The sequence below is a fragment of the Amycolatopsis sp. NPDC041971 genome, assembly GCF_055588925.1.
The window spans coordinates 615,234-672,325 of record NZ_JBVJCE010000002.1 but is presented as its reverse complement, the minus strand read 5'-3'; the positions used below and the strand labels follow the sequence as shown (position 1 = coordinate 672,325).

Annotated in this window: 54 protein-coding genes and 2 pseudogenes; 27 read left to right on the top strand and 29 right to left on the bottom strand. The window is 67.6% G+C overall.

Translation table 11 applies throughout. The features are described 5' to 3' along the window. Positions 1–776: 776 nt before the first annotated feature. Positions 777–1,169: a hypothetical protein gene (locus ACZ6DT_RS08250; protein WP_465590486.1), complete on the top strand. Its 393-nt coding sequence runs from the start codon at positions 777–779 to the stop codon at positions 1,167–1,169. A gap of 213 nt (positions 1,170–1,382) precedes the next feature. Here the strand turns inward: ACZ6DT_RS08250 and ACZ6DT_RS08245 are convergent, their stop codons facing one another. Genes ACZ6DT_RS08245 through ACZ6DT_RS08210 form a run of 8 tightly spaced genes read right to left on the bottom strand, consistent with a single transcriptional unit; the run spans position 1,383 to position 9,269 of the window. Continuing rightward, a complete protein-coding gene (locus tag ACZ6DT_RS08245; protein ID WP_465590484.1) occupies positions 1,383–2,105 on the bottom strand; it encodes a class II aldolase/adducin family protein in 723 nt (240 codons plus the stop codon). A 13-nt stretch (positions 2,106–2,118) separates the two neighbouring features. Beyond that, positions 2,119–2,772, bottom strand: a complete 654-nt coding sequence (locus ACZ6DT_RS08240; RefSeq protein WP_465590481.1) for an MBL fold metallo-hydrolase — start codon at positions 2,770–2,772, stop codon at positions 2,119–2,121. A gap of 31 nt (positions 2,773–2,803) precedes the next feature. After that, a complete protein-coding gene (locus ACZ6DT_RS08235) occupies positions 2,804–3,904 on the bottom strand; it encodes a zinc-dependent alcohol dehydrogenase (RefSeq protein WP_465590478.1) in 1,101 nt (366 codons plus the stop codon). Next, entirely contained in the window at positions 3,901–4,887 is a 987-nt protein-coding gene (locus ACZ6DT_RS08230) for a hypothetical protein (RefSeq protein WP_465590475.1), read from the bottom strand. The genes ACZ6DT_RS08235 and ACZ6DT_RS08230 overlap by 4 nt, the downstream gene beginning before the upstream one ends. Before the next feature lie 30 nt (positions 4,888–4,917). Beyond that, positions 4,918–5,880: a TAXI family TRAP transporter solute-binding subunit gene (locus ACZ6DT_RS08225; RefSeq protein WP_465590473.1), complete on the bottom strand. Its 963-nt coding sequence runs from the start codon at positions 5,878–5,880 to the stop codon at positions 4,918–4,920. Further along, positions 5,877–6,725 (bottom strand): fumarylacetoacetate hydrolase family protein, encoded by an 849-nt coding sequence (locus tag ACZ6DT_RS08220; RefSeq protein ID WP_465590470.1) that lies wholly within the window; start codon positions 6,723–6,725, stop codon positions 5,877–5,879. The genes ACZ6DT_RS08225 and ACZ6DT_RS08220 overlap by 4 nt, the downstream gene beginning before the upstream one ends. A 2-nt stretch (positions 6,726–6,727) precedes the next feature. Continuing rightward, a complete protein-coding gene (locus ACZ6DT_RS08215; protein WP_465590467.1) occupies positions 6,728–7,657 on the bottom strand; it encodes a VOC family protein in 930 nt (309 codons plus the stop codon). Then, positions 7,650–9,269 carry a bifunctional 3-(3-hydroxy-phenyl)propionate/3-hydroxycinnamic acid hydroxylase gene (locus tag ACZ6DT_RS08210; RefSeq protein ID WP_465590464.1) on the bottom strand — a complete coding sequence of 540 codons (1,620 nt, stop codon included), beginning with the start codon at positions 9,267–9,269 and terminating at the stop codon, positions 7,650–7,652. Before ACZ6DT_RS08210 ends, ACZ6DT_RS08215 begins: the two co-directional genes overlap by 8 nt. A 108-nt stretch (positions 9,270–9,377) precedes the next feature. Here ACZ6DT_RS08210 and ACZ6DT_RS08205 point away from each other — a divergent pair, with 108 nt between their 5' ends. The 12 genes and pseudogenes from ACZ6DT_RS08205 to ACZ6DT_RS08150 all read left to right on the top strand — a co-directional run. Continuing rightward, the gene (locus ACZ6DT_RS08205; protein WP_465590461.1) at positions 9,378–10,175 is read left to right on the top strand and encodes an IclR family transcriptional regulator; all 798 of its coding nucleotides are present in this window, start codon (positions 9,378–9,380) and stop codon (positions 10,173–10,175) included. Positions 10,176–10,316: 141 nt separating this feature from the next. Further along, positions 10,317–11,198, top strand: a complete 882-nt coding sequence (locus tag ACZ6DT_RS08200; protein ID WP_465590459.1) for a fumarylacetoacetate hydrolase family protein — start codon at positions 10,317–10,319, stop codon at positions 11,196–11,198. 8 nt (positions 11,199–11,206) lie between these two features. Beyond that, positions 11,207–12,133, top strand: coding sequence for a VOC family protein (locus ACZ6DT_RS08195; protein WP_465590456.1), 927 nt, complete (start codon positions 11,207–11,209; stop codon positions 12,131–12,133). A 76-nt stretch (positions 12,134–12,209) separates the two neighbouring features. Further along, complete coding sequence (locus ACZ6DT_RS08190; RefSeq protein WP_465590453.1) at positions 12,210–13,736, top strand: FAD-dependent monooxygenase; 1,527 nt, start codon at positions 12,210–12,212, stop codon at positions 13,734–13,736. 44 nt (positions 13,737–13,780) lie between these two features. Next, positions 13,781–15,052: an MFS transporter gene (locus ACZ6DT_RS08185; RefSeq protein ID WP_465590450.1), complete on the top strand. Its 1,272-nt coding sequence runs from the start codon at positions 13,781–13,783 to the stop codon at positions 15,050–15,052. A 61-nt stretch (positions 15,053–15,113) separates the two neighbouring features. Further along, complete coding sequence (locus ACZ6DT_RS08180) at positions 15,114–15,872, top strand: ATP-binding protein (RefSeq protein ID WP_465590449.1); 759 nt, start codon at positions 15,114–15,116, stop codon at positions 15,870–15,872. Next, entirely contained in the window at positions 15,860–16,417 is a 558-nt protein-coding gene (locus ACZ6DT_RS08175; RefSeq protein ID WP_465590598.1) for an ATP-binding protein, read from the top strand. Before ACZ6DT_RS08180 ends, ACZ6DT_RS08175 begins: the two co-directional genes overlap by 13 nt. Positions 16,418–16,429: 12 nt before the next feature. Beyond that, positions 16,430–16,912, top strand: coding sequence for a hypothetical protein (locus ACZ6DT_RS08170; RefSeq protein WP_465590446.1), 483 nt, complete (start codon positions 16,430–16,432; stop codon positions 16,910–16,912). 91 nt (positions 16,913–17,003) lie between these two features. Further along, positions 17,004–17,654, top strand: a complete 651-nt coding sequence (locus tag ACZ6DT_RS08165; RefSeq protein ID WP_465590443.1) for a hypothetical protein — start codon at positions 17,004–17,006, stop codon at positions 17,652–17,654. Beyond that, positions 17,564–18,427: a hypothetical protein gene (locus ACZ6DT_RS08160; protein WP_465590441.1), complete on the top strand. Its 864-nt coding sequence runs from the start codon at positions 17,564–17,566 to the stop codon at positions 18,425–18,427. Before ACZ6DT_RS08165 ends, ACZ6DT_RS08160 begins: the two co-directional genes overlap by 91 nt. Before the next feature lie 66 nt (positions 18,428–18,493). Further along, positions 18,494–19,240 (top strand): annotated as a pseudogene (locus ACZ6DT_RS08155) (IS701 family transposase); the annotation flags it as partial. A gap of 57 nt (positions 19,241–19,297) precedes the next feature. Continuing rightward, positions 19,298–19,838 (top strand): annotated as a pseudogene (locus ACZ6DT_RS08150) (transposase); the annotation flags it as partial. A gap of 184 nt (positions 19,839–20,022) precedes the next feature. Here the strand turns inward: ACZ6DT_RS08150 and ACZ6DT_RS08145 are convergent. From ACZ6DT_RS08145 to ACZ6DT_RS08095, 11 genes are all read right to left on the bottom strand, one after another. Then, positions 20,023–20,847, bottom strand: coding sequence for a TIGR03084 family metal-binding protein (locus ACZ6DT_RS08145; RefSeq protein WP_465590595.1), 825 nt, complete (start codon positions 20,845–20,847; stop codon positions 20,023–20,025). Positions 20,848–20,914: 67 nt separating this feature from the next. After that, positions 20,915–22,018: a carboxymuconolactone decarboxylase family protein gene (locus ACZ6DT_RS08140; RefSeq protein ID WP_465590438.1), complete on the bottom strand. Its 1,104-nt coding sequence runs from the start codon at positions 22,016–22,018 to the stop codon at positions 20,915–20,917. After that, positions 22,015–23,643, bottom strand: a complete 1,629-nt coding sequence (locus ACZ6DT_RS08135) for an FAD-dependent oxidoreductase (RefSeq protein ID WP_465590435.1) — start codon at positions 23,641–23,643, stop codon at positions 22,015–22,017. The genes ACZ6DT_RS08140 and ACZ6DT_RS08135 overlap by 4 nt, the downstream gene beginning before the upstream one ends. Beyond that, positions 23,640–24,200, bottom strand: a complete 561-nt coding sequence (locus ACZ6DT_RS08130; RefSeq protein WP_465590432.1) for a DUF5987 family protein — start codon at positions 24,198–24,200, stop codon at positions 23,640–23,642. Before ACZ6DT_RS08130 ends, ACZ6DT_RS08135 begins: the two co-directional genes overlap by 4 nt. 253 nt (positions 24,201–24,453) lie before the next feature. After that, positions 24,454–25,131 carry a DUF899 family protein gene (locus tag ACZ6DT_RS08125; RefSeq protein WP_465590429.1) on the bottom strand — a complete coding sequence of 226 codons (678 nt, stop codon included), beginning with the start codon at positions 25,129–25,131 and terminating at the stop codon, positions 24,454–24,456. A 13-nt stretch (positions 25,132–25,144) separates the two neighbouring features. Continuing rightward, on the bottom strand, positions 25,145–27,400 hold the full coding sequence (locus ACZ6DT_RS08120) for an ATP-binding cassette domain-containing protein (RefSeq protein WP_465590592.1): 2,256 nt from the start codon (positions 27,398–27,400) through the stop codon (positions 25,145–25,147). 86 nt (positions 27,401–27,486) lie between these two features. Beyond that, a complete protein-coding gene (locus ACZ6DT_RS08115; RefSeq protein ID WP_465590426.1) occupies positions 27,487–27,930 on the bottom strand; it encodes an enediyne antibiotic chromoprotein in 444 nt (147 codons plus the stop codon). 79 nt (positions 27,931–28,009) lie between these two features. Beyond that, positions 28,010–28,306: a DUF6235 family protein gene (locus ACZ6DT_RS08110; RefSeq protein ID WP_465590424.1), complete on the bottom strand. Its 297-nt coding sequence runs from the start codon at positions 28,304–28,306 to the stop codon at positions 28,010–28,012. 7 nt (positions 28,307–28,313) lie between these two features. Beyond that, positions 28,314–28,682, bottom strand: coding sequence for a VOC family protein (locus ACZ6DT_RS08105; RefSeq protein ID WP_465590421.1), 369 nt, complete (start codon positions 28,680–28,682; stop codon positions 28,314–28,316). 34 nt (positions 28,683–28,716) lie between these two features. Then, the gene (locus tag ACZ6DT_RS08100) at positions 28,717–30,231 is read right to left on the bottom strand and encodes a DHA2 family efflux MFS transporter permease subunit (protein WP_465590419.1); all 1,515 of its coding nucleotides are present in this window, start codon (positions 30,229–30,231) and stop codon (positions 28,717–28,719) included. A 15-nt stretch (positions 30,232–30,246) separates the two neighbouring features. Next, the gene (locus tag ACZ6DT_RS08095; RefSeq protein ID WP_465590416.1) at positions 30,247–30,789 is read right to left on the bottom strand and encodes a dihydrofolate reductase family protein; all 543 of its coding nucleotides are present in this window, start codon (positions 30,787–30,789) and stop codon (positions 30,247–30,249) included. A 181-nt stretch (positions 30,790–30,970) separates the two neighbouring features. Between ACZ6DT_RS08095 and ACZ6DT_RS08090 the strand changes: the two genes are divergently transcribed. The 6 genes from ACZ6DT_RS08090 to ACZ6DT_RS08065 all read left to right on the top strand — a co-directional run bounded on the left by ACZ6DT_RS08090 (position 30,971) and on the right by ACZ6DT_RS08065 (position 36,503). Next, positions 30,971–31,342, top strand: coding sequence for a YciI family protein (locus ACZ6DT_RS08090; RefSeq protein WP_465590413.1), 372 nt, complete (start codon positions 30,971–30,973; stop codon positions 31,340–31,342). A 14-nt stretch (positions 31,343–31,356) separates the two neighbouring features. Further along, complete coding sequence (locus tag ACZ6DT_RS08085) at positions 31,357–32,568, top strand: RNA polymerase sigma factor (RefSeq protein WP_465590589.1); 1,212 nt, start codon at positions 31,357–31,359, stop codon at positions 32,566–32,568. A 191-nt stretch (positions 32,569–32,759) separates the two neighbouring features. Next, positions 32,760–33,527: an AfsR/SARP family transcriptional regulator gene (locus ACZ6DT_RS08080; RefSeq protein ID WP_465590410.1), complete on the top strand. Its 768-nt coding sequence runs from the start codon at positions 32,760–32,762 to the stop codon at positions 33,525–33,527. 51 nt (positions 33,528–33,578) lie between these two features. Continuing rightward, positions 33,579–34,751: an epoxide hydrolase family protein gene (locus ACZ6DT_RS08075; RefSeq protein ID WP_465590407.1), complete on the top strand. Its 1,173-nt coding sequence runs from the start codon at positions 33,579–33,581 to the stop codon at positions 34,749–34,751. Continuing rightward, on the top strand, positions 34,748–35,665 hold the full coding sequence (locus ACZ6DT_RS08070; protein WP_465590404.1) for a cyclase family protein: 918 nt from the start codon (positions 34,748–34,750) through the stop codon (positions 35,663–35,665). The genes ACZ6DT_RS08075 and ACZ6DT_RS08070 overlap by 4 nt, the downstream gene beginning before the upstream one ends. A 13-nt stretch (positions 35,666–35,678) precedes the next feature. Then, positions 35,679–36,503, top strand: coding sequence for an alpha/beta fold hydrolase (locus tag ACZ6DT_RS08065; protein WP_465590401.1), 825 nt, complete (start codon positions 35,679–35,681; stop codon positions 36,501–36,503). 255 nt (positions 36,504–36,758) lie between these two features. On the opposite strand, the gene ACZ6DT_RS08060 is transcribed toward ACZ6DT_RS08065, so the two are convergent. From ACZ6DT_RS08060 to ACZ6DT_RS08040, 5 genes are all read right to left on the bottom strand, one after another. Next, entirely contained in the window at positions 36,759–37,754 is a 996-nt protein-coding gene (locus tag ACZ6DT_RS08060) for a hypothetical protein (protein WP_465590399.1), read from the bottom strand. After that, entirely contained in the window at positions 37,735–39,495 is a 1,761-nt protein-coding gene (locus tag ACZ6DT_RS08055) for a carbamoyltransferase family protein (protein ID WP_465590396.1), read from the bottom strand. Before ACZ6DT_RS08055 ends, ACZ6DT_RS08060 begins: the two co-directional genes overlap by 20 nt. Positions 39,496–39,692: 197 nt before the next feature. Continuing rightward, positions 39,693–41,012 (bottom strand): FAD-dependent oxidoreductase, encoded by a 1,320-nt coding sequence (locus ACZ6DT_RS08050; RefSeq protein WP_465590393.1) that lies wholly within the window; start codon positions 41,010–41,012, stop codon positions 39,693–39,695. 20 nt (positions 41,013–41,032) lie between these two features. Then, positions 41,033–42,373: an FAD-dependent oxidoreductase gene (locus tag ACZ6DT_RS08045; protein ID WP_465590587.1), complete on the bottom strand. Its 1,341-nt coding sequence runs from the start codon at positions 42,371–42,373 to the stop codon at positions 41,033–41,035. 33 nt (positions 42,374–42,406) lie between these two features. After that, positions 42,407–44,437 (bottom strand): (2,3-dihydroxybenzoyl)adenylate synthase, encoded by a 2,031-nt coding sequence (locus ACZ6DT_RS08040; RefSeq protein ID WP_465590390.1) that lies wholly within the window; start codon positions 44,435–44,437, stop codon positions 42,407–42,409. 237 nt (positions 44,438–44,674) lie between these two features. Between ACZ6DT_RS08040 and ACZ6DT_RS08035 the strand changes: the two genes are divergently transcribed. Continuing rightward, positions 44,675–45,844, top strand: coding sequence for an epoxide hydrolase family protein (locus tag ACZ6DT_RS08035; RefSeq protein ID WP_465590388.1), 1,170 nt, complete (start codon positions 44,675–44,677; stop codon positions 45,842–45,844). Between the two features lie 78 nt (positions 45,845–45,922). Here ACZ6DT_RS08035 and ACZ6DT_RS08030 read toward each other — a convergent pair whose 3' ends face one another. The 5 genes from ACZ6DT_RS08030 to ACZ6DT_RS08010 are packed head-to-tail and all read right to left on the bottom strand — an operon-like array spanning position 45,923 to position 50,204. Further along, positions 45,923–46,609 carry an O-methyltransferase gene (locus ACZ6DT_RS08030; RefSeq protein ID WP_465590386.1) on the bottom strand — a complete coding sequence of 229 codons (687 nt, stop codon included), beginning with the start codon at positions 46,607–46,609 and terminating at the stop codon, positions 45,923–45,925. Between the two features lie 26 nt (positions 46,610–46,635). After that, complete coding sequence (locus ACZ6DT_RS08025; protein WP_465590383.1) at positions 46,636–47,436, bottom strand: SDR family NAD(P)-dependent oxidoreductase; 801 nt, start codon at positions 47,434–47,436, stop codon at positions 46,636–46,638. Between the two features lie 26 nt (positions 47,437–47,462). After that, on the bottom strand, positions 47,463–48,587 hold the full coding sequence (locus ACZ6DT_RS08020; RefSeq protein ID WP_465590380.1) for an acyl-CoA dehydrogenase family protein: 1,125 nt from the start codon (positions 48,585–48,587) through the stop codon (positions 47,463–47,465). Positions 48,588–48,616: 29 nt separating this feature from the next. Then, positions 48,617–49,033 (bottom strand): SgcJ/EcaC family oxidoreductase, encoded by a 417-nt coding sequence (locus ACZ6DT_RS08015; RefSeq protein ID WP_465590377.1) that lies wholly within the window; start codon positions 49,031–49,033, stop codon positions 48,617–48,619. A gap of 10 nt (positions 49,034–49,043) precedes the next feature. After that, entirely contained in the window at positions 49,044–50,204 is a 1,161-nt protein-coding gene (locus tag ACZ6DT_RS08010) for an acyl-CoA dehydrogenase family protein (RefSeq protein WP_465590374.1), read from the bottom strand. A 574-nt stretch (positions 50,205–50,778) separates the two neighbouring features. Between ACZ6DT_RS08010 and ACZ6DT_RS08005 the strand changes: the two genes are divergently transcribed. The 7 genes from ACZ6DT_RS08005 to ACZ6DT_RS07975 all read left to right on the top strand — a co-directional run bounded on the left by ACZ6DT_RS08005 (position 50,779) and on the right by ACZ6DT_RS07975 (position 56,983). After that, positions 50,779–51,660, top strand: a complete 882-nt coding sequence (locus ACZ6DT_RS08005) for a helix-turn-helix transcriptional regulator (RefSeq protein ID WP_465590371.1) — start codon at positions 50,779–50,781, stop codon at positions 51,658–51,660. Further along, on the top strand, positions 51,657–51,953 hold the full coding sequence (locus tag ACZ6DT_RS08000; protein WP_465590368.1) for a hypothetical protein: 297 nt from the start codon (positions 51,657–51,659) through the stop codon (positions 51,951–51,953). The genes ACZ6DT_RS08005 and ACZ6DT_RS08000 overlap by 4 nt, the downstream gene beginning before the upstream one ends. A gap of 171 nt (positions 51,954–52,124) precedes the next feature. Then, positions 52,125–53,393 (top strand): beta-ketoacyl-[acyl-carrier-protein] synthase family protein, encoded by a 1,269-nt coding sequence (locus tag ACZ6DT_RS07995; RefSeq protein WP_465590365.1) that lies wholly within the window; start codon positions 52,125–52,127, stop codon positions 53,391–53,393. Continuing rightward, the gene (locus tag ACZ6DT_RS07990; RefSeq protein ID WP_465590363.1) at positions 53,390–54,676 is read left to right on the top strand and encodes a ketosynthase chain-length factor; all 1,287 of its coding nucleotides are present in this window, start codon (positions 53,390–53,392) and stop codon (positions 54,674–54,676) included. The genes ACZ6DT_RS07995 and ACZ6DT_RS07990 overlap by 4 nt, the downstream gene beginning before the upstream one ends. A gap of 1 nt (position 54,677) precedes the next feature. Further along, entirely contained in the window at positions 54,678–54,932 is a 255-nt protein-coding gene (locus tag ACZ6DT_RS07985) for an acyl carrier protein (RefSeq protein ID WP_465590360.1), read from the top strand. A 192-nt stretch (positions 54,933–55,124) separates the two neighbouring features. Further along, the gene (locus tag ACZ6DT_RS07980; protein WP_465590357.1) at positions 55,125–56,072 is read left to right on the top strand and encodes an aromatase/cyclase; all 948 of its coding nucleotides are present in this window, start codon (positions 55,125–55,127) and stop codon (positions 56,070–56,072) included. Continuing rightward, positions 56,069–56,983 carry an MBL fold metallo-hydrolase gene (locus tag ACZ6DT_RS07975; RefSeq protein ID WP_465590355.1) on the top strand — a complete coding sequence of 305 codons (915 nt, stop codon included), beginning with the start codon at positions 56,069–56,071 and terminating at the stop codon, positions 56,981–56,983. The genes ACZ6DT_RS07980 and ACZ6DT_RS07975 overlap by 4 nt, the downstream gene beginning before the upstream one ends. The last annotated feature ends 109 nt before the right edge of the window (positions 56,984–57,092 follow it).

Here is a 57,092-nt window from a genome sequence, read left to right as displayed (position 1 = left end):
TGACTTCAGGAGTGTTCGCGAAGCTTGAACCCGGCGGCACGTAGGTCACGTAGCAGTTCACCGGGTCCCCAGCGCAGCCGCTCCCGGTTAGCATCAACTGATCAGGCCAATTGGCATCAGTGATTTCGCCGTGGAATCCTCCCGGTATCGGTATTACGCCACAACTTGACGTGGCGGCCCTGCGTCTGAATTTCTTGCACGAGGGTATAACCCACGGCTGATGTTGCCTGCGCCCCTGGAGCGAACCAGATCGACACGAATGTCATGATTCCGGACATCACACTGACGATGATCCGTTGCTTCGGTGATAAAAGTCGCATGAATCCGCCCTTCGTTGAAGGCGTCTCGGGTCACCGCCCTGACCCCCGATCGAACGATTGCGTTTGAAAAACGAAAACTCCATTATTGCCGGTTAGCCGACGGCAACGCCACTCAATCAATCATGCAAAGAACGCTCGATTCAATAACTTGCTGTTTATCGCGCCGAGCCGCAGTCGAAACACTCGAGCAATTTCGTCCCGCCCAGGGGGCAGATGAACTATGCGTACCCGCAGAAGCGCACCGGACCTCGCCATCACGTCCGGCGAGACCGAGCGAACCAGTCCGCGCTTCCCGCCCGGCAGGATCGCGATAGACGACTCCGCAGCACGTTCTCGACGGCTGAACCATAACAAACTAGGATGCCAACCTTCCAGCGAGCGACCTCTTCTAGAAAAATCTTCGTTTAGTAATCGGATTGGTGCAACCGATCCAGCCGCTGCTACGTCGTCACTTACATGCGAAATCAGCGTCTCAACCTCAACCTGCTGAAACTAGTCACTTTCGGCTTGACAGTCCTGCTGTTGAACGCGTCGTGCGGCCCGCCGAAGCTCGGCGACCGGATTGCCCTTGGTGTCGGATCCTGGACCCTGATCCAAGACGACGACCTCTACCTTGGATATTCAGCCTTGAAGCACGACAGTCGATGCCCGCCTGGCGCTGCCTGCGCTCACGCCGGAAATGCAATCGTGTCGATGTCCTACGCGAAACCAGCGACCGGACCGAGGTCGATGTTCGAGATAGACATCGTCACACCCAGTCCCAAGCCGTTCGGCGACTATCTGATCAAGGACGCCTACCTCTCGTCCAGCGGCCGGACCCTGTACCTTCGCGTCATTCGAAGAAGTTGAGATGCAGGTCGTAACCGGTCCGGTAAGCGGCGTTCGCGCAACGACGGCGTCACAGTTGTCGCGAGACGTGCGGAGTAGGTTCGCGTGTTCACGAGCGTTAATCGACGCGTTGCCAATGAGTCACGATCGAGCTTCTATTCGGCAATCCGAATCGAGTACCTCGCCGCATTGAACCGACCACCCGGTCTAACCCGGTCGGGACGTGGCGCCGGATCAGAACACCGTGTCGTCGGCAAGAGCGCGCGGCAGACGGTTTTTCGCTTGTCGTAGCAGGTAGTTCCAGCCGGCTTCGATTTGGGCGGGTGGCCAGACTTGTTCGCGTTTGTGACGGGTTTCGGTCTCGTCGGACCAGGTGGCGGGGCCGCCTGCGGCGGCAGCGAGCAGTTGGGTGCGGCAGGCTCGTTCGAGCAGGACGGCGTACATCACCGCGGTTTGGGGATCGGGCCCGACGGTGACCGCGCCGTGGTGCGGGATGAGGATCGCGGTGGCGTCGCCGAGCCGGTGGGCGAGGGCCTGGCCGAGGCTGCCGGTGTCGATGAGCGCGCCGGTGTCGGTGAACCGCGGCAGTTGCGGGTGGCAGAACGGGACTGCGTCATGGGAAATCGGCCGCAACGGTGTGTTCAGCGAGGCGAAGGCGGCCAGAGCGGGGGCGTGGGTATGTACGACGCAGGTCACGTCCGGCCGTGCGGCCATGATCTCGGTGTGAATGGGGAATTCCAGGTGCCGCCGTCCGGCGCCGGCCAGCACAGAGCCGGCCCGGTCCACCAGGACGACCTTGAGGGGGTCGATCTCGTCGAATCCCCACCCGGACGCCTTCATCCAGACACCGTCGCCGTCGGGGTCGCGCACGGAGGCGTGTCCCCAGACCATGTCCGTCAATCCCGCGGCGGCCAGGGCGTGGCCGGCGGCGGCGACGGTGTGCCGCACATCGGTCATGGCTGACCTCCGCTCATCGAAGGGTACGGGGGGTGGCGTGGTCGAGGAGCACGACGTCGGTGCCCGGTGGGGCGAGCTTGGTAAGCAGCTGATGGTGCATCTGCTGGTGGGCGAGAGCGAGTCCGGCCTGGTGGATGGGAACGGCCACGGCCGGGCGGGTCGCCCGCACGTAGTCGACCGCCTCCGACAGCCTCATCCACGGTCCGCCTGCCGGGATCAGCACAGTGCCGGCGTTCCCGGGCGGCCTATCGAACGAGTCACCCGGGTGGAACAAGGCGTCGTCGAGCAAGTAGCCGAGGTTGTCGCTGCCGGGCAGGTCCGGGTGGATCGGGGCGTGTGCGCCACCGGTTACCGTGACGGTGACTCCCTCGGCGTCCAGCGTGTCGCCTGGGGCGACCCGCCGGCGTGGGCAAGCCAGGTCCGGAAACCGGTCGGCGGCGTCGGCGCCGTGCACGAGCCGTGCCTGCGGGTTGTGTGCCGCGAGGGCGGAGACGCGGCTGTCGTCGCAGTGATCAGGGTGGGTGTGGGTGAGCAGGATCAGATCGAGGTCACGAAGGTCGTCGAAACCGTGAGAGTAGGTGCCGGGGTCGAACAGGATCCGGACCGGCCGGTCGCGGCCGGTGAATTCGGCGAGCACGCAGGCGTGTCCATAGTGCGTGAGGTCCACTGGGATGTCTCCTTCAGGATCATCGGCGAGGTCAGGGATTGACCACGGTCATCCACATCGGTTCGCCGCGGTTCTGCATCGCCTGCACGGCGGCGTCCGCTTCGCTCAGGACGAATCGCTGGGTGATCAGTTCGTCCGCGACCAACGCGCCGGTCGTGAGTAGGCGGAGGATTTGCCGTGTGTCGTTGCGAGTGCACGAGCGGGTCCCGGTGAACCGCCAGCAGTTGACCATGAGAGCCGCCGGGGGGAACGGCAGTGGGGTCCGGTTGGCTCCCATGTGCACGAGAGTGCCGCCGTGGCGCAGCGCGGCCATGGCCTGGCCGGTGGCGGGGCCATCGGGCACGTAGTCGATCACCGCATCCGCGCCACCCGGGATCTCGGCGCGGAGGCGCTGGGTGAGCTCCCCGGTGGTCGTCCAGTCCGGCGCGAGCTCTTCGAGCGCGACCGCCGTGGTGGGGACGGTCCCGGCGAGCTCGCCGACGGCGGCCAGCCGGGCGGCACTGCGGCCGACGAGGACGAGCCTGGACACTCCGTGGTGCACGGCGAGCTTCACCGTCGCGGTGCCCATCGCCCCGGTGGCCGCGGTGACCACGACGGTGGCGCCGGGTACGAGATCCGCGCAGTTGAGGGCACGCAGGGCATTGGCCAGGTCGTGTACTTTGGCGCCGACGTCGAACCCGACCCGATCGGGCAGCGGGTCGAGCAGCCAGTGCGGCACCCGGACGTATTCGGCCAGCGCTCCGTCGTGGTACTCCTCGTACAGCGGCAACGGCGCGTCGCTGAACGCGGCGTGGCCGATCATCGCCTGCTGCGCGCACATCATGTCGCGGTCGCTGCGGCAGTAGTCACAGTCGCGGCAGTTGAGGTTGGCGTGGACCCGGACCCGGTCCCCCACCGCGAAGCCGGGTACCTCGGCGCCGATCGCCGCGACAGTGCCGGCCGCCTCGTGCCCGAGCGTGGTCGGCAAATGCTTGAACGCGCCGCCACGCAGCAGCCGCATCATCCCGGGCGCGAGACCGGCGGAGCGAACGGCGACCAGCACGTCGCGAGGCCCCGTTTCCGGCACGGGAATCCGTTCCAGCACTATGTCGGAGCGGTCGCGGTGGGCGCGCGCGGCGAGCATGGTGCTCATCGGCCGCCTCCGACGATCTCGGCCAGCAGCCGCGGCGAATACGGCTCCGCGGTGCGCGCGGTATCGGCGACTTGGGGCAGCTCGCGGTGCGACAGCAGGCGGATGAACATGCCGTCCTGTTCACCGTGATCGGCGTGGGCGACCCCGAGAGGGATCCGCACGGCGTCACCGGGCCCCAGTTCCACGATCCCGCGCTGGGTCAGCAGCACCCGTCGTCCGCTGATCTGATACTGGATTTCGTCGGCGTCGAGCATGCGACGGTAGCGGCGCGGCTGATGTGCCGCCAGGTGCTCGGTGCCGAGCCGGAACTTCTCGGTGGCGTAGAGCCACGCGTGACCCGAATCGGGCCCGCACAGGACGGGGATCCGATCGGTTTCCTCGTGTACGCGGTCCAGCAGTTCCCGCTCGTCGACGGGGAAGACGGCGATGTCGTGGCCGTGCGCGCCCATGCACTGAGTGACCGCTTCGTTGATCGGGGCCGCCGCCCAGCCGGGGAACGGCGGCGTGACGGCACGCGACTCGCCCGTGTGGCCGCCGAGTTCCTCGGCCGGGGCGGGCAGATAGAACAGCAGGTGACTTTCGCCGCGCCCATAGTTGTCGTGGGCGACGCCGCGCGGGATACGGGAGAACTCACCCGGCCGATGCTCGATCACGCCGAGCTCGGTCATCAGGGTGCGTTCACCGGCGATCTGGTAGGAGATCTCGTCCACATCACAGTTGCGGTGATAGAACGGCTGCCGGTTGTTCATCGTCTGCCATTCGACCCGCGCCTGATCGTTCTCGTAGAGCCCGCGCGGCGGGGCGAAGGGCTGATCCCGGTACTCCTGCGGGAAGTGCACCACGGCCAGCGGTGGTCGCGGCCGCGGTGGCTTCATCGGCAGCGTGGGTGGATGCGGCGGGGCGAGCAGCAGGTGCTCGTCCCGCCCGACGCTGCGCAGCGGCCGGTCGGAATCCATGACCATGACGTCTTCGACGACGCGCACGGGAACCTCTTTCTCCTGCGGCTGCCGGGATCAGGTGGCCGGCAGTGCTTCGTAGTACCGGGCGGCGCCGGGATGCAGGGGTATCGGTGCCCGGCCCATCGCGACCGGGTCCAGCGGATAGGTGATCGGGCTTCGTTCGGGCGGCAGGTGGCGATACTGCCGTTCGATGACCTGCCTGGTCTCCCCGAGGATCCACGCCACCGCGTAGGCCACGTCCTCGGGGAGCTCGGTGGTGGCCAGCACCAGGAAATCAGAGAAGTCGAGGGTGCGCAGAGCCGGGCAACCGGGGAAGTACCCGGCTTCCACGGTCGCGGCGGGCCACCCGAAATCGTCCTCCAGCGACCGCAGCACAGCGGGCTCGATCTCCAGGAAACGGTATCCGCGCGCCAGCTCCTGCCAATCGGGCAACATCACCGCCTCCTGCACGATCATGTCGGCACGTCCGGCCAGCGCGTGCCCCAGGGATTCGAACGGGCGCTCATCCTCGAGGAAGTACCCACCCCAGCCGAGGACGTCGACTCCGGAGCGTTCCAGGACGGCACGCGCGGAAAGGCCGACGTGGTGGACACCGTCGTGAACCGAGGTGGCCACCCGCAGCCGCGGGGCCCGCTCGCGCAGGTGCGCGAAGCTACTCACGCCCAGCCGCTGGTCCACCGCGACGACCAGCCGATCACGCTGCGGGACGACACCGATCGCGCGCAAGTGCGGGAAGGAGTCGCCCTGGTAGATGCCACGCCCGTCGAGAGCGGTCGTGGCGAACGCCGCCGGGGTGGTCAGGGCGAGGTCCACCGCCCCGGTGCCGACCGCGCGTATCGCGTCGGCGAAACCGCGGCTGTTCCAGATCGCGATCCGGGTGCCCGCACCGGCGCGGTCGGTCAGTTCCTGGCAGATCCAGCCGCAGACGCGGTGCAGGTTCGCCGCGCCCCAGTCACCGCGCAGGTGCAGGGTCAGTGCCCGATCGAGGTGCGGTTCGAGCGGCCGCGCCGCGCTCACCGGTGGCCCCCGTCCGCGCCGTCGGTCTCGGCGCGGACGTGGTTGCGGATCGTGCCCAGTCCGTCGATCTCGACGCTGACCAGGTCACCGTCATTGAGGAACAGTTGCGGTTCACGCCGGTAGCCGACGCCTCCCGGGGTGCCGGTCAGGATCAGGTCACCGGGTGCGAGGGCGGTGAAGGTGGAGATGACCGAGATCAGCCGGGGCACGTCGAAGATCAGCATCGACAGGTCCGATTCCTGGACTGTCCGTCCGTTCAGGACGGTGCGGATACCCGCCCCGGACAGGTCCAGCCCGTCCGGGGCGACCAGGAAAGGACCGACCGGGGTACTGGCGTCCCAGGCCTTGCCCTGCATCCACTGGTGGGTCTTGTACTGGAAGTCCCGCATGGTGACGTCGTTGGCCACGGTGTAGCCGAGCACGTGCGACAGCGAGTCGGCCTCGGCGATGCGGCGGCCCGGGCGGCCGATCACCACGACCAGTTCGCCCTCGTAGTCGACCTGCCGCGCCTCGGGAGGAAGCAGGATGTCGTCGTACCCGCCCAGCAGGCTGTCGGCGAACTTGGGGAACAACACCGGATACGAGGGCAGCTCCCGCTGCGTCTCGGTGACGTGCGCCCGGTAGTTGAGTCCTACGCAGATCACCTTGGCCGGGCGGGGCACCACCGGCAGCAACCGGACGCTGTCCACCTCGACCGCCGCGCCGTGATCGCGCTCGGCGTCCCGCAGGACCTCGGGACTGGTTCGCGTACCGATCTCGGTCAGTCCGCGCAGCGGCACCAGTGTGTGCTCGCGGACCTCACCCACCCGGCGGGTGCCGCGGTCGTCGTAACTCGCGTAACGCATGGTCAGTTCCCTTCGCTGGTGTGCCGCCACGACGCCAGCTGCCCGCCCCAAAGATTGACCGTACGGGGCGTCGGCTTCCACCGGCGGGGCGTATAGGCGACCCGGTCGTCGTGGAACTTCTCCATCTCGGCCGACAGTTCGATGTGGTTGCCCGCCGGGTCGTCGAAGAACACGAACAGGTTGTTGCCGGGGCCGTGGCGTCCGGGTCCCCAGGTGACGTCGACCGCTTCGTCGGTCAGGCGGTCGCACCAGGTCTTGAAGTCCTCCCACCGGGCGAGGTCGAAGGAGTAATGGTCGATGTCGCCACCGCGGCCCACGTCGACCGCGGCGAGGGTGTGGTGGTCGCGATCGCTGCGCAGCCAGGCGAATCCACCGTCGTCGAGCTGGTCGGATACGCGGAATCCCACGGTATCGACGAAGAACGCCACCATGGCGGACACGTCATCGGTGCCCAGGGTGATGTGCTGGTACTTGACCGGGCGACGGCCGGTGTCTCCCGCGCCCTCGCCGTGCCGGGCCACCGCGGTGTGGAAGTGCACGGGCGTGCCGTGGGGATCGGCGACGGTGATACCGCGGGCGTCGCCGGGCGCGCCGTCGAGATAGGACCGGTCGAGTTCGGCCACCGGATGCCCCGCCGTACGCAGTCTCTCGGTGATTCCGTCGATCCCGTTCTCGTCGCGTACCTCGAACCCGTAGTGCGTCAGGCCCTGGCTGCCCTCGGACAGCTCCACGACATGGTGGCCGGTGCCCCAGCCCAGCCGTACCCGGTCACGTGCCGTCGACTCGTCCGCTACCAGCCCAAGGATCCGCTGGTAGAAATCCACCGCTGCGGCCAGGTCGGGTACCTGGAGCCCGAGGTGCGAGACCGCCGTCCGGGTCAGGGTGCCCGTCGCGCCTCGTTCGCGCGGCAGCACGCGCTGCGATTCATCCATGATTCAACGCCTTCTCTGTCGGTGTCCGGAGGGTTTCGGCCTCGGGAAGCCAAGACCGGACGCGATGGGTGATCTCGGCGGTGTGCCCGGGAGACCAGTTCGCGGCCACGACGCGATCGGGCCGGATGAGCAGGAACCGGCGCGCGTGCTCTCGGCACTCGGCGGCCAGGGCACCGTCGACGTCGAGCAGGACCCGTCGCGGGGTGCGTGGCATGTGCTCGGTCAGCGTCACTTGCGCCTCGCACGCCCGCAGCGCGCGCCGCAAGGGCTCGACAGCCACCCATTCGGAACCGGTGGTGTCCACGCCGAGGATGGACCAGCCGGGGCCGAGGACGTCGTCGAGACGGCGCGCGCGGTGCTCATCGGAGTCGAACACCAGCGGCTGCCCGATCGCCACCCCTACCGCGGCCGGACGGTCGGTGGGAGCGATCATGCCCTCGGCGTAACGCTGAGGTGGGCGGTAGCGCATCTGCTGCAGGTAGTCGCGGCCCGCGTCGGTGGCCAGCGCGCGCCGTATCGCCCGGTCCCGGACCGCGGCCAAGCTCGGCGAGGTCGTCATCACCAGCCTGCCGAGGCGTTCGGAGGAGCGGACGCTGGCCAGGGCGTGCGGGTACCGCTCACGCTGGTAGGTGGCCAGGCAGTCTCGGCGCAATCTGCCGGTGAGCACCTCGGCCAGCTTCCAGCTCAGGTTGGCCGCGTCGCGGATGCCCGAGTTGAGTCCTTGACCGGCGAAGGGGGGCATCATGTGCGCCGCGTCGCCGAGCAGGAACACCCGCCCGAGCGTCCACTGATCCGCGACCACGGCATGGAAACGGTAGTTGACCGCCCGCTCGACCTGCTCGGGGGTGATCGTCCGGTACGGGGACAGCAGCCGCCGGATGAGCTCGAATGAGGGTTCCCGCTCCGGGACGCCCTCGCCGTCGAAAAGGCGGAACTCGTAGCGGCATCGCCCCTCCAGTCCCGGCACGATCACGTGCGGGCGGGCCGGATCACCGTGGTGCATGGCGAATCGTTCGGTGTGCGGATCCGCCACGGTGTCCACGACCAGCCACACGTCGGGATAGCTGCGTCCGGTCATTTCCAGGCCGAGCCGCTCCCGCACCGTGGAGCGGCCGCCATCGCAGCCGAGCAGGTACCGCGCGCGGATCACCTTCGGTCCCGCCGCGGTCTCCGCGTGGACAACCACCTGCTCGGAGTCCTGCTCGAACTCGGTGACCCGGCTGCCGAACCGGAGCCGCGCGGCGGAGGAGGCCGTGACCGAGGCGGCCAGCACGCGCTCCAGGTCCGGCTGTGCGAACGGGTTCTTGAACGGATAGCCGAGCCGATAGGGCGCCGGTCCGCGAGCGTGGAACAACTCCGCGCCCGCGCTGTCGTAGTACCGCGTGCCGGTGCCGGGCACGACCACCGACATCACCTGATCGAGGATTCCTGCGCCCTGATAGACGCGCAGTGCCTCGTCATCGATGCTGATCGCCTTCGGCTCGGCGCTGGTGCTTTCGTTGCGCTCGAGCACCACCGTCTCGACGCCGCGAGCCGCGAGCAGCGAAGCCACCGTCAGGCCGACCGGTCCGGCACCGCAGATGACCACGTCCGTACGTTCGGCTGGTCGCATCGGCTCCCCTGGATTCCGTCGTGGCGGTCAGTGGCCTCACCTTAAGATCGAAATCCTGTTTTATGGAAGCAATGTCCTGCCATGCAGGACTATGGCTAATCTCGCACGATGACCACACGACATGACACTCGCGATTCCGGGACCCCCTACCGGGACCGCAACTCCACCGCGGACCGGGTGCTCGACATCCTGGGCCTGTTCAGCGCCGAGCGCCCCGTCTGGAGCGGGGCGGACATCGCCGCCGGCCTCGACGTGGCCCGGTCCACCGCCTACCGCTATCTGCAGAGCCTCTCGGCGACCGGGTTCGTCGAAGAGACCCCGGGTGGATTCCGGCTCGGTCCGCAGATCTTCGCGTTGGCCCGGCTCGCTCGCGTCGGCCTTGGCCTGTCAGATCTGGCTGTCCCGGTCATGCGAGGGCTGGCCGAGCACGTGAACGAAACGGTTCTGCTCACTCGCCGGTCCGGGCGTTCGGTGGTCTGCCTGGACCTGGTGGAGGTCTCCCGACCGGTACGGCTGTCCTACGAACGGGGGCACATCCTGCCGATCAACGCCGGCGCCGCGGCCGAAGTGCTGCTCGCCTGGGAAGACCCGGACGAGGTGACAGCGGTGCTGAACCAGGCCCCGCTGGAACGGTTCACCCACAAGACCCTGGTCGATCCCGCCGCCCTGCGCACTCGCCTGGAACGGATCCGTAACCGCGGGATCGCGGTGTCGCTGGGCGAACTCGACGACCACATCCTCGGTGTCGCCGCCCCGATCCGCGGCGCGAACGGCTCGGTTCGCGCCGCCATCAGCATCGCGGCGCTGGCCGCCCGGATTCCGCAAGCCCAGCTACCGGACGTCGAGGCCGCGGTCGCGGCGGCGGCCGCGGAAGTGACCCGGCGGCTGTGCGTTCGCGACAGCTGAGCGATACGGCCTCCTTCAAAGTCCTGCATTTCAGGACGGGACTGTTGCCACACAGGACAGCCGCCTTACAGTCCCGGACGCGTCCCACCGCCGCCCGCCGCGGTCCAACCGCCCGGTCCGGCTGACAGGAGAGAAGTCACCATGCGCTTGGCCAATCACGAACACCGCGCGACCCTGGTCGCCGGCCCGCCCGGCGCGGAGCGGGGGCTGGACGTAGCCCGCCTCAGCGGCGCCCGTTTCGACAGCGACCCGGCCGCCCTCTACCCCCGATGGGACGAGTTCACCGCTTGGGCGGCGAACCTCGACCCGGCCGCCGCCACGACGGGCGCCATCCCACTGGAACGCACCCGGCTGGGCCCTCCCTCGCCGTGGCCGCGCCAGGTGTTCGCCATCGGCTTGAACTACCGTTCGCACGCCGAGGAATCCGGGTTCGACGTACCCACCGGATTGCCACCGGTGTTCACCAAGTACCCCTCCAGCTTCACCGGCCCCGACACGACCGTCCCGCTCCCCCCGGGCGGGAACGTGGACTGGGAGATCGAACTCGTCGTGGTGATCGGCCGCGGGGGGCACGGCATCGCCGCGGACGCGGCCTGGTCGCACGTCGCCGGCCTCACCGCCGGGCAGGACCTGTCCGAACGTCTCACGCAGCTGCGTGGTCCCGCGCCCCAGTTCGGCCTGGGCAAATCCTTTCCCGGATTCTCGCCACAGGGGCCGTGGCTGGTCACCCCCGACGAGTTCGCCGATCCCGACGACCTCGAGCTGGGCTGCGTCCTCGACGACGAACAGGTCCAGAAGGGCCGCACTCGAGACCTCATCTTCCCGGTGCCCGCGCTGATTTCCGCGCTGTCGGACACCGTCACCCTCCAGCCGGGCGATGTGGTGTTCACCGGCACACCGGCGGGAGTCGGGGTCGGACGACGGCCGCAGCGCTTCATCCAGCCCGGTCAGCGGTTGCGCGGCTGGGTGGAGGGGATCGGCGAACTGCACCAGGTCTTTCAGGACGCCACCGACCAGCATTAGGAGCCTTCATGGCACTGCACGGACTCGCCTCGGTTTCCCTCGGGGTCCCCAACGTCACCGAGACACTCGGCTTCTACACCGAGTTCGGTCTCGAACCTCGCGGAGACGGGATCTTCGCCACCCGCGACGGCGGCGAGCAACTGCGTGTCTCCCACGCCCCGACCCGCCGGCTGCTGGAGATGACCGTCGCCGCGGACGACCACGACGACCTGGGCGCGATCTCCTCCCGCCTGGCCCCACTGGACCGGTCGCCGCGTCTCGGCGCGGACGCCTTGCGCACCACCGAACCGGTCACCGGAACCCCGGTGACCGTGGCGATCCGGCCGCGCATCGTCGTCGAGCCGCCCGTACCGGCTCCGGTGTACAACGGCCCCGGCCGCATCGACCGCCACGGTCGCGCCCCCGTGCTCGGCCGCACCGACTCCGTCCGGCCCCGCAAGCTCGGGCACGTCGTCCTCGGCAGCACCGATCTACCCACGACCCGCCGCTTCTTCACCGACGGGCTCGGCTTCAAGGTCAGCGACTACATGGGTGACCGGGCCGTGTTCCTGCGCTGCTCGATCGAGCACCACAACGTGCTCGTCATGGCCGCGCCGGTGAACTTCCTGCACCACACCAGCTGGCAGGTCGACGACGTGGACGAAGTCGGCCGAGGCGCGCACGCGATGCTGCAACACCGTCCCGAACGCCACACCTGGGGCCTGGGTCGCCACTACGCGGGCGCGAACTTCTTCTGGTACCTCAAGGACCCGGCCGGCACGTTCGCCGAGTACTACTCCGACATGGACACCGTCGGGGACGACGAACTGTGGTCCCCGAAAGTCCTCGAAGGACTCCAGGGCCTCTACGCCTGGGGGCCGCCCCCGCCGCCGTCGTTCCTCGAACCGGACGACCTGGCCGAGCTGATGACCGGGGCGCACTCACCGGTGGCCTGAGCGGTTCCGCACCGCACCCCCGCACCGCGGCAACGGCCGCGAACACACGCTCACGCGGTGGGAAGGACCCGAAAACATGACCGAAGCCATCCCCGTCCTGGTGGCAGGCGGCGGCCCCGTCGGACTGGCCGTCGCGCTGGAACTCGCCCACCACGGCATCCGGTCCGTGGTCGTCGAACCGCGCGAGGAGGTGTCCTGGCTGCGTCCACGAGCCAAGACCACGTCCGCCCGCACAATGGAACTGTTCCGCCGGTGGGGGCTGGCCGAGCAGGTCCGGGCGCGGGCGGCGCTCCCGGTCGGCTGGTCCGATCGGGCCGTGTTCACCACCGGGCTTCTGGGCCGCGAGATCACCCACATCGACCACTGCTTCGGGCTGGACCTCGCCGGTGACCACCGTGCCGCCGAACCCGGCCAGCAGATCCCGCAACCGGCGATCGAGCAGGTCCTGCGCGACACGATCAGCGGCTCGCCGCTGGTGACCCTGCGAACCGGATGGCGCGTGGTGGACCTGACCGAGGACGAGCACGGTGTCACCGCCGCCGTGATCGGCCCGCACGGCCAGGTACAGCGGATCCGGGCCGAGTTCCTCGTCGGAGCCGACGGCGCGACGAGCACCGTACGCGCGGCCATCGGAGCGCGGTACGAAGGCAGCGCCGACGAGCGACCCAACTACAACATCGTCTTCCGTTCCCCCGGGCTGGCCGAACGGGTGCCCCACGGTCCCGCCGTGCACTACTGGGTACTGCACCCGACCCATCCGGGCATGCTCGGCAGGCTCGACCTCGCCGACACCTGGTGGTGCATCGCTCAGAACCTTCCCCAGCAGGCCGGAGACGCCGATCCGCTCGGCGTCGTGCGCGGCCTCGTCGGAGCCGACATCTCCGCCGAGATCCTCGCCACCGACCCATGGAAAGCCAAGCTCCTGCTCGCCGACCGCTACCACAGCGACCGGGTCTTCCTCGCCGGCGACGCCGCGCACCTCAACCCGCCGTGGGGCGGGCACGGCTTCAACACCGGCATCGGCGACGCCGTCAACCTCGGCTGGAAACTCGCCGCCGTGCTGCGCGGCTGGGCACCGCGTTCTCTGCTGCCCAGCTATCAGGACGAACGCCGGCCGATCGCCGCGCGGACCATCGCCGAGGCGGCGCGGAACATGAGCATCCTCGCCCCGGAACTGAGCGACGCCCGGCTCACCGGCACCGACGCGGAATTCGCCGTGGTGCGCGCCCGAGTGGCCGAAGCGGTACACCGCGACAAGAGCGGCGAGTTCCACGGCCTGGACCTGGTACTCGACTACACCTACCAAGGGTCACCGCTGGTGGGCGCCCGATCCGGAGCCCGGCTTCCACACCACTGGCTCGGCCCCGGCGAGTCACTCTACGACCTCCTCGGACCCGGCTTCACCCTGCTCGGCCCCGCACAGCACCCCCTGATCGGCCCCTTCGCCGACGCCGCCGCCGAACACCGGATCCCGCTGCACGTCGCGGCCCGCTCCGGACACCGCCTCACCCTCATCCGGCCCGACCAGCACGTCGCCTGGACCGACACCGAACCCGGAACCCCACGCGAAGTCCTGCGGCAGGCAACCGGATATTCCCGCTGACCGACCACTGGCGCCCACACCCAACGACGAGAGAGGGCACGCCAATGACCGCCACCCGCCCCCCGAAACAACGCAGCGGCACCATACTCGGCCTCGGCTGCCTCGTACTGTTCGTCGACGGCTACGACCTGTTCTCCCTCGGCACCATCGCCCCCAGCCTTCTGCGCGACCCCGCCTGGGGCGCCACCCCCGCGACCCTTGGACTGCTCGGCAGCCTCACCGCGTTGGGCATGCCGTTCGGCTCGATCATCGCCGGCCGGGCCGCGGATCGCCGCGGCCCACGCCTGCCGTTGCTCATCGCCATCGCCGGTATCTCAGTGGCCATGCTCGGCGCCGGACTCGCTCCCGGACTCGCCGGACTCGGCATCGCCCGGTTCGTCACCGGAATGGGCGTAGGCGCTCTCGCGCCGCTGGTCGGCACCATGGTCGCCAACGCCGCACCCGCACACCGACGCACCCTTCACCTCGCCGCGGCCATGGGCTCCATCGGCGCCGGCGGCGCCCTCTCGGCCCTGTTGGGCCGGCTGCTGCTCCCCCACGCACACTTCCAGGTCGTGTTCCTGCTCGGCGCCCTGCCCATCCTGCTGCTCCCGCTCATCAGGGCCTGGGCACCCGCCCACCCCCCGGTCACCTCCGACACCCGGCGGCCGCTGCGCCGGCTGTTCACCCCAGCCACCCGCCGCAGCACCATCCTGCTGTGGATCGCGGCCTTCTCGAGCATGACCCTCGTCTACAGCACCACCTCCTGGCTGCCGACCGTCCTGATGAACAACGGTTACGCCCTCACCTCCTCCCTCGAGTTCTCCATCGCCTTCACCATCGGCGCGAGCATCGGCGGTCTCGCGGTCTCGATCTACGCCGACCGCGGGCACCTACGACTTGTCACCACCGGCACCTTCCTGCTCGCCGCCGTCGCGCTGTTCACCCTCAGCACCCAGCAACCCCGCCCCCTGCTCCTGCTGGTCTCCGCGCTGGCGGGACTCGGCGCTCTCGGCGGCCAGAACATGCTCATCGCCTGCCTCAGTGCCCTGTACCCGCCCGCACTGCGCGGCACATCCCTCGGCTACGGTCTCGGCGTCGGCAGACTCGGCGCCATCGCCGGCCCCGCCTACCTCGCCCTCGTCACCACCCTCATCGCCTCACCCCGCGCGGGCTTCTACGCCTTCATGGTCCCCGCCCTGATCGGCGCCGCGGCCCTGTACCTGGTGCCAAAGAACTTCGCCACCACCGGCGAACCGACCCGCGATCGTCTCCGGAACGAACCCGGACCCACGACCTCCGACGACAGCCCGATCAGCACCCAGAGCCGCGAATGACCGACCACGCGGACCTGATGACCGATGCGAGCATCACCGGCCCGCTCCGGATGGTGGCGGGATGAGCTCCGCGGGCAGCGGCGCGGGAATCCCCGCGGAACCGACGAGTTTCGTGGGCAGGGTCACCGAGTTCCAGGACGCCGCCAATGCCCTGAAGTCCGAGCGCCTGGTGACGCTGACCGGACTGGGCGGTGTCGGCAAGAGCAGGCTGGCCGTCCGGCTCGCCGGGGTACCGGGAACCGGATTCCCCGACGGCGTCACGTATGTGTCGCTAGCGGAGTTGGGTGATCCGGCACTGCTGGCCGGCACGGTCGCCGGCGCGCTGGAACTGGCCGATCAATCCGCGCGGCCCCGGCTCGAGGTCCTCCTCGAAGGGCTGCGGACCCGTCGCCCGCTGCTGGTCCTGGACAACTGCGAGCACCTGATCGACGCCTGCGCCGAGCTTGTCGACGCCGTCGTCCGGCATTGTCCCGGTGTCGTCGTGCTGGCGACCAGCAGGCAATCCCTCCAGCTCGCCGGTGAGCTGGTCCTGCTCGTGCCACCGATGCACGTCCCGGATCCCGGCGTCACCGGCCCGGACCTGACCCGGGTCGACGCGGTGCGCTTGTTCACCGACCGCGCCGCGGCGGTACTGCCCTCGTTCCGGGTCACCGAGGCCAACGCCGCCGACGTCGCCCGGCTGTGCCGGCAACTGGACGGCCTGCCGCTGGCGCTCGAGCTCACCGCCGTCCGCCTGCGCGCGCTTTCGCTCCGGCAAATCATCGAGCGCCTCGCAGCCCCCGATTCGGCCCGGACCGACACGGAACCCTGCGCGCCCTGATCGACTGGAGCCACGAGCTGTGCGGTGAACAGGAACAGCTGCTCTGGGCACGGGTGTCGGTGTTCGCCGACGGCTTCGACCTCGACGCCGCCGAAGCGGTCTGCGCCGGCCACGGGATCCCCGCCGAACACACCCTCACCCTCATCGAGGGCCTCCTGGACAAATCCATCCTGCTACGCCAGGAACGCCACGGTGTGGTCTGGTACCGGCTCCTGGAAACGATCCGCCAATACGGACACGAGAAACTCGCCGCCACCGTCGAGTCGGACCGGATCCGGCACCGCCACTGGTACCTCGAACTCACAAGCCGGTGCCAACGAGCCTGGCTCGGTCCAGACCAAGTGCGGTGGAGCCAGCGGCTCCCGCGCGAGCACGCCAACCTCCGCACAGCACTGGACTACTGCTGCGAAAACCCCGACGACGCCGTCCTCGGGATGCTCATGGCCCTGCAGATCGAAGAATTCTGGCTGATCCGCGCCCCCACCACCGAAGGACGCCAGCACCTGGGCAAACTTCTCGAGGCCGCCCGCCCGAACGCCCCATAGCGAGCGCTCGCCTTGCTGACCTGCGCGTACCTGGCCCTCATCCAAGGCGACCGGCCCGTCTACGAACGCACTCTCGCCGACGCTGTCGCCGCCGCGGAACGCGAGGACAACACCTCCGCGCGCGCCTACATCCTCCTCGTCCGCGGCTACGACGCGCTGATCACGAACCACATGGCCGTGGCCGCCGACCATTTCGCCCGGTCCGCCGCTCTGCAACGCACCCTCGGCGACCTCAGGGGAGAACTCTGGGCCCGCTTCAACCACGGCGCCACCACCGCGATCTCCGGCCACCCCGATCACGGCCGCCGTATCCTCACCGGCTGCACGCTAAGCCTCGGGGCGGCTCAGTCACCTGCAACGGAACAGAAAGTTTCAATGGAGGAGAGGAATGTGAACGCGGGCACTACCTACCCGACAGCGTGCTGCGGATCAGGCTTCAGGTCACCCCACGTCTCGCCGACCACAACGGCGACGAGGAGTCAGAATCACGAATAGTCTGCGCGAGCCAGACGCGCCTTGCCGGGCTCACGCACCGCTGCGGAAGTTGCACCACCTCGTCGTCGGTGCCGCCGATAGCATGAAGCCCATGCGCGCATGGTGGTTGGTCCTGTTGCTGACGCTCGCCGCTTGCGGTGGCGGGGATCCTGCTCCAGCGCCGACTCCCGTCGAGCCCGTGAACTGGGAAGAACAAGCGGACTGGGCCGTCCGGACTCTGGACCCGTGCGTGCTGCTGCCGTCGCCCGGGGAACTCACCGCGCCACACGCCTGTCAGCTCGCGCTGGGCAGCGACCGGACCATGACGGTCGAGGTCGGCGGAAAGATCAACCACTTCGCTCGTTACCGGTCACAGCTTTACGAGGAAGCAGGTCTGCGGGTCTACTTGTCCTACCAGCCCGAGGCCGGCTATTCGCCGGTCAGCTGCCGGCTCGCGATCCCGCTGTCACCGACCAGGGCGGTGTGGCTGACCGTGAGTGGAAAGGCCGCCGCCGGCGAGCTGTGCGACGTCGCCCGTCCCGCGATGCGATCGATCGCGGTGAAATTGCGCGGCGACGTCGCCGCGCTCGCGGCCGGGCACGGGCCCTCGACGGCGTGGAGCGCGTGCGAGCCGCTGAACCACGTGCTGGGGCGGGCACCTGCGATCCCACCATGGACCCCATCCGCGACACTCGGGTCGGCGACCCGTCCGAGGCGGATGACTGCGAGTGGGGCGACTACCGGTTCACCGGCCGGCGCCTGACCTTCACTGTGGGCACCGTGCCCACGGACGGGACTCCGGTGCGGCTCGGCACGGTTCCCGCCAGTCTGACCGACTACACGAGCACATGCGTGCTTATCTGGGCCCCGACCGGCACCGCCACGCTGGCCACGCTCCGCGGCGCTTGCGCAGGGCTAACCGACGTGGCCACCAAGATCCAGGCATTGATCGGCGGTCCGCCCCCGCCTGTGCCGCCCGCACCGGCCCACCTCGGCATTCCGCGCGACCAGTCCGACGAGCCCGCCGCCGATCCGGCCTGTCTGATCGTCGCGGTGCCGCCGTCGGGCTGCCGCGCGCACAAGACGGTTCCCGTACCCGCGGGTGGTGAGGCGATCCTGAAGGCTGCCGCCACACCGGACGGGATGGATCTGGCCTGCACGTTGTTGTTCGAGGCGATCAGGTCTGCCGCCGGTCAGGACGGCAGGGTCGCTTACACCGAGAAGCAGTGCCTCGGGACGACCGCGGACCGGAGCGTGGACTTCATGCTCAAGTTCGACCCGTCCGCGAAGCTGACCCAATGGGACCCGAAGAACCAGCGCATCAACGTCGCCGGGTTTCCGGCGATGGCTCTGGACTCGGGCACCTCCCGAATGCTCATCCTCTCCGAAACCCACGACGAGCAGGGAATCGGGCGCGTGCACTTGGAGGCATTCACCACGGCGCCACTAGGTCAGGACACCCCCGAACGCCCCACCGACCCGCCCCGGCTCGCCCTGGCCGACCGGGTAGCCGCGGCGCTGATGGCCCGTTTCTGACACCGAGCGGGTCGAGCGGCGCGCATTGCCGCACTGGTCGGCGCCACAGCCGCTGCCCATGGGCCTGGTCGTCGCGGGCAGTGGGTCGCCGGTGACGAGGTTTACGGCGCCGATCCCCGCCTGCGCGAGAGCCTGGAATAGCGCGGTGTCGGCTACGTTCTCGCCATCGGCCGCGACCGCCGGGTCAGCACTCCAGCAGGCGTGCTGCGCGCTGACGATGTAGCCGCGAGGCTGCCCAAACACGTCTGGCAACGCCTCTCCGCGGGTGCCGGAGCGAAAGGACATCGCTACTACGACTGGGCTTTCGCCGACATCGACACCGACGAGCCCGACGGGCACCGGTGGCTGCTGATCCGCCGTCACCGCACCACCGGCGAGCTGGCGCTCTACCGCTGCTACTCGCCCGAACCTGTACCGCTACGGATCCTGGTCCAGGTCGCGGGCCGCAGATGGACAATCGAGGAATCCTTCCAGGCCGGCAAAGGCCTCACCGGGCTTGACCAGCATCAGGTCCGACGCTGGACCTCCTGGCACCGCTGGACGGTCATGGCGATGCTCGCCCACGCCTTCCTCGCCGTTGTCGCATCCGCCGAACGAAACCCCGAACCAGCAACTGCCGGGCGCATTTCGCTTACCTGCAACGAAATCCACCACCTGTTCACCACACTCATCAGCCGACCCGTTCTCGATGCCGCGCACCGGATCCGCCGCTCAAGTTGGCGCACGTTCGAACTGCCTTATTTTGGTTGCTGTCTGAAGCAGTGTGAGAATTCTTTCTGGGCCAGCCTGCCACCCTGGGGACTGTCCCAGTAACGGTGTTTCCGGCCCGACACGCCGGGCGTTGGCTCGGTGGGATGGGCACGGTGTGTGATGACATTGGACGTTGTGACTTCACGATCGACGGGTAAGAAGAAGGCGGCGAAGCCGCGGTCGGCGCAGGAGGAGCTGGCGGCCTCGATGGTCGAGCAGGCTCAGGCGCAGGGTCTGGCGTTGACCGGCCCGGATGGGCTGCTCAAGCAGCTGACCAAGACGGTCCTCGAGGCGGCGTTGAATGCGGAGATGACCGAGCACCTCGGTCACGAGAAGCACCAGGCCGGACCGGGGCGTGCGGGTTCGAACGTGCGGAACGGCACGTGGTCGAAGACGGTGGTTTCGGACGCGGCGGGCGAGGTGGAGATCGCGGTGCCGCGGGATCGGGATTCGGATTTCGAGCCGGTGATCGTGAAAAAGCGGCAGCGTCGGCTGGGTAGTGTGGGATGAGATCGTGTTGTCGTTGTATGCGAAAGGGTTGACGACTGGCGAGATCTCGGCGCACTTCGCGGAGATTTATGGTGCGTCGGTGTCGAAGGAGACGGTGTCGCGGATTACCGACCAGGTGATCGGTGAGATGGCCGAGTGGCAGTCGCGGCCGTACATCTCCGGCATCTCCGCCAGCAGCATCCCGGATAGCTTCCGGTCAGCCACTGAGTCCATTATGGACATTCCGGGCATGCTGAAGGCCCGGACGAAGCCCACTGCCGAGGCGAGCACCACCGCACAGACCGCCACCCCGAGCGTGCCGCACCAGAACGACCGGTGCGCAGCGAGCGGCCATGTCATTCGGCCGCTTGCTGAGCGGCAACGCCACTCCCGTACGCACCAGTGAACTGGCCGGGGCGCCTGCCTTCGCCCGACGGGCCCCGGTACGCCTGAGCGACATCAAGCCATCGATCCGCGTCCTTGCCTACTGCCGTCACCTCTAGATCGTCCCGATGACGACGACGTGTGGTCAGCAAGCAGAAGTCGACCGCGGAGCCGGTCACCCGCTGGTCGGCGTCCTCCGGGCCGTAACTCCAGTGCGCGCCCGACGGCCCCACCAGTTCGAACCGGAACGGTTCTTCCGGCACGGCCAGGCCGCGCAGCTGGAACCCGAAGTCCCGGTTGCGGATGGCGAATTCGACCAGGTGCACGATGCGGTCGGTGTATTCGCGGCGCAGGCCGACCGCGTCCGCGACGTCCTGCCCGTGTGCGAACACCTCCATCACTTCAGCCGCGGCCAGGAACTCCGCAGGCATCGGGCGGACCAGCCAAGGCACGATTCTCTCCAGCGGCCCCGCGTTCAGCGCTTCCGCGCTGGCAAGGCGATCCGCCCGCCAGCGCCGCAGCATCCGCTCCGGCGGGTCCGCGAGGTACTCCGCCAGTGCACGCGCCACATTGGCGTCGAAGTCGTCCCCGAGGCTAGCGGCCATCGCGGTGAACTGATCCGGCGCGGACGCCGACGTCGCCGCCATCCTGAACACGGAGGCGAGGTGGGCCACCTGGTGCGCGATCGTCCAGCCCGAAGCCGGCGTCGGGAGCCGCCACTCGTCGGTGGTCAGGCCGGTGAGCAGGTCGTCGAGGTCGTCACCCTCGGCGAGGAAGTCGGAAAGGACTCGGGGCATCGCCGTCACGGGCGTTTCCTCTCTCTGAATGTGCGTGTTCTCGACACCAAGATCTCAACGTCGCGACTCAGCCCGCGTCCTCGGCGCTGTCCTGCGGGACACCCCCGAGCGCGCTGACACCGCCGGAGGGAAGGTTCAGCAGCCAGGCACCGGCCGTACGCGCCACGGTGAAAGCCGCCCACGCACTTAGCTCCACCAAAGCCGTCTCGTCCCCACCCGCCTCTCGGAACTGCCCGACGACCTGATCGTCGATCCGATAGGGGGCCAGTGCCACCAGCCACGCGAGCCGGCCTGCGGCCCGGTCTTGCTCGGGAAGTCCTGCCAGCGCCTCGTCCAAGTGGCCGCCGTCGGGCCCGAGCGGGTGACCATCCCAATCGGAGAGCCGGTTCACGACGAGTTCGCGTACCCGCGGTGGTACCGACCGGGCGCCCGCTTCTTCGATCGCGGTGGCGGCACGCGCGAAGGCGTCGGCGATCGCCGGATTGGGCTCCGCCCAGACGAGGTCGCCAGGCAATTCGGCCGATGGCAGCAATGCGGTGAACTCCCCCGGCGGATGCGGCGCGACAGCCGGTCCCCGTAACGCGTGTCCCAGCGCCCACAGCGCCCCCTTCCGTATGCCGGTGGGCACCACCGAAGGCAGTGGTGACGCTTCCAGGAATACGTTCACCATCCGGTTGAGGTACTGGAAGGTCACCGCCACGCCGATGAGCTCCGGCGCCTGCCGGGCGGTGAACGGCGGTCCGGTGGAACGAGCGGTGTCTTGCCGGACACTCGCCCGTGCCCAGCTCGCAGCCGCGTCCCGGCTGGTATCGCCCCTGTCACCGGTCAGCGCGCCAAGCACCGCGTTATGCACTTCTACGCAGTATGGGCAGGAGTTCGCCGCCGACACCTCGGTCGCGATCACCTCCTTGACCGCGCGCGGCACCGACCCGGTGACGACCAACGTCTCCCGCAACATCGCCCACACCACGGAGAGCACCGGCGGCGACGGCGAGTGCAGCGCCACCGGCGGCGCGAACACGCCGAACTCGCGTTCCACCTGACGACGTATCGCCTCGAGCCGGTCCGGCTTCAGCCGACCACCGGGCCGGTTGACGTGGTGGATCCGCTGCGGAGCCCGGCGAAGCGCGGTTCGCAGCAGCCGGTCGAGCACAGAGTCCGCCCGGCTCACCGGAAAGCGCCCGCCGGGGTGGAGGTCGCGGTCGGGATCGGCGCGCCCGCGCTCACCGGGATGCCCCGTTCCCGCGCCGCCTGGATTATTCCCGACATGGCGCGCTCGGCGAGCGCGGAGATGGTCAGCGCCGGATTGACGGTAAGCGCGCACGGCACAGCCGAGCCGTCGGTGACGAAAATCCCAGGGTGACCGCGAAGTTCGTGCCCGGGTGTCAGCGCCGAGGTACGCGGGTCATCCCCGATCCGGCAGGAGGCGAGCGGATGCACCGTGTACGCGCCGACAAGGTCGTTCGTCCACGGCGCGACCTTCGCCAACCCGTCCAGCTCGAGGATCCGCTTCACTTCCGCGTCGGATTCCGCCCAGGCTCGCCACGTGTTCGCGGTCGGCCGATAGGACAAGGTGCCGCGACCGAGCATCTGCTGTGAGATGCGGTAAGCATTACCGGTGGGCGGTGGTGGCCCGAAGGTCCCCTCGTTGTCATCCTCGATCATCGAAAAGATGATCAGCCATGACTTCCACCGCCGTAGCATCTCCTTCTTCTCCACCCCGAACCAGCCCGGGTCGGGACTTCCCGGCACCTGCGCCAAAACGGTGCCAAGCCCTGGCGGAAAGTACAGCTGCTCCAGCGAGTAACGCGAGTACTCCGGCAGGGAGCCGTCGAGGTGGTCCCAGTTGGCGACCACCGGACCCTTGCCGATCTGGTTCGCCTCGTAAGCCCTCCCGTCACCGCGGTCGAGTCCGAGGACGTCGCGCACCCGCTCTTCGTCGATGACGGCCGTGTTGAGCCGTTCCCCATTCCCGGAGAAGTAGCGACCGACCGCTTCGGGCATCTCACCCAGTGCCGCCGCCGATCGCTGCAGGATCACCGGGGTCGCACCGGCGCCCGCGGCCAGGATGACGATCTTCGCATCGATGGTTCCGGAGCCGGTGTGCACCCGGTAGTCCTCGTCGTCGATGATGTCGTAGTGGATTCGGTAGTCGCCGTTCTCCTTTCTGGCAATGTGCTCGACCTCGTGCAGCGGCCGGATCTCGGCACCGTGCGCCAGCGCGCCGGGAAGATAGTTGAACAGCAGTGAGCGTTTAGCGTCGAAACGGCAGCCGGACATCATCCAGTTGCAGTTGGTGCACCGGGTGTTGTCGACGCCGACCGGCACCGGGTTCGCGGTACCTCCCGCATGGTCGCAGGCGGCGGCCCACAGACCGCCCGCGTACGAGACGTCGTCCCAGCCCTGCTGGGACACCGGGATGGATTCGGCGACCCGGTCATACCACGGGTCCAGGGTTTCGCGGCTGATCGCGGACGGCCACATGCGGCGGCCGATACTCCCCCGGCGCTCGAAGACGAACCGCGGGGCTCGCGGCAGCGCCGCGAAATAGACGACGCTGCCGCCGCCGACGCAATTCCCGGCGAGAACGCTCATACCGTCGCCCGCGACGAAATCGAAGACTCGGGTGTAGCTTGAGCCAAGCAGGTAGTCATGGTCGAAGTCCTTGCCGGTCAGCCATGGACCACGTTCGAGGACGACAACGCGGGCACCGCCGGCGGCCAAGTGGTATGCCGCGATCGCTCCGCCGAACCCGCTGCCGACGACGACCACGTCGGTGCTTTCGACGACGCTCATGCCGGGCTCCCGGAAGGGGTCGTGTCCGGATGCCGTCGCGCCAGTTCCCTACCGTAGGAAAAGCGGGGAAACCGCCACAACCCATCGGAATCCGGCGGTGCGAAACCCAATGTCATCAGCCCGGGATGCCCGGATTCAAGGGCTTCGACGGTGTGCAGGTGCGGAGCGGTGTCGAAAGCCATATTGCTGAACAGGGCGAGAAGTACCCATCCGTCCTTCTCCGGGTGGTCAGGTGCGGTCAGCTCGCAGACCAGGTTGGTGCGGTCTGAGAAGGGAAGAGCCACGAACGGCGGCAGCGCCTCACCGAACCGCAGGCCCTGTTCCCGGGTATAGGCGGTAGCGTGCTCGTTCAGCCGGGCGGCGAAGTCCGTCAGTCCTGCGGCGAGTCCTGGCGCCGGCATTTTCAGCACCCCGATGGCACCGGCCGCGACCGCGCCGGGACCGGCTGCGGCGCCTGCGATGGCATGGTCGTCCGATCCTCTTTTCTCCCCGGGAATGATCGTGTCCGCAAAAGCTTCCAGTGTCATGGTCGTGCGATTGTCGTCACCGGTTGGCATGGAACTCCTTTGGCTGCCCTGACGGCGAGTCCGTCGTGGACGGTCGCGCGGCCTGGCGGAACGGTTCGGCACGTGCTCGGACCAGGACATCACGACGGGCGGTGCCGGACGTCTTCCGACCTGTCCTGCGAGCGGCGCCGGGCGAGAGCGGGCAGCTTCGAAGACTGTCCATATCGGACTCACCCCGCGTTCTTGGCACGGAAACGAAAAGACCCGGCCCTCTGGGGAAGGGCCGGGTCATTCCGGGAATGCTTCAGGAATCGTTCAGCTCAGGGCGCCAGTCGGTACCGCGCCCCTGGGGGATGAGGTCGAGCATATTCCACAGCACTCCGAGCGTGTCCAGCGCTCTGAAGTCTTGACCGGGTTCCGGAGGGACGTAGAACATCTCGGATCCCCAGAAATGCCGGACCTCGGATCCGGTACGGCGAAAGACATTCATCATCGAGGTGTCGTTGCCATCCGGGGTCTGCCCGAAGTAGTCACGATTGTAGTTGTTGCCCGCGGTGGACAGCAAGCGCAAGTGGCGCCATCCGCGCTCGCTCGCGAACTTCCCAAGCCGGGACACGCACGATCCGGCGACGACAACGAAGTCCATTCGCTCGGCCAGGTGTTCGGCAGCGCCCTCCAAACCGTCTAGCAGCGAGGTACACATCGGACAGGGCCGGTCCCGCTCCTCGCCGAACATGAAGCTGTAGATGGCGAGGCTTTCCTTGCCCGCGGAGAACAACTCGGACATCCGGAGCTCGGCCGGGGCACCGTCGCTCCCCGCCTGCTGGAAGACGTAGTCCTCCGGGACCACACCACCCGGAGGCAGCCGCCGCCGGGTCTCGGCGACTGCCTCGGTCAGCCGGCGGAGTTCGATCTCCCGCGCCAGCAGCTCGTCACGGGCCTTGCGGTACACCGGAGTCTCGCCGGGGAAGGCGACGGCCATGAGTCGTCCTCCTTCACTTTCGCAGTTCGCGCAGATATCGCGCGGTCAGTGATTCCTTGTTCAGGACGAGCTTCGCCGGTGTGCCCTCGAAAACAACCCGTCCACCGTCGTGCCCGGCGCCGGGACCGAGGTCGATGACCCAGTCGGCACGCGCGATGACCTCCAAGTTGTGCTCGATCACGATCACCGTGCTGCCGTCGCCCACGAGCCGGTCCAGCAGTCCGATCAGGTTGTCGACGTCGTTCATGTGCAGCCCCGTAGTCGGCTCGTCGAGCACGTAGATCTGCGCTGTCCTGCCCAGCTCACTGGCGAGTTTGAGGCGTTGGCGCTCACCACCGGACAGTGTGCTGAGCGGCTGCCACAGTGCCATGTAGCCGAGTCCCACTTCTTCGAGCGCCTCGAGGGTGCGCAGGACCGGCTTCTCGATGAAGAAGTCGAGGGCCTCGGCGACGGAGAGCCCCAGCACCTCACTGATGTCACGGCTGCGCAGCTTGTACTTGAGGACCTCATCGGTGAAGCGTCTGCCCTCGCAGGTCTCGCAGACGGTGACGACGGGGTCAAGCTGGGCAAGATCCGTGTAGATGAGGCCTAGCCCCTGGCAATCCAGGCAGGCGCCCTCGGAGTTGGCGCTGAACAGTGCCGCGTTCACTTTGTTGGACGAGGCGAAAGCCTTGCGGATCGGGTCCAGCATTCCGGTGAAGGTAGCGGGGTTGGACCGCTTCGATCCCTTCGCCACGTTCTGGTCGATGATCGTCGCATCCGGGTAGCTCTTCGGCAGACAGCCGTGGACGAGCGAACTCTTACCGGATCCCGCCACCCCGGTGACCACGGACAGCACACCCTCGGGGATTTCGACGGTCACGTCCCGCAGGTTGTGCAACGAGGCGTTCTCGATCACCAGCTTCCCGGTGGCCTTCCGCGGACTCGCTTTCACGGCGGCGTGCCTGTTGAGGTGGTCGCCGGTCAACGTGCCGGAAGCGCCTAGCGACGCGAAGTCACCTTCGAAGACGATCTCGCCACCGTTGCGACCCGCGCCAGGGCCCATGTCGACGATGTGGTCCGCGATGGCCATGATCTCCGGCTTGTGCTCGACCACCAGCACAGTGTTGCCCTTGTCGCGCAGGCGGCGGAGCAGTTCGTTCAGCCGGTGCACGTCATGCGGGTGCAGGCCGACACTGGGCTCGTCGAAGATGTAGGTCATGTCCGTCAGGCTGGATCCGAGGTGGCGCACCATCTTGACCCTCTGCGACTCACCACCGGAGAGCGTTGAACTCTGCCGGTCGAGGCTGAGGTAGCCGAGCCCGATGTGCTCCAGGCTTTCCAGCCTCTCGACGAGCGCCGCGATGAGCGGGGCGACCGTGGCCTTCTTGATGCCACGGACGAACGCCGCCAGATCCGAGACCTCCATCGCAGCACAGTCGGCGATGTTCTTCCCCTTGATCTTGGTGGCCAGCGCCTCCTGGCTCAGCCGGGTACCGCCGCAGAGGGAACAGGGCTGGGTGGTGACCACCTTTTCGTAGGCGGCGCGCAGATGTGGTTGGAGCCCTTCGGATCCCTTGGACAGGTAGTTCTTCTTGAACCGGGAGAGCAAACCCTCATAGGTCGCCTTGAACGTCTTACCGGCGTAGACGATTTCGATCTTGGCGTCGCTGAGGTGGACCAGCTTATGCCATTCGTCCTCGGTGAAGTCCCGCAGCTTCTTGTCGTTGTCGAAGAAGCCCGAGTTGGCCATCAGCCCCCAGAAGCGCGATTCGACCGCGAAGGTCGGGAAGCGGATGGGGCCCTCGTTGATCGACTTGTCCCGGTCCACCAGCGCGTCGAGGTCCACCGTGGAAACCTGGCCGATGCCCTCGCATTCGGCGCACATCCCCTGGGGGTCATTGAAGGAGAACACCCGCGCGCTGACCAGTCCGCCCCTTCCGCAGCGGGCGAAGATCTGCCGGAGCAGGGCATAGCTGTCGGTCGCGGTGCCGACCGTGGAACGCGAGTTACCGCCGAACCGCTTCTGGTCGATGATGATCGCTGCGGACAAGTTGTCCACCGAGTCGGCTTCAGGTCGGCCGTAGTGCGGCAACAGCGACTGGACGAACAGCGGAAAGGTTTCGTTTATGAGCCGCTGGGACTCTGCGGCAATGGTCCCGAAGACCAGTGATGACTTTCCTGATCCCGAGACTCCCGTGAACACCGTGATCTTGCGCTTAGGTATATTCAGCGACACGCTCTCGAGATTGTTCTCACGAGCGCCGCGAATCTCGATGTCCCCGTAAATTTTCCCTGCTCCGTCCGCACGCTGAGCCACGACTACTGGTGAGCAGTGGTCCTGGGGACTGCCCCAGGACCACTGCCTTCTAGCGACTACGAGAAGAAGATCTGCTGCCCGCCGGACTGCGACTGCGAGCCGCGGACGCCGATGAAGCAGACGGCCGTGCCGCAATCCACACGCCCGGCAGGCGTGCCGTCCGGCAGCGCACTGTCGAAGCTCTTCTTCACGGTGTAGGTGGTGCTACCGGAGCCGCTGGCGTCCGTCGAGAACGTCAGCGGCGGCACCTCCTTGCACGCTCCCGAGTTATTCGCCGCGGGCGTGCACTCCGAAATCGTCAACGTGGTGTTCGCCGCGAAGCCGCTCGCGGTGACAGTGACGGACTGGCCGTCACTGAGCCCCGTTGCCGGCGACACGGTAACGGCCGGTTCCGCCGGCGCAAGGGGTGAGGCCGCCGCAACCGACGCAGCCAGCGGAAGCATGGAAAGCCCAAGAACCGCGGCGAGACCAATCTTCACTCGTACCCTCGACATGGTCATGAAAACTCCGTTCTCACGATTTCCGAATGGGATTTCGGGCGGCCAATCGGCGCCTCAATCATACCGCCCGCTATTCACGTTACAAATCACCGCAAGATTTGTCAATTGTCTCTTTGTCCGGCGCGCCGACATAACGGATTTCAAATGACTCATCCACGCCGTGAATGGCGATTCTCAGGACAAGGTGCCGTCGCACGACGACCACGATATCGTTGGAATCCCGGGGATAACCCAAGACGTCGCGCACGGCGGACACGGACCCGTCACCAATGGCGAAAAGGGTCTCGTAGACGACATTGCGCTCAGCCTGGGTCGCACCGACGGCCCAGGCTTCAAGCACGTCGATGCCCGCCACGAGCCGGAGGTGCACCCCCATCCCGCCGTCAGTTCTCTTGCACGACCGACAGAATGTTCCCCGCGGGATCGCGGAACCAGGCGATCAGCGGACCGCCGAGCCGGAAGACGCCCTTGTCGTCGACGCCGTCGAAGGGCTCGAGCTTGATACCGGCCGCGGTGAGCTTTTCCACCGCGTCGTCGATAACGTCGACCGGGAAGTTGAGAATCGTGTACTCGGCGGGCTTGTGCTTGTCACCCTTCGGGTATACGAGCACCTCGCGTCCCTCGGCGAGGCGGAGCCGAAGCATCCCCCATTCCTCGGTGACCGGGATCCCCAGCTTCTCACCGTAGAATTTCTGGGCCGCTGAGGTGTCGTCTACCGAGAACCCACTGAAAGCCCTGGTCGTGTCGAACATGATTTACTCCTTTTTCGCTAAGGATGGGGAATGGTCAGGCGGCCGCAGGGCTTTCCTTGGATGCGCCCCACTCTGCCGCCTTCGGATTGCCGAGCAGGAGCAGTACCAGCCCGGCGGCGACCACCATGAATGCCGCGCCGAACCAGAAGGAGAGCGCGAGCCCGCTCGCGGCGGCCGCGGTGGGATCCGCCCCGGAACGCACCTCGTCGGTGGCATGGGTGAGCGCGAGCGCAACCAGACAGGCGATTCCGACGGCCGCGCCGATCTGCTGCATGACGTTCTGCACGGCGGAGGCGAGGCTGGAGTTCTGCTCGTCCACCTCGTGCAGTGCGGCACTGGTCGACGCCGGGATGGCGACGCCCGTGAACATACCGAGGATGATCATGCCCGGCAGCACACCGCCGGCGTAGCTGGAGCCGACGTCGAGCATGCCGGTCAGGAACAGTCCCACGGCGGAGCCGATGAACCCGATGGTCAGGGTCACCCGGACACCGAGGCGCGGCATCACTGCGTTGTTGAGCCCGATGCCGAGTCCGATCGCCACGCCGAACGGCAGATAGGACAACCCTGCGGCGAGCGGGCTGTAGTGCAGCACCTGCTGTTCGAACAGGGTCAGCAGATAGGAATAGGTGAAAAAGCCCCCGGTGCTGACGAGGGTGCTGACGTTCGCCACCAACCGGGTGCGGTTGCCGAAGAAGCTCAGCGGGATCAGCGGCGCGGACGAGCGCGCTTCGATCGCCACCATCGCGCCGAGCAACGCCGACCCGCCGAGAAGGGGAAGCAGCACCTGCCACGAGGCCCACGAGTGCGAAACCACCTGCAGGAGGCCGTAGACGGCCCCACCGAGGCCCAGCGTGCCCACGATCGCCCCGCTGAAGTCCAGCCGGACGTGTTCGCGGGTCATCCGGCTCTCGGAGGTCAGCAAGGGCACCAGCACGAGAGCGATCACGGCGACCGGCAGGTTGATGAAGAAGATCCAGCGCCAGGACACGAGGTCCACCAGCGCGCCGGAGATCACCGAACCGGTGACGCCACCAAGCCCGGCGAGGCCGCCCCAGATGCCGAACGCCTTACCCCGTTCCTTGGCATCGGTGAACAGCAACGCGATCAGACCGAGCGCCGCCGGAGCGGTGAGCGCCTCGCCGACCCCCTGCACCACCCGGCCGGTGATCATCGTCGCCGGATTCGTCGCGGCACCGCAGACGATCGAGCCCGCTGCGAAGACCACGACGCCGATCAAGAACAAGCGCCGTCGACCGAAGACGTCGGCAAGCCGGCCGCCGAGCAGCAACAGGCCCCCCGCCATGACCACATAACCGTTGACCACCCAGGCCAATCCCGCCCCGGAAAAGCCGAGGTTGTCCTGGATGCGCGGCAGCGCGATGTTCACGACGGTGACGTCCAGGATGAGCATGAACTGAACGAGGCCGAGTACGGCCAGGATGCGCCACCGCCGCGGGTCCGCCGGGACGGCGGCTTCGGGAGGACGTCCGGGGCCGTCCGGCCCCGAGGTCGCGGTCAGCCCCTTCTCGTTCGACTCAGTGGACACTGTCTTCCTCCTCGATCAGGCTTGCTTCGGGCGATAGGTCACCGAGATGACGCCGTTCTCGAACGTCTCGCTCGCGACGAGTTCGAGGTCGGCCCGTTCGGACTTCGCCTCGAACAGCCGGGCACCGGACCCGAGCACGATCGGGTGAATCATCAGGCTGAGTTCGTCCAGCAGACCGGCGAGCACCAGTGAACGCACCAGCTGCGGGCTGCCAGGGATCTTGATGTTCTTCCCCGGCAGTTCCTTGAGCTTGGTCAGCTCATCGGCGAGATCGTCACCGAGCAGGGTGGACCCGCTCCAGTCCAGCGATGTCAGGGTGCTCGACACGACGTACTTCGGCGTGTTGTTCATGAACGCGGCCATCGGGAACGTCTCGCCCATACCCGGCCACATCCGGGCGAACTCCACGTAGGTGTTCCGCCCCAACAGGATGGCGTCGGACTCGGCGATACCGGTTTGGATCACCTCCTCCATCTCGGCATTCGACATCATCCAATCCGGGGGCGAGTCGATCACCCCGTCCAGCGAGATGGCCAAGCCGGCCACGATCTTCCGCACCACTAGCTCCTTTTCCACAGCCTGGCCGGGCAACCGGTGCCCGAGCAGGCTCGTCTGCCGAACTGCTTCGCGAGGCGGCCCCTGTGGGCTCCTACACTGGGGACGTCGAAGCTGAGATCAAGAAGACGACACTTGTGGCGAAAAATTCTCCAAAGAACATCGAGGGTGAGGCGGAACCTGCGTGCGGTACCTGATCATGATCCACAGCAATCCGACATTCCGGGATATCTGGGAGGATTTGCCGAACCACAAACGCATGGAGTTCGGCCGTGCCCACATGGCACTGAACACGTCGCTGGACGAGTCCGGTGAACTCATCCTCAGTGAGGGCCTCGCCGACCCGTCCCTTGCCAAATGCGTGACCGTGCAGAACGGCAAGACCGTGACCAGTGACGGCCCGTTCGCCGAGGTCAAGGAGCACCTGGTCGGTTTCTATCTGATCGAGTGTGACACCATCGAGCGGGCGCTCGAGCACGCAGCCCGGGTACCGGACGCGCAGTACGGCAAGATCGAAGTGCGGCCGATCCAGAACGTGAAGGCGATGGATTTCTGAGTACGACACAGGGCATTGAGCACCTGCTGCGCGATCTCACGCCGCAGGTGCTCAATGCCGTGTGCCGCCGGTTCGGCGACTTCGCCCTCTGCGAGGACGCCGTTCAGGAGGCCCTGCTCGCCGCCGCGCTCCAGTGGCCGGAGAAGGGGTTGCCGGACAACCCGAAGAACTGGCTGATCACCGCCGCGGCGCGCCGTCGGATCGACCTTCAACGGAACGAGCTGGCCCGCCAGCAGCGAGAGAACACAGCCGCTCTGCTGGCACTGACGCAGCCCGAACCGGTCCCGGCCGTCGATGACACGCTCACGCTGCTCATGCTCTGCTGCCATCCCGAGCTCACCAAGGCTTCCCAGCTCGCGCTTACGCTACGAGCCGTCGGCGGCCTCACCACCGCCGAGATCGCCAGGGCGTTCTTCGTCCCGGAAAAGACCGTGAGCCAGCGCATCAACCGGGCGAAGAAGCGAATCAGCGCCAGAGGCACCCAGTTCCGGATGCCCCCGCCAGGGGAACAGGCGGAGCGGCTGACAGCGGTACTGCAGGTGCTTTACCTCATCTTCAACGAGGGTTACACGGCCAGCTCCGGAACCGCGCTCAACCGCGTGGAACTCACCACCGAAGCCATCCGGCTCACCCGCCAGCTGCACGAGCAGGTTCCGGACGAAGGCGAGGTCTCCGGTCTGCTGGCACTCATGCTGCTCACCGACGCCCGCCGCCCCGCACGCACCCGATCGGACGGGAGCGTCGTACCGCTCGCCGACCAGGATCGCTCCCGGTGGGACGCCAAGGCGATCGCCGAGGGGATCGAGCTGATCAGCAAGACCTTGACCAGTGCGCCGCTCGGCCCCTACCAGCTGCAGGCCGCGATCGCCGCCGTGCACGACGAGGCGGAAGTGCCCGAGGACACCGACTGGCCGCAGATCCTCGGCCTCTACGACCTCCTCGTCGGCATCGCGCCGGGTCCGATGGTGACGCTCAACCGGATCGTCGCCGTGGCGATGGTCCACGGCCCGGACGCCGGGCTGCGACGGCTCGACGAGGTCGCCGGTGACGCCGCCCTCGAAGGGCACTATCGAGTCGACGCCGTTCGCGCACACCTGCTGGACATGGCGGGCGATCACGAGCGGGCACGCTCCTACTACCAGTCGGCCGCCCGGCTCACCCTCAGCGTGCCGGAACAGCGCTACCTCGAATCGCGTGCCGCGCCAAGGGATTCCTCCTTGGAATAGGTGTTCCGGAGATCGCCGTACTCATCGAGCGGGCAGCTCCGGAGACGAAACTAACCCTTTCGGCTGGATACGGTTGTGCGGTCGGTTGACGCCCGCGCGGAATCCGTTGCTGATCGAAATCCGGGGAGATGGGCAGTTTGCGAGTCAAGATATTGGGACCGCTTTCGGTTTGCCGTGCCGAGGTGACGGCCGTGCCCACTGCCAGGAAGCCGCGCAAAGTGCTTTCCCTGTTGCTGCTCAATGACAATCGCACAGTCGCGACTTCCACGCTGATTTCTGAGCTGTGGGGCGAGAAGCCACCGAAGAGCGGACAGACCTTGGTGCAGACCTACATTCTGCACCTACGCCAGCTGTTCGCCCGCGCCTTTGGCCTCAGCTCCGCGGAGGTCGCCAGGGAACTCCTGCAGACGCGCAATGGCGGATACGCCTTTGTACTCGGCCAGGGCGAATTGGACCTGCACGAATATCGGCGCTGGCAGGCTGACGGCGACCAGGCGCTGGCCGCCGCGGACGACGGCGCGGCGGTCGCCGCCTACCGGCGCGCTCTGGCGGAATGGCAAGGCTCGGCGCTGCTGGACGTCGAACACGGCCATCTGATAGCGGCACAGGTCGTCGGGCTCGAACAGTCAAGACTTACGGTGACCGAACGGAAGATCGAGGCGGAACTGCGCCTCGGCAGGCACCATGACACGCTTTCCGAACTGGCGGCGCTGGTGTTGACGCATCCGTTTCACGAAGGATTGCACGCGCATTTCATGCTGGCACTCTATCGTTCCGGGAACCGCAACCGGGCACTGGAGATCTTCGGTCACCTGCGCACCTCGCTGGTTTCCGAACTCGGGATCGAGCCTGCCCCCAAACTACAACGCCTGCACCGGGCGATTCTCACCGCCGAGCCAGGACTGGACCCACCGGGAGCAGGTCTGGAAGCCGTGGACCGTCTGCGATTCACGGGCTGATCGTCACATTCTCCGTTACCCGTACCCACCCTTGCGAAGGAGACAACCGGTATGCGTCCGTTCCAGATCAAGGTCGCACAAGGAGAATTGGACGACCTGAACCGTCGGCTCGCCGCCACCCGCTGGCCGGACCGGCTCCCCGACGCTGGCTGGGACCGGGGCGTCCCGGAGCGGTATCTGCGGGAGCTGGCCGAATACTGGCAGCAAGGCTACGACTGGCGAAAGGCCGAGGCGGAACTGAACGCCGTTCCCCAGTTCACCACCACCATCGACGGCGCGGACATCCACTTCCTGCATGTGCGTTCCCCGGAACCGGACGCTGTCCCGATGCTGATCACGCACGGCTGGCCGGGCTCGGTCGCGGAGTTCCTCGAAGTGATCGGCCCGCTGACCGATCCTCGTGCCACCGGGGGTGACCCCGCGGACGCGTTCCATCTGGTGATCCCGTCCATCCCCGGGTTCGGCTTCTCCGCCCCGACCGGCGAGGCGGGCTGGAACAGCCCGCGGGTGGCACGTGCGTGGGCCGAGCTGATGCGGCGCCTCGGCTACGACCGCTACCTGGCGCAGGCAGCCGACTTCGGTTGCGGCGTAACCCTCGCCCTCGCGGCGATGGATACGGAACACATCCTCGGCGTCCACCTCAACACCCTGCCGACGACACCCGCCACGGACGATCCGGACGAACTCGCGGGCCTCGACGCCGGCGACCGGGCGCGGCTGGCCCGCTCGGCCCGGTTCGTCAAAGAGCTGGCCGGCTCCATGAAGCTGCAAGCCACGCGGCCGCATACAGTGGGCTATAGCCTCGCGGATTCCCCGGTCGGCCAGCTCGCCTGGATCGTCGAGAAGTTCAAGGACTGGACCGATTCGAACCAGATACCCGAAGACGCGGTGAGCCGCGACCGGATCCTCACCATCGTGATGAGCTACTGGCTGAACCGGACCGGCGCGTCGTCGGCCCAGTTCTACTACGAGGTCGCCGACTACCTGCCCATCACTACGACCTCCGGCCGGTACGACCCGATCGAGCCCCCGCTCGGTGTTGCGGTCTTCCCGCACGCGCCGTTCGTGCCGGTCCGCCAATTCGCTGAGCGTGACTTCCCGACCCTCGTGCACTGGAGCGAATTCGACCGCGGCGGCAATTTCGCCGCGTTGGAGGAACCGGATCTCTTTGTCGGCGACGTACGCGAGTTCCGCCGGACGCTGGAAAAGCGAGCGGAGCGATGACCGAAGACTTCCGCGCCCTCGGCACCAGGCTGCGGAACTGGGGACGCTGGGGGGCCGACGACGAGCGGGGCACGGTCAACCTGATCACGCCAGACCGGCTCGTCGCCGCCGCCGGACTGATCCGCCGTGGCACGGTGTTCGGCCTCGGTATCCCGCTCGACGAGAACGGCCCGCAGTCCGGCAACGGCCGGATCAATCCCGTCCACCTGATGGCGGAAACCGGTGACGAGCAACTGTTCCCCGGTGGTTTCAGGTACGCGGACGACTATCTGTTCATGCCACTTCAGGGCGCGTCGCAATGGGACTCCCTGGCGCACGTCTACTACGACGACCAGATGTACAACGGGTTCTCCGCCCGCGATATCACCGTCAAGGGCGCCGTGCACTGCTCGATCGACAAACAGGCGAACGGGATCGCCGGACGAGGCGTGCTGCTGGACATCGCGGCACTCAAGGGCGTCGACTGGCTGGCCGCGGGCACCGCGATCACCCCGGAAGACCTCGACGCGGCGTGCGCCGCGCAGAACGTGACCGTCGGCCGTGGCGACATCCTGCTGGTCCGCACCGGCTGGCGCCGCAAGTTCCTGCACGACGGCGACGCGGCCGCGTTCATGGCAGGCGAGCCGGGACTGGGTCAGGACTGCTGCGAATGGCTGCACGAGAGGGAGGTGGCAGCGGTCGGGTCCGACAACTGGGCCATCGAGGTTCTGCCGGGTGAGATCCCGGGTGTCCCGCTCAACGTCCACATGGTCCTCATCCGTGACATGGGCATGTCACTCTGCGAAATCCTCGACCTCGAGGCACTCGCCGAGGACTGCCGCCGCGACGGCGTCTGGGACTTCTTCTTCGCCGCGCCGCCACTTCCGGTGACCCGTGCCGTCGGTTCCCCGGTGAACCCCATCGCCATCAAATAGAAGGGCAACGAAAGTGATCCCTCAGCAGACCCATGACACGATCAAACCAGCGCTCGCGACCGTGGCCTCGGCCGACGGCACCCTGATCGCCGTCGAACGGGCAGGCGACGGCCCGCCGCTGGTGGTGATCAGCGGCGGGCTGAACCAGCGAATCATGTTCACCCAGCTGGTGGAGCTACTCTCGGTGAAGTTCACCGTCTTCAACTACGACCGTCGCGGCCGAGGGGACAGCGGAGACGGTGATCCCGACGAGTACACCATCGACCACGAGGTCGACGATCTGGCCGCGGTGCTCGCCGCGATCGGCGAACCCGCCAACGTCTTCGGCAACTGCACCGGCGGAATCATCGCCATGCACGCGGCCGCGCGCGGCATTCCCATGGAAAAGCTGGCTCTCTACGAACCACCGTACTCCGTGGGAGGCACCAAACCTGTCGTCGCCCCGGACTACCTCCCCCGGCTCAAGGCCCTGATCGCGGCCGGACGCCGGGAAGAAGCGATCGTCATATTCCAGAAGGAGGCCGTTGGCAACGGCGATGACTTCGTCGAGAAGATCCGCAACCATCCCGTCTGGCCGTTGATCGAAGGACTCGCCCACACCCTCGTCTACGAACGCGTGATCGTGGGCGACGGCTCCATCCCGGCCGACGTCGTCCGGAGGGTCGACCGGCCGACGCTGCTGATCGAGGGCGGCGAAAGCCCCGAATGGCAGCGCAACGCCTGCTCCGAGCTGGTCGGCCTGCTTCCGCGGGTCGAGCATCTGGTGCTCGACGGCCAGGGGCATATGTTCCCCCAAGGCACCGGGGCTCCGCTGCTGGAGCGATTCTTCCTTTCCTGAGCGAAAACCTCCGGTCGTGAAGTAGATCCGTCCAGGCACCACTTCACGACCGGAGGCCTTTCTCCGTCCGGAAACACGTCGGGCCCGGCCAGTTGCGGCCGGGCCCGACACTTTCGGTTCACCAGAGCGGGTACACGTTGTCCTTCCGCACGGATTCCGCTTGCCCGGCCAGGTCTCCGCGACTCTCCGGCCGACGCCGGAGCCTCCCCCGGGTCCAGCGCGCGTGCAGGCGGAGCAACGCGTCCACCAAGCCCATCACAGCGCCGCCACGATCAGCTCGGCGGCTTGCCGGTACCCCTCGCCGCGGCAATGCAGCCTGTCCACGAAACTCCAGCCGCGGAAGGAGTTCGCCGGCATGTCGACGAACCGCACACCCAGTTCACCGGACCGGTTGCCCAGTTCCTCCGTGTAGCGCGGCCAAGTGGCCAGTGCGTACTCGCGGATGCGCTCCCACGACTCCCCCAGCTGCCGGTCGTGCAGCCCGAGCAGCGGCTGCTCCTCCGGAACGTGCGAGCGGGCGCTCTTGTCCACAAAGGGCTGAGCACAGAACACGATCCGGCCGGGATCACCGGCAAGCCGGACCAGCGAACGCAAGTCTCGCAGCTGCCGTTCGAGAGCGAGCGCGCGACGCTGGTCGAAGGTAAGGGCGCCGGGGCCTTCCGGCTCGGGAACACGCCGTACCGCGCCGTTCCACCCCGGCCTCGCCTCACCTTCGATCAGCGCGGCCACGTCGTGCATCGAACGCGTCCCCACCTTCAGCAAGGTCTCCTCGAAGAACAGCGGACCGTACACGTCGTGCGGCCGGTTCGTCTGGAGGCCGGCGATGAGGTTGTTCGCGCCAGAGCAGACCACCACCTGCCCGTCGCCCTCAAGGAACGGCAGCGCGGCCACCAGTTCATGGGTCGAGGTTCCGGCCCGGATCCCGAGGTTGCGCCAGCTCCGGCCGGTCAGGCGGGCGAGTTGAGCCGAAACGGTGTTCTGATCGGACTCGGCGCCCACCCCGAAAACGAAGGAACCACCGAGCACCACGCCATCCGCCGCCGGGGTGGCGCAGTCCACCACACCGGACGACGTCGGGGTCCGCCGGAATCCCTGGTAGTCGGTCGAAACGACGGCGGTCCGGACACCGCGGGGCGCAGACATCGCCACCCAGGGGTGCACTCGTGGCTCCAGGCCGTCGTAGGTCTCCAGCTGCGGAGCAGCCAGGTACCGTCCATTGAGGATCGCCGAGTCAACTCTTTTTGACCACATGATGCCCCATCACTAGCGTGTCCAATCCGCTGCGTAGGAAGGTGGAAATGGCGTTGGCCGGGTTCTCGACCATCGGCTCTCCCTTCAGGTTGAAGGAAGTGTTGAGCACCACGGGCTGTCCGGTGTGAGCCTCGACCGCGTCGAGCAGTCGTTCGAGCAGGTCGTCTTGGCCAGGGTGGACCGTCTGCAGACGCGCGGTGCGGAAATGGCTCGCCGCGCCGAGGTCGGCCTCGGCCTCGGGCAGCACCGGCAGGACCATGAGCATGAACCTGGTCGGATCCTGCAGCACGGGGCCCCCGCAGAGCCGTCCCGCCGCCCGCGCGGCGGCCATCGGGGCGAACGGCCTGAACTGTTCGCGGAACTTGACCTTCTCGTTGATGCGCGCCTTCATCCCGGACGATCGCGGATCCGCCAGGATGCTGCGGTGGCCCAGTGCCCGGGGACCCCATTCCGATCTGCCCTGGTACCACCCGACAACCCGGCCCTCGACGATCTCACCGGCCACCAACGCGGGCAGCTTGTCGTCGTCGATCTCTTCCGCCGCCACACCCCACTCGGCGAGGGTGCCGGATATCCGCGAGTCGTCGTAGCCGGGCCCCAGGTACGCGTCCCGGCCGACGTAGCGACGGGGACGGCCGAGTACGACGTGGTAACCGTGCAACGCGGCACCGAGCGCCGCACCGGAGTCGCCGGGGGCAGGCGGGATGTACAGGTTCTCGAAGGGGGTACGCGCCAGCACCGCGGCGTTCGCCAGGCCGTTGAGTGCCACCCCTCCCGCCATCGCGAGGTTGGGCGAGGGGTGCGCCCGGTGAGCCGCGGACGCCATCGCGACCACGGCGTCTTCGCACAACTGCTGCACGGACGCCGCGACATCGGCGTAATATCGATCGACCGCTGTGCGCATCCGCCCGGTTTCCGGGTCGAAGTCCATCCGCCGCGCGGAATCGCGTGGCGGATGCCCGAGGAGTTCCACCAGCCGGTCGCTGAAGGCGCGGCTGTCACTCTTGTGGAACTCGAAGTAGCGCATGTCAAGCGAAAGCGACCCGTCATCGGCGATGCGGCAGATCTTGGCCAGCTCGTCCCGGTAACGCGGCAATCCGTAGGCGGCCAGTCCCATCACCTTGAACTCGCCCTCGTTCACTTCGAATCCGAGGTACTGCGTCAGGGCGGAGTAGAACAACCCCAGTGAATCGGGGAACTCCAGAGCCGCGCTGAATTCGAGACTGTTGCGAGTGCCCGAGCCGAGGTCGGTCGAGGCCCGCCCCAGCGTCGCGGTGGCCCATTCACCGACGCCGTCGACGGTCAGCGTCGCGGCGTCAGTAAAAGGCGAGGCGAACACGGCGCTGGCGGCGTGCGCGATGTGATGGTCGCAGAACAAGATCCGGCCAGGGTCGATGCCGAGAGCACGGACGATCGTCGAACGGATCCAGATCCGTTCGTCCGCCCAGGAGGCCAGGCTGCGCCGGAACACGTTCCGGCCACGCGGCCAGGACGCGAATCCCGTGGCGAACGTCCTGGCGAGCTTGACCAGCGGTCGCTCGTAGAAGACGACCAGATCCAGTTCGGCACCGGATACGCCGGCCGCCCGGAGACAGTGCCCCATCGCGGCCGCGGGGAAGGAAGCATCGTGTTTACTGCGGGAGAATCGTTCCTCCTCCACGGCCGCGACGACTTCGCCGTCCCGGATGATCGCCGCGGCCGAGTCGTGGAAATAGCAGGAGATGCCGAGGACCGTCGTCACGCCATGCTCCGGCTGTTCCGGCTCGCGGACGCCTCGGCGTTCCTCCAGCCACGACTCCGGCCGAGCCGGAGCCTTCGCCGGGCGACGGTCCTAGCCGCGACGCAACCCGTCACGAGAACACACGCGGACACCACTATCTTCACCATGCCAAGACCTCTTTCAAACGAGGCGAAATCGGTAACGGAGCTATGGCGCCGTTACGCGGGAACGTGCTTCTCCACCCGGGCGACGACGTCCGGGCTCATCAGCGAGGCCGGGGACACGACCAGGCCGGCGACCTTCAGGAACGCTTCGGTCAGCGTGGGGTCCGAGGTGGCCGCCTCGGTCAGCCGGGCGATGAACTTGTTGCCCTCCACCACATCCGGCGTTCGCTCGCCGGGCACGCCGGGGTAGTCGAGGTCGCCGTTGGTCGAAATGGTCCAGGGATCGTCGACCACGGCGGAGATGTCCTGCCGTAGCCCGAGCGAATCCGGCGGCGTACCACCGGAAAGCCGGTCGCGCAGCGCGATCACCTGCATCGCGCCGACCATCATGCCCTGACCGTAGACGGGGTTGAAGCTGCACACGGCGTCACCAAGCACCACCAGCCGGTCCGGGAAGCGGACGAGCCGTTCGTAGTGCCGCCGCACACTCGCCGGGAAACCGAAGATGACGGCATCAGTCATGGGCTCCGCGTCGCGTACGGCTTCGTACACCTCGGAAACCGGGAGTGACTTCGCGTAGGCCAGGAACCCTTCGGGGTCCTTCGGCGGTCGGTCACCGAGGATGCCGGTGAGCGAGAGGATGCACGTCTTGGGGCCGACGCGACCGAAGAAGGCCCCCCGCGGATGCGCTGGCGAGGCGACCGGGTTGACCGACTGGGTGTCGTCGAGCATTCCCTCACGCCGGCGGAACAGCCGAGTGGTGTAGGTCAGGCCGATCCGCATCCGTTCCTCTGGCGGGCGTTCGTAGCCGAGTTCCGTCAGTAGCGCCGGGGTGCGCGAGCCACGTCCAGTAGCATCCACGACCAGATCCGCTTCGAGTTCTAGCACCCTGTCCTCTGTGGACCGGAGACGGACGCCGGTGATCCGCTCCCGGGCCGAATCGGTCAGGTAGCCGAGGAATTCCACCTGTTCTCGGTAGGTCACGTTCGGCAGTGAAGCCGTCAGCGACCGCAGGATGTCCTCGATCACCGGCCGCTGCGCCCCGATCGACAGCAGACCGGTTTTCGTCTGCCGGATCAGCCGTGCGTTGAAGTACCAGCGCATCTCGCCGAGATCGGGTACTGGGATCTCGGCGCGCTCGAGTTCGGCAGGCAGGGTGGGGAACAGTTCGTGCACGATGCGGAAGCCGCGGCTGTGGAACGCGTGCGCGTGCGCGGCCTGCGGTGCCCCGCGGCGCACTTCGCGCACGCCCAGCACCTTGTCCCGGTCCACCACGATGACTTCACGAAAGGTCTCGGACAGCACCCTGGCCGCCAGAGTCCCGATCACGCTTCCCCCGAGCACGATCGCTCGGTCACCGACGAACTGGTTCACGGGTATACCTCCTGAGTGGGTCATGTTCGGCTCTTGGCGCGACGCGAAGCGCGGAGTACGCCGAGCATCAGTCCGGGACGCATCAGCGCCTGCGGGGGGTCGACCAGACCGGCCACCCGGAAGAATGCCTCTGTGAACCTGCCGTCGAACTGCGCGGCCGAATGCAGCCGGGCGATGTAGGCGTTGCCGATCCGGGTCTTGATTGTCCGCTTCCCCTCCACCCCGGGGAACGCGAGATCGCCGCTCGCGGAAATCTCCCACGGTACGTCCACGATCGGGACCAGCTCACGGAAGAAGCCCAACGGCCTGGCCGGGCCCGCACCGAGGTGCTCGGACAGGGCGAGCGCTTCCATCGCCGCGACGGTCATCCCCTGGCCGTACACGGGGTTGAAGCTGCACACGGCGTCGCCGATGACGAGGAACCCCTCGGGGAACCGGGTGAGCCGATCGTACCGGCGGCGCACGCTCGCCGGGACACGGAAGGTGACCGCTTCGTCGATCGGCACGGAATTCCGGACTGTGTCGTGGATCTCCGGCGCGGAAAGGGAACGTGCGAACTCCAGGAAGCCCTCATCGTCGCGTGGAGGGTGGTCACCGAGGATCCCGGTGAGGGAGAGCATGGCGACCTGATCGTTCAGTTTCGCGAAGAACGCGCCGCGGGGGTTGGCCGGCGACGCTACGGAGTTGATCGACAGATCGGTGCCGTAGGGGTCGGACTTCAATTTGAACAGGCGGGTGGTGTAGGCGAGGTCGATCTTGACCTTCTCCTCGGGTGGACGCTGGTAACCGAGTTCCGCCAGCCAAGCCGGAGCGCGGCTCCCGCGTCCGGTCGAGTCGACGACGAGATCGGCGACGGTCACTTCCTCCTCGCCTGTCCCGACCTCACTGCTGACGCGGACACCCGTGATCCGGCCGCCATCGCCGGTACTGACGATTCCGTGGATGACGGTCCGCTCCCACAGTTCGACGTTGGGTAGCGCAGCGACCCTCGCCCGCACGCGGGCTTCCAGTTCCGGTCTGGTCGCCGAGACGCTCAGCAGGCCCGACTGTGCTTGCCTCAGCGGGTGACCGTTGAAGTACCACCGCAGGTTCCCCGCCAGGTCGCAGCTGAGCACGCCGTCGGCGGTGAGTTCCGTCAGCAGGCCGGGGAACAGTTGCTCAAGGATCTGCTGCCCCCTGGCCAGCAGTGCGTGCGCGTGCCGTCCCTGCGGCACGCCGCGCCGCGCCGCGGTCATCCCGACGAGTGTGTCGCGGTCGATCACCCGCACGTGGCGGTAGTGGTCCGAAAGCACTCGGGCGGTCAGGAGCCCCGCCATGCCACCGCCTAGGACGACGGCGTGTTCTCCGAGGTGTTTGCTCACCATCGATGGGCCTCCCTTGTCTTCGGATCCGGGTCAGCCGGTCTGCCGGACGGCGGACATCTCCGTTTGGAAGGTCTGGACCTTGTTGCCCTTGGCCGCAAAGACGTCGACCTGGCCGCTCGAGGTGAACAAGTCATCCGCGAGCACACCCCGCTGGAATCCTCGAACCTCCCAGCCGCGCAAGAGATCGTGGTCGAACTCGAAGCGGACGACGTCGCCGTCCTGGCCCCAGGTCAGGCTGCCGGTGAACCCGGTCGACGTAGCGACGACACCTTTGCCGTCCGCAGTGAAGGTGAACACCGCGTGCCGGGTGACTTTCCGCTCCGGGCTCTCCTCGATCGCGGTGACCGACCACTTCCCCACGAGAGAGTCCACTTCGGACCGGCCGTCCGCGGTCTCCCCCGCACTCAACCGTCGCGTGATGTCGGCACGCAGCGCCCTCTTGTCGATCTTCCCGATATTAGTGACCGGTAAGGCATCCACCTGGACCACGCGTTCCGGTAGCTTGAAGGGGGCCACCTCGGCCCGGTTCATCACCGCCAGCACGTCCGCCAAGGACACCGCGACACCGGGACGGCATACGACGTACACGCAGACGCGTTCGCCCAATTCCGGATCCGGCATGGCGACCGCGGCGGCCATCGTCACGCCGTCCACCCGGTGGGCGAAATCTTCCACTTCCTCCGCGGAGATCTTCTCGCCCCCGCGGTTGATCAGGTCCTTCTCCCTGCCCTCGACGACCAGGTTGCCGTCCGGCCGCAGCCGCACGATGTCACCGGTCCGGTACCAGCCATCCGCGGTGAACGCCCTGGCGTTGTCCTCCTCAGCGCGGTAGTAGCCGCGAGGGGTGTAAGGACCACGGGTGAGCAGCGATCCTGGCGTGCCCACGGGTACCGGAATCCCGTTCTCGTCCACCACCGCGAGTTCGTCGGCCGGGCTCATCGGACGTCCCTGGGTCGCTACTCGCACGTCTTCGGAGTCATCCAGGCTGGTGGCGCACACCAATCCTTCCGCCATCCCGTATCCGTGCTGCAGCGTGCAGCCCAGCGTCCGGCCGACCCGGGCCGCGACCGGCTCGGCCAGCGGGGCGCCCCCGACCATCAGGACCCGCAGCGAACCGAGATCCGTCCGCGTGCCCGCCTCGTGGTGTTGGAGCCAGCGGGTCACGATCGTCGGGACGGCGGCGGTGATCGTGACCCGCTCACGTTCGATGGCCGCGAACGCGTCGGCGGCGGCGGTGAACGAGCCGCAGACCACCCGGCCTCCCGCAAGGAGGGTGGCGAGCACCCCGCCCAACTGGAAGTTGTGACTCATCGGGAGCACCGCGAGGTTGACCGTATCCGGACCGAATCGGCCCGATTCCCGGCACAGCCGCAGGTAGTACGCGAAGTCGTCGTGGGTGCGCGCGATCAGTTTCGGCTGTCCGGTGGTCCCACCCGACAGCAGGAAGAGCGCTATCGCACGAGAATCGGGCGTCTCGGTGCCGAGGACGGCAGGCACGGAATCCGGATCACTCACCGCGGCGCTGAGTGCCCGCAGATCGTGGTTGCCGTCTTCGATCTCGTCCCCTGCGACGAGGACGTACTCGATCGTCGGCGCCTCGCTGACGACCCGACGCGCCATCTCCTGGTGGTCGAAACCGCGAGTATCGGCGGCCACGACGAGGGCACGTGCCTCGGCTCGCCGTCCGATGCCCACGATCTCGTGCGCCCGGTGCGCGGGCAACGCGAGGACCGGCAGCAGTCCGGATCGGAAGCAGGCCAGCAGTACGACCACGAGTTCCCAGCAGTTCGGCAGCTGCACCACGACTCGGTCGTCCACTCGCAACCCCAGCGCGCGCAGACGCCCGGCGAGACCTTCCGCACGCGCCATCAATTCCTGGTACGTCAACCGGATATCGCCATCGACGAACGCCGTCTTGTCCGGCCGGTCGGCCGCGACGGCGGCGAAGTACTCGGCCAGCGGGCGTCCTTCCCAGTATCCCTCCTCGACATAACGAGCGACGACGTCGTCCGGCCAGGGCGTGAAGCCGGCGCTGCTGGGCTGGATCAGTGCTGAGACCACCTTTTTCTCCTCCCCCTATCGGGGCTGGAACGGTTACCGCGAGATGCTTCGCTTCTGCGTCTCATGCTCGCCGTCGGCGCGGCCCGGGCACGTCTTCAACCCTGCTTCCGGTGCGCACGGTCGAAGACGTGCCCGGAATCGGCGACCTGGCACGGTACGACTGATCCGCCAACGGTTTTCCGAAGGCCGAAAACACTGTTGATTCAGCCGGGAATGACCATCACATCGGAGTTCCACATGAAGCCTTTTCGTATCGATATCCCACAACGGGAGCTGGACGAACTGAAGCAGCGTCTCGCTCAAACTCGGTGGCCCGACGGGGGTCCCGAGCCCGGCTGGGCGCGAGGAATCCCCCTCGATTATCTCAAGGATCTGGCCCGGTACTGGCTCGAGGACTACAATTGGCGGGCCGCCGAGAAAAGGTTGAACTCCTTTCCGCAATTCACCACCGAAATAGACGGCGAGAACATTCACTTCCTGCATCTCCGTTCCCCCGAGCCGGACGCCGTCCCCCTGATCCTCACCCACGGCTGGCCGGGTTCCTTCGTCGAATTCCTGGAAATGATCGAACCGCTGACCGATCCGCGGAAACACGGCGGTGATCCAGCCGACGCGTTCCATGTCGTCGTCCCCAGCCTTCCCGGATTCGCGTTCTCCGGTCCCACCAAAGACAAGGGCTGGGACGTTCCGCGGATCGCCAGCGCCTGGGCGGAACTGATGCGACGGCTCGGCTACGACCGGTATGTCGCGCAGGGCAGCGACTACGGGATGCTGACGTCACTGCACCTCGGCCTTGCCGACCCGGAACACGTGTCCGGCGTGCACATCAACATGCTGGTGGCCTTCCCGCCGCCGGACGACCCCGCCCCGATGGCCGACCTCGACGAGGACGAGCAGGCCCGGCTGGCGCACGCGATGCGGTTCGCCCTGGACGGGTTCGGTTTCCAGAAGATCCAGTCCAGCCGGCCGCAGACGCTCGCCTACGCGCTCACCGATTCACCGGTGGGTCAGCTCGCGTGGATCGCGGAGAAGTTCAAGGAATGGGCGGACGCGCCAGACGTGCCGGAGGACGCGGTCGCCCGCGACCATTTGCTGACCAACGTCACGCTCTATTGGCTGACCGCCACGGCCGGGTCGAGCGCGCAGATCTACTACGAGTCCGGCCGCCTCCCCGATCAGTTCAACCAGACCTGGGGCGGCCCCTGGCCGGTCACCATGCCGGTGGGGATGGCCTTCTTCCCGAAGGACGTGTCCCGGCCGATCCGCCGGTGGGCCGAGAAGGTCATCCCCACCCTGACGCATTGGACCGAGTTCTCCGGTGGCGGGCACTTCGCCGCGATGGAGCGGCCGGATGACCTCGTGCGCGACATCCGGACGTTCGTCGCCCGGAACGTCCGGCACCGCTGACGCCCGCGACCTAAGTGAACCCCGAAGCCGCACCGGAGATCTCCGGTGCGGCTTCGGGTTTTTCGCGGGGCGAGCTGGTCAGTGGAGACGGACCGACACCTCAAGGCCGTCTCCGAGCGGGATCTCGACGGTCGAATACCCGTTGGCGGGATCGTGGACGTAGTCGTGGTAGTCGCGCAGGATCTCCTCGCCGCCGGGAACGCCGTCCGCGACGACGAGCGCCCCCGGGCGCAGACTCGGCTCCACCAGGCCCAGAACCTCCAGATGCGCTCCCGGGAACCCGTCGATCAGCACTAGGTCGACCTCGCCCGGCAGATCCCGCAACGTGGTCCTGGCATCCCCCTCACGGATCTCGACCAGGTCGTCTAGCCCTGCCTCGACGAGGTTGGCGCGCGCGGCCCGCACCTTGTCGGGGTGCAGTTCCGTCCCGATCACCCGGCCACCGCCGTTGTCCCGGACCGCCGCGGCCAGGTGGATGGCCGAGACCCCGAACGATGTGCCGAACTCGACGACGGTCTTCGCGGTGGCGAACCGGGCGAGGAGGTGAAGCAAGTTCCCGGTTTCGACGGACACCGGGATGCGCAGCCCGGCGAACAGTTCGATCATTTCGGCTACCGGAAGGTCGTATTGCGGCCGTCCGGGAACGCGGCGCGCCCGGTCGGCCAGCTCGCCGCCGAGTGCCACGAGTTCGGGACGTTCCCGTCTCTCTTCGGCGCGCAGCCGGTTGAGCACGCGGCACACCCGCGCCGTGGTCAAGGTGTTCATCGATGCCCTTCTCTCGGTCGGTCCGGTCAGACGAGGGTCACGCCGCCGTCGACCGGTACGAAGAGTCCGGTCAGTCGCTCGGTCAGGTCGCCCACCAGCGCCACGACGGTGTTCGCGACGTCCTCGGCGCGGATGATCGGCTGCAGCGGGGTCTGAATGGCGATGTGTTCGATGATCGTCTGCTGATGCGGCCCCGCGTTGGCGTCGGTGGGAACGAAACCGGGCGCGACGTTGTTGACCCGAATCCCGTCCGGGCCGAGCTGCTGGGCCAGCAGGCGGGCCACACTGTCCTGTGCGCTCTTCGCCACCGCGATCTCGGCAGGGGCGGGAGCGCTGTTGTGCGTCACGGACGCACCGATGAAGATGATCGAACCGCCGCCGAGTCGTCGCATACCCGGCACCACCTGACGGCAGCAGGTGAGGGTGGCGTCGAGCTGAGACAGGACGGCACCGCGCAGCCTCGCCACGCCCTTGTCCGAGTCGATGAAGGATGGTACCGAGCGCCCCACTTTCGAACTCAGGTTCCGGGTGTCGCCGATGGCGTTGCAGACCAGGATGTCGATCTCGCCGAGTTCACGGACCGTCCGTCCGACCAGCGCGCGCACGTCCTCCGGTACGCGGGCGTCGCCCTGGACGGCGATCGCCTGAGCCCCGGTCTCCTTGATATCACTGACAACCTGGTCTGCTGTGTCCACATTGGAGTAATAGTTCACGGCCACCGACGCGCCGTGCCTGCCCAGCGCCCGTGCCGTCGCCGCTCCGATGCCACGGCCCGCTCCGGTCACCAGCGCGGTTTTCCCCGCCAGCAGGCGCTTTGGATCTTCCATCCCCTGCTCCTCCTCGATCGTGGCGACTATCCCGCCGCGTCCAGCAGAGCGGGCCCGTACGCCGAGGCGGCGGCAGACAGCTGGACGGCGTGATGAGTGGCCGCACAGCTGACATCGCGCCAGAATCGCTGGACGGGAACTTCGTCCGCGAAACCGGACGGACCGCCGAGCCGGACGAGCCTGCCGACGGCGGTGACCGCGAGATCCGTGGCGATCGCCGCGTCGCGGCGGAGTCGCGCTCGCTCGCGCCTGCTGAACCGGCCTTCGTCGCACTGCTCGGCGATCCGCTCGATCACCAGGCGAGCCGTGTCGATCTCGCCGGCGGCACGAGTGAGTACGAGATGGACGGATCCGCCGGCGTCGCGATTGCCACTCCGGTCCCACTTCGCCGCCTGCCAGGCAACCGCGGCCTTGAGCGCCCCAGTGGCGGCGCCGACGATCGGAACCGCGAAGGTCAGCCCTCCCGCGGCCCGCAGCGGGGCCCGGTGACACGCCGGCAGCCTCGGATCGTCGAGTCCGTTGGTGAGCGAGGTACGCGGGAACGCGCGGTGGGCGGGAACGAACACGTCCTCGACGCGGAGCGTATCGCTCATGGTGGCCCGCATACCCGTCGAATACCAGGTGTCTTTGACAACGTAGTCCCGCCGTGGCACCGCGAAGAACATCGGCGGCTGAGCCGGGTCGCCAGGTGCCGGTCCGCAGACCAGTGCCCAGCCCGCCACCTCCGCCCCGCTGATGTAGAGCCATTCCCCGGAGATCCGCCAGCCGCCCGGTTCCGCACTCACCTGGCCGGCCGGGACGAGTGCGCTGGCGACGATCTGGTCCGGGCCGTCGGCCCAGAGTTCAGCCTGTGCCTGTTCGGGAAGGAACGCGGCGAACCGGCCGGAGTACGCGAAGATCGAGGCGAGCCACGCGGCGGAGGTGCAGCCTTCACCGACCAGCGCCACCGCGGAGCCGGCTTCGGCGAAGCCGCCGGCGAGCCCACCCCATCGGGTGGGCACGAAGTGCCGGGCGAACCCGGCCGCCACGATCGCGTCGATGACGGTTTGGTCCAGTCGTCGCGCCGCTTCGCCGTCGAGGGCTCGTTCGGACGCCAATGCTCTCGCCGTCTCGGCCGCTTCCAGCAGCGACGGCTTGGTAGTGGAAGTCATCGTCATTCCCTATCCGCCCGGAGAAGGGCTTAGAGCGGACTGTTCTGGTAGGCGGCGAGAAACCATTGCCCGTCACGCCTGATCACGACCCAGGACGCCCGGATGGCGTTCGCGTCGGACACCTCGCTCTCGCCGGGCTGGAGCACACCACCCCGGGAGAGCAGGACAGCGGCATCCCGGCCCAGTGGACGCAACCCCAGAGGCTGCCCGGTGACCTGCGTGCCCTCGTACTCGTTCTGAAAGGCCGACTTCAGGTAGGAGCGGATCTCCTCCCTGCCGTTCCGATAGACGCCGGACAGGATCATGGTTCCGTCTTCGGTGAACAAGTCGGCGAACGCGTCGGCGTCGTGGTAAGCCCACGCCGCGATGACCCGCCGGGTCAAGGCGGCGATGGCCACCTTGTCCGACTCGGACAGTTCCTCGCCGGACCGGGTGCTCGTGCTCATTGCGTCCTTCCTAGATGTAGAGCGTGTCGGGTGCTAGTCCGCAGAGGACTCGTCCGTACAGCTCGTTGTTGGTGTTCGGGTGCATCAAGGCGTGCAGGCTCACTGCCTGCACGTCACGCTGGATTCGCTGGATCGGGACGTCGGCGTAGATCGACGACCCGCCACTGGCGGAGGCGAGGACGTCCACCGACTCCTTGACCAGCCGGACCACCGCCCCCAGATCGGCCCGAGCCCGAACGCGCTCGGTCAGCGTCCAGTCGGCGTCCTCGGCACCCTTGGTGTCCACGACGCCCGCCAGGCGGTGCGCATGGAACTCCGCCGCGTCCAGCTTCTGAGTCGCGTCGGCCACCTGCAGGTGAGTCAGTGGCGCCTCTCGCTGACTGTCATAGCCGGTGTAGGTGATCTTGCGGTTCGGCAGTCGCTTGAGGAAAGCGTCCTTGGCCGCCCTGCCAAGGCCGAGCATGGTGCCGACTGAAGACGCGGAGGCGACCGGCAGCAGCGGGGCCCGATAGATCGGCGACGCCGCGCTGAGGACGGACGCCGAGTTCCCACGTAACACCTCGCTGAGCGGTAGCACCCGTTCGCGAGGGACGAACAGGTCCTTGGCGACCGTGCTGACGCTGCCGGTCCCCCGCATCCCCGAGGTCTGCCAATCGTCCACGACCAGCAGGTCCGTCATCGGTACCAGCGCGACGACCGGATACGGCTGCCCGTCCGGCGGCGCGAGGATAGCGATGATCTCCTGCCAGTGAGCGTGAAGGGCGCCGCTGATGAAGCCCCACTTCCCGTTGACCACGATTCCCCCGTCCACTGGCGCGGCCATCGCGGTCGGACTCAGGGTTCCGCAAACCCGCACGTCCGGCGTGGCGAACACCTCGTCCTGGACGTCGTCCGGAAACAGGGAGGCCATCCACGCGGGAATCCAGTACACGGAGGTCACCCAGGCGGCCGCGCCATCGCCCCGGCCGAGTTCAGCGGCCACCTCTGCCAGGGTGCGGGTATCAGCCTCATATCCGCCATACCGTTTCGGATGGCGCAACCGGAACATCCCGGCTTTCGCGAGTACCTCGATCGAATCGTCGTGCAACCGGCGATTCTCCTCGGCCCACGCGGAATTTCTTTGCAGGATCGGACGCAGCGCGGCCGCCCGTTCGACAATCTCTTTACGCATATACAGATCGGACGTCAACACATGCCGCTCCTCGGCGTAAACTGAATTTAGCAAGAGTTAGGCTGCCGACACTTCGCGAAGCATCCAACCCCTGTCCGATGACCATCTCGGGATGCAAAGCATTGCAAGTTCGCCGAATCAACCGCGTCTCCATCCGTGTCCTGACACCACCGCACCACTACCGGTCACATCCCGGCAAATCGGGCATAATTGCCCTTTGTGGCACATTGCACCTAAATCACTCCATGCGAGCACAACCGCCGAACAGGTAACCCCAATCAGGTTAGTCGGCCGCTTCAGATCGAACAGAGCGCTACCTTTTAGGCTGATCGTGTACCACGGCGACTCCTGATCAGCGGCACTAGCTCAAGACGGGCGATGCCATAGGGTCAGCTCACTAGCCCATTAGATTGTTGATCTCTTCCCTGCTGCCCGCTTGATCACATAACGGTCCGACTTCAGCTAGATTGGAGCCCGCACCAAGCATCGACCAGCGTCTGAAGATTCCTGTTCAGTAATCGACAGGAGTCGGGTCGATAGAACTACAGCAGTTCAGCTCAGGGGGGGACGCTTTATGATCAACGATGCCATCGATAAGGCACTCCAAATCATTCATTCACGGTATTCTGAACACCTTACCGTCGAAAGCATATCCACCGAGATATTCGTCAGTCCGTTCTATTTTTCGCGCGCTTTCCAGCGGGTCACCGGAATCCCGCCGAGCCGCTACCTGAAAGCGCTTCGCCATTTCGAGGCCAAGCGACTGCTGATGACCACCTCCCTGACGGTGTCCGATGTGGTCACCTCGGTCGGCTACGCCAGCGTGGGAACCTTCTCCAGCCGCTTCCTCCGTGAGACCGGCATGACGCCGACCCAGCTGCGCGACCCCGAGGTGCGGCAACTGTTCGCCGCGGTCGGCCCCGGGTTCCGCGTGATGCCCTCATTCGAGACGACCATGGCGATCAGGCAGTCGTATCCCGCTTCATCGCGACCGACAGGATCAGTGGTCGGCCGCATTTCCTTTCCCGGCGAGTCGGCTCCGGCCGACATGATCGTGGGCGTCTTCGACAGCATCGTCCCGCAACGCGCACCGGTCGCTTGCGCCGTGCTCCGGCGGTCGCGCTCGGCCGAGGTGCACCTCGGGCGGGTACCCATCGGCCGCTGGTCCGTCGTCGCGCTGGCGGCGGCAGGCACGGACGCCGACAGCGGAGAGCCGCATCTGATCGGCGTGAGCAAGGTGGTCGCGGTCCGCCCAGGCTGGACCACTGCCGTAGACGTGCTGATGCACACTCCGCGGTTGAGCGATCCGCCGATCGCGACGGTGTTCGCCCCGCCGCCGCCCCGGCTTTCGGCGATGATCCCCGCCGCGCGGACCGGATGCGACCTAGCGGAGGCCTACCCGAGGGCACTCTGCGACGGCGAGGGGTCGTCAGGCCGGGTGATGTCGTCCCGATGACCGGAGAACCCCCGCGGGGCAGGACTCTGCTGACCACGGACACCGAGGCGATCAGCGACCAGCTCGCTCGGCTGGCCGTGCGACTGCGCACTCCTGCGGTGCCAGCGGATCCAGTGCTGTGGGCCGCTGCGGCCGCGGTGGACGCCGCTGAACTGCTGCTGACCGGGTACACGTGCCACCACCAGGGCGCTCCTGCCGCGTGCCGCGAGGCTCTGCTCGAAGCACTGGGCAGCGCTCGCGCGGTGGTCGGCGCGGTGACCCACGCACTGCGGGACACGGTGGGCACGACGTGAGCGCCCCCTCTAGCGACCTTGGACAGGGTTTGTGCCCAATCGCTAGTGGCACGCCGCAGCCTGAAATCGTCCCGCTTCATTTCGAGCACAAGATCGACTCGACCGGAGGAAGCCTTCAATGCAGCTTGCGGAACACCCGACGCCACCAGGCGTGAACCTGGGGCACCGCCGATGAAACGCCAGGCGGTCATCACCGGCATCGGCGTCCGGGCACCGGGCGGGGACGGGACGAAGGAATTCTGGGACCTGCTCACGTCCGGCCGCACCGCCACGCGGCGCATTTCCTTTTTTGATCCGAGCCCGTTCCGATCCCAGGTGGCGGGTGAATGCGACTTCGATCCGGTCGCGGCCGGGCTGGACGAACGCGAGATCCGCCGGATGGATCGGGCTGCGCAGCTCGCCGTGGTGTCGGCCAGGGAGTGCGTAGCCGACAGCGGCCTGGAGTTCGACGGCGTCGACCCGCACCGCGTCGGCGTGACCGTCGGCACCGCCGTGGGCGCGGCGACCAGCCTGGAACGCGAGTACTTGGTGCTCTCCGGCGGCGGGCGCGACTGGAGCGTCGACCACCGGTACGCCGTTCCTCACCTGTTCGACTACCTGGTGCCGAGTTCGATGGCCGCCGAGGTGGCCTGGTCGATCGGCGCGGAGGGCCCGGTGGCGGTGATCTCCGACGGGTGCACGTCCGGTCTGGACGCCCTCGGTCATGCGGCGCGGCTCATCGAAGAGGGCTCCGCGGACGTGATGATCTCCGGCGCGGCGGACACCCCGATCACCCCGATCGCCGTGGCCTGTTTCGACGCCATCCGCGCGACCACACCGGACAACCACGAACCCGCGACGGCATCCCGGCCGTTCGACGTCACCCGCAGCGGCTTCGTTCTCGCCGAGGGAGCGGCGATGTTCGTCCTCGAGAGCCATGAGCACGCCCTCGCCAGGGGCGCAAGGATATACGCGACGCTCGCCGGCTTCGCCACGCGCTGCAACGCCCATCACATGACCGGACTGCGCCCCGACGGCCGCGAGATGGCCGAGGCGATCCGGCGCGCCCTCGACGAATCCCGCGTGGATCCCGCGGACGTCGACTATGTGAACGCACACGGCTCGGGGACCAAGCAGAACGACCGGCACGAAACGGCCGCGTTCAAACGCAGCCTCGGTGAACACGCCCGCCGGGTTCCGGTGAGTTCCATCAAGTCCATGGTCGGTCACTCGCTGGGGGCTATCGGGGCCATCGAGATCGCCGCTTGCGCCCTCGCGTTGTGCACCAACGTCATCCCGCCCACCGCCAACCTGCACCGGCCCGATCCGGAATGCGACCTGGACTACGTGCCGCTCACCGCCCGCGAGGCGCGGGTGGACACGGTGCTCTCGGTGGGAAGCGGATTCGGGGGTTTCCAGAGCGCCCTCGTGCTGCGGTCCCCCACGGCGGTACCGCGATGAGTAGCGCGTTCGAGCCCGCCGCCCTGCCCATCGTGTCCGAAAAAGACAGTACGCGGGCCTTGGTCACCGGGATCGGGGTGCTCGCGCCCAACGGCTGCACCGTCGAGGACTACTGGTCCGCGGTCCTGGCAGGCCGGACCGGTATCGCCCCGCTCCGCGGTGAGCACTACGCCGGCTATCCGGCCCGGCTCGCCGGACAGGTGAACGGCTTCGACGCTGCGGAGCGGCTACCGCCGGGACTCCTGCAGCAGACGGACCGGGTAACCCGGCTGGCCCTGGCCGCGGCGGAGGACGCGCTGGCCGACGCCGGGGTCGACACCCGACAGCTGTCCGAGTACGACCTGGGGGTCGTCACCGCGAACGCGACCGGTGGCTTCGAGTTCACCCACGTGGAGATCCAAAAGCTGTGGACCCGCGGACCGGAATACGTCAGCGTGTACGAATCGTTCGCCTGGTTCTACGCGGTGAACACCGGGCAGATCTCCATCCGGCACGGTTTACGCGGCCCCGGCGCGGTGCTGGTGGCCGAACAAGCCGGCGGCCTCGACGCGCTGGGGCAGTGCCGCCGAGTCCTCAGGAGCGGCACCGGGCTGGTGCTCGGTGGCGGGCTGGATTCCGCACTCGACCCGTGGGGCTGGGTGTCGCAACTGGCAGGCGGGCGGATCAGCGCCGGAACCGACCCGTCGACCGCCTACCTGCCGTTCGACGCGCGCGCCAGCGGCTACGTCCCCGGTGAGGGCGGGGCGATCCTCGTCTTGGAACGCGAGGAGTTCGCCCTCGCTCGCGACGTCTCAGACAGCTACGGGGAGATCGCCGGCTATGCGGCCACCTTCGACCCGGCGCCGGGCTCCGGACGACCACCCGGGCTGGCTCGCGCAATCCGGCTGGCCGTTGCCGACGCAGGACTGACACCCACCGAGGTCGACGTGGTCTTCGCCGACTGTGCCGGTGTTCCGGAACTCGACGCCGTCGAAGCAGAGGCGATCGTCTCGGTGTTCGGACCGTACGGCGTTCCGGTCGCGGCCCCGAAGGCGCTCGTCGGCAGGTTGTACTCGGGCGGCCCGCCGCTCGACGTCGTCACCGCGCTGCTCGCCCTGCGCGACAGCGTCATCCCTCCCTGCGGGCCCGCGCTCCGACCGGACCCGCGGCACCGGCTCGACCTGGTGACCGGCCTCCCGCGCCACGCCCGGCTGCGGCACTGCTTGGTCGTGGCGCGGGGCGTCGGCGGCTTCAATGCGGCCGTGGTGATCAGCGGCCCTACCCGACTGACCGGAGGTACCTGAGATGACACTCGACGAACTGCGCGCGATCCTCGTCGAATGCGTCGGCGCGGTGACTGGGCTCGACGGTGACTTCGCCGACGTCGACTTCGACGAACTAGGTATCGACTCGCTCGTGGTCATGGAGACGACCGCGCGCGTCAGGCAGCGGTTCGGTGTGATCGTCCCGGATGACGCGACCGCCGACCTGCGCACGCCCGCGGCTTTGTTGGACGCCATCAACGCCGTGTGTCGGGTCGGCCGACCCGCACTCGATTAGGAGCGTGTCGCCCGAACTGAAGTCGGCTGGTCAGGTGAGGACACGTGCGCGCGTTTCTCTTAGGCCGGAAGCCTCGGATTTGCGGAGGTGGGCCGCTGACACGGCTGAGTGAGTCACCAGCCGATGCCGCGGCCCGGCCACGGAAATCCGAAAGCGCGCGCTTCGAGAGACGTAAATCAGGAAGGAATCGCCATGACCCAGCACAGCACGCATTCCATCGTCGTCCCGGCCCCCGTTGACCAGGTGTACGACCTGGTCGCCGAGGCGGCCGACTGGCCGGTGATCTTCCCGCCGACCGTCCACATCGAACACCTCGAACGCGATGAAACCGTGGAGCGGTTCCATATTTGGGCGCTGGCGAACAACGGTGTCAAGGACTGGGTGTCGAGGCGGACGCTGGACCGCGTCGCACGCGTGATCACCTTCCGGCAAGAGATGTCCCGGCCGCCCGTCGCGGCCATGTCCGGAACCTGGCTATTCACCCCCACCACGGACGGCGGCACCGCCGTCGAGCTGCGGCACAAGTACACCCCGGTCGACGACGACCCGGGTGCGTCGGCCTGGATCCGCCAGGCCCTGGACACCAACAGCGCGGCGGAACTGACGAGCCTCCGCCGGGCCGCCGCCGGGGGCGCTGCCGGCGAGCGGGTCCTGCGGTTCTCCGACTCCGTGCGGATCGCCGGTCCGCTCCGACTCGCTTACGCGTTCATCGACGAGGCCCAGCACTGGCCGGACCGGCTGCCCCACGTCGACGGCCTCGACCTGACGGTCGACGACGACGGAGCACAGCGAATGACGATGTGCACGATCGCACCGGACGGTTCCCGGCACACCACCAGTTCGGCACGGATCCGCCTCGAGTCGAGCATCCTCTACAAGCAAACGACCCCGCCGCCGTTGCTTTCCGGTCACAGCGGGCGCTGGATCTTCGCACCGGATGGTGACAGCTGCGTGGTGACCTCCGAGCACACCGTGGCGATCGACCCGAACGCCGTCGAGAAAGTTCTCGGTGCGGGCAAGACGCTCGCGGACGCACACGACTTCGTGCGCGGCGCGCTCGGCGGCAACAGCCTGATCACCCTCAGGCACGCCAGGGATTTCGCCGAGTCCGGCGCCGCCGCACCGAAGCGGACGGCATGAGTCCCGCGGAGCTGCGGCCCTCCCTGACCGAGCTGGCCGACGGCGTCTTCGGCTACATCCAACCCGACGGCGGCTGGTGCGTCAGCAACTCCGGGGTGATCACCGGAGGCAGCGAAGTGGCGCTGGTCGACACCCTCGCCACCGCGTCGCGCACACTCGCCCTGCGTGACGCCGTCGCCGATCTCGCCCTCGGGCCGGTCCGCACCGTGATCAACACGCACTTCCACGGAGACCATACGTTCGGCAACCAGTTCTTCCCGGACTCGACCCTGATCGGGCACCGGCGGACCCGGACCGAAATGCTCAAGGCCGGGCTCGGTCTCACCCGCTTATGGCCGGACGTCGACTGGGGACAGCTCCGGGTCACCCCGCCCACCGTTCTGCTCGATGACCGGGCGACCCTGTACGTCGGCGACCGCGAGGTGCGGCTCATCCACGTCGGCCCGGCGCATACGACCACCGACGTCGTGGCGTGGCTGCCCGGGGAACGGGTGCTGTTCGCCGGCGACGTGATCATGTCCGGATGCACACCGTTCATCCTCATGGGATCGCTCACCGGGTCGCTGAAGGCGATCGACGAGCTGGCTCGCCTCGACGCGCGAGTCGTGCTCAGCGGCCACGGGCCCGCAACAGGATCCGAGGTGCTGGAAGCGAACGCCCGGTACCTCCGCTGGCTCTGCGACGTGGCCGCGGCGGGCAGGCGCGCCGAGCTGTCGCCGCTGGAACTGGCCAGGAACGTCGACCTCGGAGAGTTCCGTGAGCTTCTCGATCCCGAACGGATAGTCGGAAACCTGCACCGCGCCTACGCCGAGCTCGACGGTGCCGCTCCCGGCGCCGAGCTGGACGTGCTCACGATCTTCGCCGAAATGGTGGACTTCGACGGCGGACGGCTACCGGAGTGCTGGGCGTGACGGCCCCGGGGCGCGGGGGCCGCTCCCCGTGGTACGGTCCCTCGTCCCCCGGGGGGGGACCTAAAAGTCCCCAGAAAACACCACAAGCAGGCCGCGGGGAACCCTCTAA

Excerpts from the sequence above, each read along its gene's own strand:
- ACZ6DT_RS08195 (WP_465590456.1), top strand. The coding sequence starts at position 11,207 with ATGGCACTGCACGGACTCGCCTCGGTTTCCCTCGGGGTCCCCAACGTC.
- ACZ6DT_RS08145 (WP_465590595.1), bottom strand. The coding sequence starts at position 20,847 with ATGCCCCGAGTCCTTTCCGACTTCCTCGCCGAGGGTGACGACCTCGAC.
- ACZ6DT_RS08190 (WP_465590453.1), top strand. The coding sequence starts at position 12,210 with ATGACCGAAGCCATCCCCGTCCTGGTGGCAGGCGGCGGCCCCGTCGGA.
- ACZ6DT_RS08180 (WP_465590449.1), top strand. The coding sequence starts at position 15,114 with ATGAGCTCCGCGGGCAGCGGCGCGGGAATCCCCGCGGAACCGACGAGT.
- ACZ6DT_RS08070 (WP_465590404.1), top strand. The coding sequence starts at position 34,748 with ATGACCGAAGACTTCCGCGCCCTCGGCACCAGGCTGCGGAACTGGGGA.
- ACZ6DT_RS07995 (WP_465590365.1), top strand. The coding sequence starts at position 52,125 with ATGAAACGCCAGGCGGTCATCACCGGCATCGGCGTCCGGGCACCGGGC.
- ACZ6DT_RS08020 (WP_465590380.1), bottom strand. The coding sequence starts at position 48,587 with ATGACTTCCACTACCAAGCCGTCGCTGCTGGAAGCGGCCGAGACGGCG.
- ACZ6DT_RS08010 (WP_465590374.1), bottom strand. The coding sequence starts at position 50,204 with ATGCGTAAAGAGATTGTCGAACGGGCGGCCGCGCTGCGTCCGATCCTG.
- ACZ6DT_RS08005 (WP_465590371.1), top strand. The coding sequence starts at position 50,779 with ATGATCAACGATGCCATCGATAAGGCACTCCAAATCATTCATTCACGG.
- ACZ6DT_RS08125 (WP_465590429.1), bottom strand. The coding sequence starts at position 25,131 with ATGGCCGTCGCCTTCCCCGGCGAGACTCCGGTGTACCGCAAGGCCCGT.
- ACZ6DT_RS08245 (WP_465590484.1), bottom strand. The coding sequence starts at position 2,105 with ATGACCGATGTGCGGCACACCGTCGCCGCCGCCGGCCACGCCCTGGCC.
- ACZ6DT_RS08000 (WP_465590368.1), top strand. The coding sequence starts at position 51,657 with ATGACCGGAGAACCCCCGCGGGGCAGGACTCTGCTGACCACGGACACC.
- ACZ6DT_RS08220 (WP_465590470.1), bottom strand. The coding sequence starts at position 6,725 with ATGCGTTACGCGAGTTACGACGACCGCGGCACCCGCCGGGTGGGTGAG.
- ACZ6DT_RS08075 (WP_465590407.1), top strand. The coding sequence starts at position 33,579 with ATGCGTCCGTTCCAGATCAAGGTCGCACAAGGAGAATTGGACGACCTG.
- ACZ6DT_RS08025 (WP_465590383.1), bottom strand. The coding sequence starts at position 47,436 with ATGGAAGATCCAAAGCGCCTGCTGGCGGGGAAAACCGCGCTGGTGACC.
- ACZ6DT_RS08030 (WP_465590386.1), bottom strand. The coding sequence starts at position 46,609 with ATGAACACCTTGACCACGGCGCGGGTGTGCCGCGTGCTCAACCGGCTG.
- ACZ6DT_RS08135 (WP_465590435.1), bottom strand. The coding sequence starts at position 23,643 with ATGAGCGTCGTCGAAAGCACCGACGTGGTCGTCGTCGGCAGCGGGTTC.
- ACZ6DT_RS08035 (WP_465590388.1), top strand. The coding sequence starts at position 44,675 with ATGAAGCCTTTTCGTATCGATATCCCACAACGGGAGCTGGACGAACTG.
- ACZ6DT_RS08215 (WP_465590467.1), bottom strand. The coding sequence starts at position 7,657 with ATGGATGAATCGCAGCGCGTGCTGCCGCGCGAACGAGGCGCGACGGGC.
- ACZ6DT_RS08130 (WP_465590432.1), bottom strand. The coding sequence starts at position 24,200 with ATGCCAACCGGTGACGACAATCGCACGACCATGACACTGGAAGCTTTT.
- ACZ6DT_RS08235 (WP_465590478.1), bottom strand. The coding sequence starts at position 3,904 with ATGAGCACCATGCTCGCCGCGCGCGCCCACCGCGACCGCTCCGACATA.
- ACZ6DT_RS08210 (WP_465590464.1), bottom strand. The coding sequence starts at position 9,269 with ATGCGACCAGCCGAACGTACGGACGTGGTCATCTGCGGTGCCGGACCG.
- ACZ6DT_RS07980 (WP_465590357.1), top strand. The coding sequence starts at position 55,125 with ATGACCCAGCACAGCACGCATTCCATCGTCGTCCCGGCCCCCGTTGAC.
- ACZ6DT_RS08105 (WP_465590421.1), bottom strand. The coding sequence starts at position 28,682 with ATGTTCGACACGACCAGGGCTTTCAGTGGGTTCTCGGTAGACGACACC.
- ACZ6DT_RS07975 (WP_465590355.1), top strand. The coding sequence starts at position 56,069 with ATGAGTCCCGCGGAGCTGCGGCCCTCCCTGACCGAGCTGGCCGACGGC.
- ACZ6DT_RS08185 (WP_465590450.1), top strand. The coding sequence starts at position 13,781 with ATGACCGCCACCCGCCCCCCGAAACAACGCAGCGGCACCATACTCGGC.
- ACZ6DT_RS08205 (WP_465590461.1), top strand. The coding sequence starts at position 9,378 with ATGACCACACGACATGACACTCGCGATTCCGGGACCCCCTACCGGGAC.
- ACZ6DT_RS08110 (WP_465590424.1), bottom strand. The coding sequence starts at position 28,306 with ATGGGGGTGCACCTCCGGCTCGTGGCGGGCATCGACGTGCTTGAAGCC.
- ACZ6DT_RS08165 (WP_465590443.1), top strand. The coding sequence starts at position 17,004 with ATGCGCGCATGGTGGTTGGTCCTGTTGCTGACGCTCGCCGCTTGCGGT.
- ACZ6DT_RS08160 (WP_465590441.1), top strand. The coding sequence starts at position 17,564 with ATGGACCCCATCCGCGACACTCGGGTCGGCGACCCGTCCGAGGCGGAT.
- ACZ6DT_RS08015 (WP_465590377.1), bottom strand. The coding sequence starts at position 49,033 with ATGAGCACGAGCACCCGGTCCGGCGAGGAACTGTCCGAGTCGGACAAG.
- ACZ6DT_RS08060 (WP_465590399.1), bottom strand. The coding sequence starts at position 37,754 with ATGTGGTCAAAAAGAGTTGACTCGGCGATCCTCAATGGACGGTACCTG.
- ACZ6DT_RS08200 (WP_465590459.1), top strand. The coding sequence starts at position 10,317 with ATGCGCTTGGCCAATCACGAACACCGCGCGACCCTGGTCGCCGGCCCG.
- ACZ6DT_RS08115 (WP_465590426.1), bottom strand. The coding sequence starts at position 27,930 with ATGACCATGTCGAGGGTACGAGTGAAGATTGGTCTCGCCGCGGTTCTT.
- ACZ6DT_RS07985 (WP_465590360.1), top strand. The coding sequence starts at position 54,678 with ATGACACTCGACGAACTGCGCGCGATCCTCGTCGAATGCGTCGGCGCG.
- ACZ6DT_RS07990 (WP_465590363.1), top strand. The coding sequence starts at position 53,390 with ATGAGTAGCGCGTTCGAGCCCGCCGCCCTGCCCATCGTGTCCGAAAAA.
- ACZ6DT_RS08250 (WP_465590486.1), top strand. The coding sequence starts at position 777 with ATGCGAAATCAGCGTCTCAACCTCAACCTGCTGAAACTAGTCACTTTC.